The sequence below is a fragment of the Arthrobacter sp. BK1 genome (assembly GCF_056680055.1).
The window spans coordinates 2053853-2111523 of sequence record NZ_CM155263.1 but is presented as its reverse complement, the minus strand read 5'-3'; the positions used below and the strand labels follow the sequence as shown (position 1 = coordinate 2111523).

Here is a 57671-nt window from a genome sequence, read left to right as displayed (position 1 = left end):
GGACTGGCTGATCGGTGCTGCCGGGATGGTCGTCGTCATGGGGGTTGTGCTTACGATCCTTTGGTTGGTGGTAAGCGGTCCGGCCGGTGGGGGCGGGGCGGGGGCTGCTGTGCCGTCTCCGTCGGACAGTGCCGGGAGCCCGCCTGACACAGAGGCTCCCACCGGCCTGCGCGAGGACGAGGTGTGGCTCGCCGATCTTGAATTGGGGGCCGGGGCAGTGGTGGCCGCGGGCTCTACGCTCCGTGACGTTCGGGCGATCGCGCAGGATGCGGTTACCGGGCCGGAGGGGCTGGTCGCCGCCCGGCTTTCAGTGGACGCGACTGTGCCGTTCGACGTCGTCGCCGGCGAGCTCGGTGGCGGGACGGTGGTCCGCGCCGCTGAAGGCGGCCAGGCCGCCGTCGTTCGCACCGTCGAGGCCCTCGGCCGGGAACTGCGCGTCACCGCGACCGGAACGGTGGAGGTCGAGTCCGGCAGGCTGGTTGTTGAGCCGCGCTCGATCGACTTTGGCGGGCCGGACTTTCTCTCGGACGCCGTCGGCGCCGTGGTAAGGAGCCTCGTGACCATCGAGCACGAGATTGAGGGCCTGCCCGAGGGTCTGGTGCTTCAGGATGTCGCGGTCCAAAGCGACGGCTTCCGTGCCACCCTCCGGGGCGAGGACGTCAGGCTCGTCCCGTAATTCACCCGCAGTGTCCAATGCCGCTCCGGCGCCGCAAAAGAGGACTGGCCGTCCTGGCGAAGAAGATCCATAATGGTTAGCAGGACTAATTAGCAATGCTAACTATCGCCCGCGGACCGTAATGCCTTGGTGCGGTAATGAAAGGGATGACCGCCATGACCAGCCCGGTCCACAGCGAGCAGGACAGCCTCCAGCCGGACACTTTGGCCATCGACCTGCGGACTGCCGTGATGCGGACGTCCCGCCGCCTGCGTATTGAGGCAACGGGGGATGTCATCACACCGGGCCAGTACACCGTCCTCGCGCACCTCCGGGTGAAATCCCAGACCCTCCGCGAACTGGCCGACCGGGAACACGTGCAGGCGCCGTCGATGACACGGATAGTCAATGCGCTCACCGATCAGGGATTCGCGTCAAGATCACCGCATCCGGAGGACGGCCGCCAGGTCCAGGTCAGCATCACTCCGGCCGGTGAGGCGGTGCTCGCCGAGGCCCGCAGCCAGCGGACGGCATGGCTGGCACAGCGCGTCGCCGGGCTCAGTGAAGAGGACCGCCGAACCCTCAGCCGCGCCGCCCACATCATGCAGGAGCTGAGCGCCAGATGAGTGCCATGTTCCAGGCACTCGGGAACCGCAACTACCGGCTGTGGGCCGGCGGGGCGCTCGTGTCCAATATCGGAACCTGGATGCAGAGGATCGCCCAGGACTGGCTGGTGCTGACCGTCCTCACGGACAATTCCGGCACCGCCGTCGGCATCACCACGGGACTTCAGTTCCTGCCCATGCTCCTGCTCGGGCCGTACGCCGGGGTGCTGGCGGACCGCTACCGGAAACGCGTGATCCTGCTGTGGGCGCAGTCGGCCATGGGCCTGATTGGGCTCCTGGTGGGCATCCTGGTGCTGACCGGCACCGCGCAGCTGTGGCAGGCCTACCTGGCGGCCTTGTGCCTCGGAGTGGCCGGCGCCATTGATGGTCCGGCGCGCCAGGCATTCGTTTCCGAACTGGTCGGGCAGAAACACGTAGCCAACGCGGTCGCACTGAACTCGGCGTCGTTCAACACGGCACGGCTCACCGGGCCGGCCATCGCCGGCCTGCTCATCGCGTGGATCGGCACAGGTCCGGTATTCCTGCTCAACGCGGCCAGCTTCGCCGCCGTCATCCTCTCCTTGTGGCGGATCCGGACGTCTGAACTGGCACCTTCCGAGCCCGCGGTCCGTGGCAAGGGCCAGGTCACCGAGGGCCTGCGGTACGTCCGACGGCGCCCGGACCTGGTGCTCATCCTCGTGATGGTGGGGATCCTCGGCGCCTTTGGCATGAATTTCCCCATCATCAACGCCCTGATGTCCACGGCGGAATTCGGGATGGGCCCGGGGGAGTTTGGTCTCCTGGGCTCCGTGATGGCCGTGGGGACACTGGCAGGTGCCCTGCTTGCGGCCCGCAGGACCGGTCCCCGCCTGCGGTTCCTGCTCGGTGGCGCGCTCGGGCTGGGCGTCTTCACCCTGATAGCGAGCGTATCGCCGTCGTTCTGGCTTTACGCCGCCGTCCTGGTTCCGGTGGGCCTGGCAGCCATCACCTTCCTGAACAGCTGCAACACCAGCATCCAGCTGTCAGTGAATCCCCAATTTCGGGGGCGGGTTCTGGCCCTCTATCTGGCCGTCCTCCAGGGCGGAACCGCCTTGGGGGCGCCCCTGATGGGATGGATCGGCACTGAATTCGGCGCACGCTGGTCAGTGGCCGCCGGCGGCGCGGTGGTGCTGCTGACCGGCCTGGTTTCGGTGATCGTGGTCAGCCGGAGGAGCCGGCTGACCTTTCCGCAGCAGCTTCGGACGGTGTTCGTCCGGAAGCGCTCACGCAATCGACCAATTCCGGGGCCAGAGGCCGCCGGCGAAGCTGAGGGCATGTGAAAAGACGTACGACGGCGGGAGCCTGCCGCCGTCGTCCGTTCTGAAATCTGTCGGCCAGCCGCTGCCAAGCCAGCCGAAAACCTGTCCCGGCCCCATCGTTCCCAGTAAACTGGACCCCATGACCGAGCACGAACCGGCCCCTTCCATGGCCGCGGAGGCTCCCGTCGTCGGCACTTCTCTACGCAGCCCGGCGGAGCGGTCCCGCACATTTGCCGGCATCCTGGTGAACACCGGCGTCTCCAACATCACCACCAGCTACCTGTGGTTCGCCCTGACCTTCTGGGTGTATCTGGAGACACGCAACGTGATCGCCACCGGTGTGATCGGCGGCGCGTACATGCTGCTCATCGCCCTCTCCAGCATCAGCTTCGGCACCTTCGTTGACCGCTACCGCAAGCTGGCCGTGATGCGCTTCGCCGCCGGCTTCACCCTGGTGATGTTCGTGCTGTCCGGGGTGCTGTTCCTGCTGACGCCACCCGCCATGATGCTGGACCTCACACAGCCCTGGTTCTGGATCCTCACAGTGATCATCCTGATCGGCGCGGTGGTGGAGAACCTGCGCAACATCGCCCTCTCCACCACGGTCACCATCCTCATCGAGCCGGACCGGCGGGACAAGGCGAACGGGATGGTGGGCATGGTGCAGGGACTGATGCTGATCGTCACCTCGGTCCTCTCCGGGCTCTCGGTCGGGTTGCTGGGGATGGGCTGGACCATTGTCGTCTCGTTGGTGCTCACGGCGCTGGCCTTCGCGCACCTGCTGACAATGCGCATGCCGGAGGAGGTGCGGGCTGCGGCAACGGACGCCCACGGCGGGTTCGACCTGCACGGCTCACTGGCCGCCGTGCTGGCAATTTCCGGCCTGTTCGCTCTGATCGTGTTTTCCACGTTCAACAACTTCATCGGCGGCGTCTACATGGCACTGATGGATCCCTACGGCCTGGAGATGTTTCCCGTGGAGCTCTGGGGGACCTACTTCGGGATCGCCTCCACCGGCATCCTGGTGGGCGGGGCGCTGATCGCCAAGTTCGGGCTCGGGTCCAACCCCCTGCGTACCTTGCTCATCGCGGTGATCGTCATGGGGGTGCTCGGCGCGGTGTTCACGCTGCGGGAGTGGGCATGGCTGTACATCGCCGGAATCTGGCTGTACCTAGTCCTGGTGCCGTTTGTGGAGGCAGCCGAGCAGACCGTCATCCAGCAGGTAGTGCCGCTGCCCCGGCAGGGCCGGGTGTTTGGATTCGCCATGGCGTTCGAGTCCGCGGCGGCGCCGGTCACCGCATTCCTCATCGCGCCGATTGCCCAGTTCTGGATCCTTCCCTATGCGCGCTCGGCCGACGGCGCCGCGCAGCTGGAACCGCTGCTGGGCGAGGGCGTCTCCCGAGGGATCGCCCTGGTGTTCCTGGTGGCCGGGATCATCATGATCATCGCCGCGCTGCTGGCATTCCTCACACCTGTTTACCGACGGCTCTCGGCGTCGTACGCCCGGACGGCAGCGGATGCTGCGGAGAACCGCGCGACGGCGGAACCCTAGCCAGCCCGCGTCCCGCCTAGCCCGCGCGGGGAGGGGCGGTGCTGCCACGCACCACCATTTCGGTGGCCAGTTCCAGGGCGGCCGGTGTGGCCGGTCTGTGCAGGTCGAGCTGTTCCATCAGCATGCCCACCGCCATGGATGCCAGCTGTGCCAAGGGTTGGCGGACGGTGGTCAGGGGCGGTGACGTCAGGGCGGCCTGGGCAATGTCGTCGAAGCCCACCACGCTCAGATCCGCCGGAATCTTCAGCGAACGCCCCGTGGCGGCATTCATGACGCCCAGGGCCTGCAGGTCATTGGCGGCGAAGATCGCAGTGGGGGGCTCCGGCAGGTCAAGGAGGTCCCCGCCGTGCCGGACGCCGGCTTCGATGCTGAAGTCGCCGTCGCGCACCAGCTCCGGAAGGACCGGCAGTCCCGCTTCGTGCAGTGCGGCGGCATAAGCGGCATACCGTGCCCGGCTGTGCCCGGACCCGTGGCCCCGGCCGGTGATGATGCCGATCCGGCGGTGGCCCAGTTCCAGCAGGTGGCCCACCGCGGCGAGGGCTCCGGAGAACGACGCCGGGCTGACGCTGGGGATGGTGAGCCCCTCCGTGCCTTCGGGGTCAACAGCTACGGCGGGGATATTGAGGCTGCGGAGGGTGGTCACCAGCCGGGAACCGCGGCGCGGTGCCAGGAGCACCACGCCTGCCAGCCGGTTGGCGGATGACTCCCGGAGTTTCCGCCAGGACTCGGCCGTGGCGCGCTCCGCCCGCGTGTAAACGACGGAGTAGCCAAGCCTGGCGGCGGCATCCTCGGCCCCGGCCATGATCTCCAGCACCCAGGGGGAATCGAAGTTGTTGACCACCAGCTGCAGCAGCCCCGGCTGGTCCGCAGGCACGTTCCGCTTGGTGTAGTCCAGCTCCTCGAGCGCCCGGCGGACCTTGGCGCGCGTCGCTTCGGAAACATGCGCCCGACCGTTGAGGACCTTGGACACTGTGGGGACCGAGACGCCTGCCGCGGCGGCCACATCTGCGATCTTGGGGCGCGGAATGGCGGTCAAAAGAGCAGTCCTTGGGGTCATCGGGAAGCGGCGGCGAGATGCGCGGCAAATGCCCGGCGGACCGGCGCAGTCTCAACCCGCACGGGACCAACGATAACACTGCCGCTTTCCGGTGATCCCAGCGGTGAAGCCGTGAAGATCCCCAGTTCCGCGCCGATCCATTTGCCTTCCACCACCTCGAAGTTCCACCCCTGGACTTCCCACGGGTCAGCGCGCCCGGCGCGCCAGGCGAACGTGGAGCGAGGGCTGCCGTCCGTGCGGATCTGCAGTTCAATCCGCGGGCCTGCCAACGGGACGGGCCGGCCCAGCGGCAGCTCGTGCGGGGAATCTCCTCCCGTGCCGCTTCCCAGGATGTAGCCGTCGGCTGTCCTGATGATCCCGAGCCACGCGTACCGCTGCCCGAGAACGACGACGCCGGCCCGGGTACCCACCGGGACACCGTCCAGTTCCAGCGTGGTGGTGAACACGGACGGCGTGCCGGGCAGGATCTGGCCCAGCACGTTGGGCAGTTCGCGAAGGTTCCCGGGATCGTTGGCCTGCGGACAAAGCACCAGCTGCCCGCCTCCGGGCTGGCGCGACCAGGAATCTCTTGGATTGGCCTGCCAGTGCCACTGCGGCCCCAGCCCGGGGGATTCGAAGGTGTCGCCGGCCGGCGGCCCCGCCTCTTTGATCACTGTTCCCGCCGGGTAGGGGTGGCTGGCCACGGGCGTCCCGGGGCCGCCGTCGTCCGCTGGCGTTCCCATCCACGGCCAGCCGTCCCCGCCCCAGCCCATCGGCTGGAGGTGGACCACGCGGCCGTAGGGGCCACGGTCCTGAAAGTGCAGGAACCAGTCCTGTCCCTCGGGTGTGGTGACCCAGGCGCCCTGGTGGGGACCGTTGACCTCGGAATTTCCCTGTTCCAGCACCTTGCGTCCTTCATAGGGGCCGAACGGGGAGCGGGAGCGGAAAACCGACTGCCAGCCGGTGGCCACCCCGCCCGCCGGCGCGAAGATCCAGTACCAGCCCTCGCGTTTGTAGAACTTGGGGCCTTCCAACGTGGTGTAGCCGGGGAGGTCCGTCCCGTTGACCACGTGGGTCCCGTGGTCCAGGAGCCGGTCCGCGTCCGGGCTCATGCGGTGGACTGTCAGCCGGTTTTTGACGCCCACCCTGCTGTGCGCCCAGCCGTGGACCAGATAGGCCTCGCCGTCATCGTCCCAGAGCGGGCACGGATCGATGATCCCGCGCCCGGCGTACAGCAGGTGAGGCGTGGTCCATGGCCCCTCGGCGCGTTCGGCGCTGAGGACGAAGATGCCGTGGTCCGGGTCCGGGTAGAAGATCCAGAAACGGCCGTTGTGGTGGCGCAGGGCCGGTGCCCAGACACCGCTTCCGTGGCGCACCAGCGAGTAGTGGCTGCCCTGCGGCAGCTCGGCGAGGGCGTGGCCGGCGTGTTCCCAGTCCACGAGGTTCCGCGATTTCAGGACGGGCAGCCCGGGAACCCGGTTGAAGCTGGAGGCGATGAGGTAATAGGTGCCGTCCACCTGCACTGCATCAGGGTCCGGCCAGTCGCCATTGAGGATGGGATTGGAGTAGAGGGGGGTGATCCGGGTTGTCATGGTGTCCTGTCGGAAGTGCCGGGGCGGCTGGTTCGTGGGTGGTGGTGGAGCAGTTCAAGGGCGCGGGCGGCCGTGGGCACGGGGCCGTCGTGGATCACGGCGTGGAGGCTGAGCCTGAGCGGGTTGCTGTGATCCACCGAGGCCGCATCCGCCCAAGCAACCGCAGGGCCTGCCCCCAGGTAGCCCTCTGCCCTGATGAACCACGGGCGCAGGAGACCGGGGTCCTGGGCAAGGACAACGCTCACCGGTGCGCCAGCGGTCTGCATGGTGACCGACAGCCACGGTGACATTGACCCGTGAGCGGTGTCGGCGCCGCTGCCCGCGGCGGACAGGATCTGCGGGTCCCCGGTGCCGCGGGGGAACCTCCAGAAGATTCCGCCGTACCCGGCGCCTGCCCTGCCCTTGACGGCCGACGACGACACCAACAGCCGCTCCACGCCCGCCGCCGGGAAGATCACCGACGTCAGGGACAGGCCCCAGCTTCCGGCCCCAGGGTGGGCGAATCGCTCGATGCGCCGCTGCTCGACGGCGAGCTCGTTGTCCGACTCCGACCGCCAGGAGACGCGGCCCTCTTCTGTCCTGCCCGTTTCGCTCTCGAACGATTGCCAGCCGAGGGGGAGCTGCCTGCCGTGGTTGGCCAGGAGCATGGGGCCGGTGGCGGCGGTGAAGGTGGATCCGCCCCAGAAGTTGGTGCCGTTGATGTCGGAGAAGGCAACGGACAGGCCCAGGTGATGCGGATGGTCCGCCGGCCCGGCCTCGGTCACGGTTGCACCGGCAAGGGAACGCACCGGATGGAAAAAGGGGCGGGGCGCGCTGGTGGCGGGCTGCCGCAGGGTGGTGACGTGGTCCGCAAGCTGCTGCCGCCCGGAGCATGCAGGGCCGCCGGGTGCCTCCGCCGGGATCGCGTGGGTGACCACAGGACCTCCTGGTTGGTTGATTGCCGGTGATGTGGGGATCAGCCTAGCCATCACAGAAATCTTCGGCAAGTAGTACAGAAAGTTTCTTAACTCTTTTTGCTGGTTGGCTTCGAAGAATTGTGTTGACAGTCACAGTGATTCCTTGCTAGAAATCGTTTACTCACTTTTTCTGAAAGCTTCTGGAAGATCTTGCTTGGTCGAGTGGAACCAGTTGTTTGATTCAGAAAGTTTCCTGACTCCAAGGCGGCGATCCAGCCGCCGGGAGCCAGTCCGGACATCCTTAGAGAGGCGTCATTCGATGAAGAAGACAGCGAACACCCGCATCCCCCGCAGAGTCATCCTTGGGGCGGCGATCACCGCGGCAGGCCTGGCCCTGAGCGGCTGCGGCGGAGCATCCACGCCTTCGGCAGGCGGCAATGTGGAACTGAACTTCGTCTACTGGGGTGACTCCAACCGCGCCAAAATGACGGACGCCGCCATCAAGATCTTTGAGGAGAAAAACCCAGGGATCACGGTCAAGAGCGAATACCAGGACAGCGGGCCCTACGCGGACAAGCTGGCAACCCGGTTCGCCGGCGGCAATCCCCCCGACGTGCTGAACATGGCCAACCGGACCCTGCTGGAATACGCCCAGCGTGGCACCCTCGCAGACCTGAAGACGCTGCCGGAGATCGATCTGGCCAAGATTCCCGCAACCATCCAGAGCCGCGGCGAGGTGGACGGCAAACTGTACGGCCTGGCCACCGGCGTCAACCTCATCGGCATGGTGGTGAACAAGACCATCACAGACCAGGCCGGTGTCACCATCCCGGATGACAAGACCTGGAGCTGGGAGGACTACGCCAAGTTCGCCACCGAGGTGTCGCAAAAGACCGGCGGAAAGATCTACGGTGCGGGCTATGACGTTGCCACCGAAACCGGCCCCATCCTGTTCGCCCGGCAGCGTGGCGAGGACTTCTACACCAAGGACAACAAGCTCGGCGTGAGCGAGGAAACCATCCGCGAATGGTTCCAGTACAGCGTGGACCTGCGCCAGGCCGGCGGCTACCCGCCCGCCGGCTTCTTCGAGCAGATCGGCGGTTCGCCTGCGCAGTCCTATCTCGCCAAGGGAACGGTCGCGTCCCAGATCATTCCCATCAACAACTTCAAGGGCTACAACGAGGCCTCCGGCGGAAACCTGGTCCTGTTGCGCATGCCCGGTGAGACCACCGAAAAGCGCCGCGGCTACTCCGCCGATCCGAGCATGCTCTGGTCCGTTGCCGCGAAGTCCAAGCACCCCAAGGAGGCCGCCAAGCTGCTGAACTTCCTGATCAACGACGTCGACGGCGCCGCCCAGACCCTGACCCAGCGCGGTGTGCCCATCAACCCGGACGTGACCGAAGCCATCCTGTCCAAGCTCGGGCCGGATGACACCAAATTCGTCGAGATGGTGGCGGATATCCAGAAGGATGACCTGCCGCCCGCCTACGTCTACCCCAAGGGCGCCAGCGTGGTGGCGGATACCCTCAAGCAGCTCGGCACCGAAGTCGAATTTGGCCGCATCACCCCGGCAGACGCAGCAAAGACCTTCCTCGAGAAGAGCAATGCCGCCATCAACAAGTAGCCGCCCCGCGCCCAGACACCCAGCCAAGCAGATAGGAGCCTGACACCATGTCAGTGCTGACCAAGCAAGCCTCCGGCGCTGCCGCCGCCCTCGCAGCGCCGGGGCGTGGCACACCGAAGCGTGGCCCCTCCCGGCGCACCAACCAACGCTCGGGCTACCTCTTCCTGTTGCCGTGGTTCCTCGGCATGCTCTTTACGATCATCCCGTTCTTCGCCTCGCTCTACCTTGCCTTCACGGACTACAACCTCTTCACCGAGCCGAACTTCGTGGGGCTGGCCAACTTCCAGGCCATGTTCGAGGACCCCCGGCTGCTGCAGTCCCTGAAGGTCACGTTCATCTACACCTTCGTCTCGGTGCCGATCTCGCTGGCCATCGCGCTGCTGGTTGCCCTGGTGCTGAACCGCGGACTCAGCGGCCTCTCGATCTACCGGTCCGTGTACTACCTGCCGTCCCTGCTGGGCGGCAGCGTGGCGATCGTGATGCTGTGGCGCTACATCTTCGGCAACGACGGAATCGTCAACGGCTTCCTGGGCTGGTTCGGCATCCAGGGACCGGCCTGGGTCACCGACCCCGAGTTTGCCCTGAGCACCCTGATCGTCCTGAACGTGTGGACGTTCGGCTCGCCCATGGTGATCTTCCTGGCCGGCCTGCGGCAGGTACCCACCATGTACTACGAGGCCGCCTCCATTGACGGCGCTTCGAAGTGGCGGCAGTTCCGCGCCATCACGTTGCCGCTGATCAGCCCCATCATTTTCTTCAACCTCATCATGCAGCTCATCGGGTCCTTCCAGACCTTCACCCAGGGCTATGTGATGAGCGGCGGCACGGGCGGACCGGCGGATTCAACACTGTTCTACAACCTGTACCTGTACCAGAAGGGCTTCACCGAATTCGAGATGGGTTACGCCTCCGCCATGGCATGGCTGCTGCTGATGATCATTGCGATTTTCACGGCCATCAACTTCATCGCATCCAAGTTCTGGGTCTTCTACGACAATTAAGGCAACCGCTATGGCTCTCCTCGAACTACCCGTCAAGAACAAGCAAAAGAAGGAAGAAGCTCCGGAAGATGCGCTGACCGGCACCCCGGGGACCCGCTTCTCCCGCCACCTGATCCTGTGCCTGGTGGGCCTGGTCATGCTGTATCCGCTGCTGTGGCTGATCTCCAGCTCCTTCAAGCCCAGCAACGACATCTTCCGCCAGCTCGGCCTGTGGCCGGAGAACTGGGACTTCAGCAACTACGAACAGGGCTGGAATGCGCTGAACCAGCCGTTCCATGTCTACCTGATCAACTCCCTGATCGTGGTCGTCTTCTCGATCATCGGGAACATCTTCTCCTGCGCCCTGGCCGCCTACGCCTTCGCCCGGATGGAGTTCACCGGCCGGAAGCTCTTCTTCGCCCTGATGCTGGGCACCCTGATGCTGCCCGGCCACGTGCTCCTGGTGCCGCAGTACATCATCTTCTCCCAGCTGGGCTGGCTTGATACCTACCTGCCGCTGATCGTGCCGAACTTCATGGCAACCAATGCGTTCTTCATCTTCCTGATGGTGCAGTTCATGAAGGCGCTCCCCAAGGAACTGGACGACGCCGCCCAGATCGACGGCTGCGGACCGTTCCGCACCTTCCTCCGGGTGATCATGCCCCTCTGCATCCCGGCCATGGCCACCACCGCGATCTTCACGTTCATCTCCACCTGGAACGAGTTCTTCGGACCGCTGCTTTACATCCAGAACCAGGACCTCTACACGGTTCCCCTGGCACTGCGGGCGTTCATGGATTCGGAAGGCCAAAGCATGTGGGGCCCCATGTTCGCCATGTCCGTGGTGTCCATCGCCCCCATCATCGGCTTCTTCATCGCCGGCCAGAAGTACCTCATCAACGGCATCGCCACCACCGGACTGAAATAGCTCCGCCCCGTACTTCTCCGTACGCATCGCTGACTGAACACCCTTCAATGAACACGTCCTGGCTGGAGGCTGCCCGGACACAAAACAAAGGAGTTTTGCATGAGTTTGCGACGCCTACTGGGCGCGGCCACCGCCGTCGTGATGCTGGGGAGCCTCACGGCGATCCCGGCCGCGAACGCGGTCCCCGCGGACACCCAAACCCGTACAGCCGGTACGGATGTTCAAGGTACCCCCGAGGCCATGTGGAAGGAGACGCCGGACGGATTCGCTTCCCTTCCCGGCTACGGCCTGTCCGGAACCACCGGCGGCCAGGCAGGCAGGATCGTCACGGCTTCCACCATCCAGGAACTCAAGGACTACGCGTCGGCAAGCGAACCGCTGGTCATCTTCATCCGTGGCACCCTCACCGCAACTGACTACATCAAGATCCCGGTGGCAGCCAACAAGAGCTTCATCGGGGTGGGAGCGGATGCCGCGGTGGTGAACGCCGGCTTCAAGCTCATCAGCGTCTCCAACGTCATCTTCCGGAACTTTACCGTCAGGGATGCCTACATCCCCGGGGACTGGGACGGCAAGAGCCCGGAGAACGACCGCGATGGCCTCCAGCTCGATACCACCCACCACGTCTGGGTTGACCACATGACGTTCCAGCGCATGGGCGACGGCCTGATAGACACCCGCAAGGACTCAGACCTCGTCACCTACTCGTGGAACGTCTTCGCAGACAACAACAAGGCCCTCGGCGTCGGCTGGTCCGCGAATGCCGTGACCCGGATGACCATCCACCACAACTGGATCCGCAACACCACCCAGCGCAACTTCAGCCTCGACAACACCGCGGCAGCCCACGTCTATAACAACTACCTGCAGGACATCGGCCAGTACGGAATGATGGGCCGCAACGCCGCCAAGGTGGTCCTTGAGGGCAACACCTTCACCGCCGTCCAGGATCCGGTAGTGGCCAAGGATCCCGCCACCGAGGTGGTAAACCGGGACAACATCTTCAACGGCACCCGTGGCCGGAAGGACAACGTTGGCGCGGCCTTCGAGCCCACCCAGTACTACGCCTACCAAAAGGACGACGCTGCCCGGGTACCGGAGATTGTGGCCGCCGGCGCCGGGCCCCGCGGGAACAGCGCGCCGAACAACACCACGGACATCACCGTTGCCCTGGACGGCACCGGCGACTTCGGCAGCCTCCAGGCCGCCATCGGTTCGGTTCCCGGCGGCAGCACCCTCCCACGCACCATCACGGTCAAACCCGGCACCTACCGGGAATCCGTCAATGTCTGGGCCGACCGCCCCAACCTCACCATCCAGGGCGCCACAGCCAACCCGGCCGACGTCGTCATTACCTATGACCTCCCGGCCAACGGCGTGAAATTCTTTGGCGGAACCTGGGGTGCCGGCGGCAGCGCCACCCTCAATGTCCTCGCCGAGGGCACCACGGTGCGGAACCTCACCGTCGAGAACGCCTATGACGAAGCCGCCAACGGAGGCAGCCAGGCGCTCGCCGTCCGGACGGTGGCGGACAAAGTCACGTTCGATGGCACCCGCTTCCTGGGCAACCAGGACACGTACCTCGCCGACACCACCGGCCGCGACGCCACAGCACGCACCTACCTCAAGAACTGCTATATCGAGGGTGACGTGGACTTCATCTACGGCCGCGGCACGGCAGTGCTGGACGGCTGCACCATCCACTCCCTGGACCGTGGGAGCGCAACCAACAACGGCTACATCGTGGCCCCGAGCACCAAAAACTCGAACCCGTTCGGCATCCTGATCGTGGGCAGCACACTCACCTCCGACGCCGCTCCCGGCACCGTCAGCCTGGGCCGCCCCTGGTTTGCCAGCAGTGATCCGGCCGCGCACCCGATGACGGTGATCCGGGACTCGGTCCTGGGCAACCACATCGCCGTCCATGGCTGGGCAGACATGAGCGGCCACGCCTGGACCGAGGGACGGTTCGCCGAATTCAACAACACCGGACCGGGCGCGTACGTCAATGAATTCCATCCCCAGCTCACGCCCGCGGATGCGCTCATGTTCACCAAGGAAACCTTCCTCGGTGACTGGACCCCGGAAGGACGTGGCTGAGATGGAGCAGGCACCTGCAATGAACGTCCGACGGCGGAGCCTCCTGGCAGCCGGCCTGACAGCGGGCGCTGTGGTTGCGTCGGGCCTGCTCGGCCCGGCAGCGAAGGCGGCGTCTCCTGCTGGGCTGGATGCCGCCGTCGGCTCCAATGGCTTTGCCGAGGCCGGGCTGCCGGTGGGCCGCGCGCTCGGCGGCACCGCGTGGACTGATGGGCCGGAAGGGTTTGCCGGCGTGGCAGCCCACGGCCGCTCCGGCACCACCGGAGGGGCGGGCGGCAGGGTGGTCCGTGCCGCAACACCGGACCAGCTCCGCGCTTTCGCCAGGAGCCCTGAGCCGCTGGTGGTGATCATCGAGGGTGAACTGGTGTTCGCGCAGTACGAAAAACTGACCGTCACAGCCAACAAGTCCTTCCTTGGGGCCGGCGAAGGAGCCGCGGTGGTGAACGCCGGCTTCAAGCTCATCAACGTCTCCAACGTGGTGTTCCGCAACTTCACCGTTCGGGACTCCTATATCCCGGGCGACTTCGCGGGGAAACGGCCGGACAACGACAGGGACGGCATCCAGATGGACACCTGCATGCACGTCTGGGTGGACCATATGCAGTTCACCCGGTTGGGCGACGGCCTGGTGGACATCCGCAAGGACTGCGACAACGTCACCCTGTCCTGGAACGTCTTTGCGGACCACAACAAGGCACTGGGTGAAGGCTGGACGCAGAATGTTGTTACCCGGCTGACGCTGCACCACAACTGGATCCGGAACACCCACCAGCGCAACGCCAGCCTGGACAACACGGCAGCCTCGCACGTCTACAACAACTACCTGGAGAACATTTCCAGCTACGGGATGCTGGGCCGGAACGCGGCGCTGCTGGTGGTGGAGGGCAACTACTTCCGGAATGTCCGTAACCCACTCCATCACCAGGGACCGGGAGGCGAACTGGTGGCCCGGGACAATGTCTTCGAAGCGTGCAGCGGCAACACCGGTGTGCAGCGGGGCCAGTCCTTCGATCCGGTTGCCGCGTACCCGTACGGGCTCTCGCCCGCCCACGCGGTCCCGGCACTGGTTCGTGCCTTCGGAGGTCCGTTGGGCGGGACGGAACCGGCACCGGCGAGACTCCTCACCGTGGCACTTGACGGCACCGGGGACTACGCCAGCATCCGGGCCGCCGTAGGGGCAATTCCACCGAACAGTCCGGGGCCTGTGACGGTCCTGCTGCAGCCCGGTACCTACCAGGAGCCCTCGGTTATTTGGGGTGACCGGCGCAATGTCACACTGGCGGGGGCAACGGGAAACGCCGCGGATGTGGTGCTGACCAACAGCGAGGGAGTCACCCTGCAGGTGGCGGCGGACGGCTCGATGGTGCGGGACCTGACCGTCACTTCCGATGCGCCGCAGGACGGCCACGTCCTCCTGGCCACAGGACACAATGTCACCTACTCGAACGTGACAGTTCTCAACGGCACGTCCGGCTAGCCTGGCGTCCCATGCAGGGGCCTGCCCGGACCGGGCAGGCCCCTGCATGGGACGTTTCACCTCCCGCTGAGAATCACAAGAATGAGGCCAATGAAAACCACCAAGACTGCCCTCGTTGTACGGGGCGGCTGGGACGGGCACCAGCCTGTCGAAGCCACCGAACTGTTCATCCCGTACCTGACACGGAACGGTTACGAGGTCAGGGTCGAGGAGTCACCCAAAATCTATGCCGACGCAGACTACCTTGCCGGGGTGGACCTCATCATGCAGTGCGTGACGATGTCCACCATCGAGAAGGACGAGCTGCTGGGCCTCCGCGCCGCCGTCGAGAACGGCACCGGACTGGCGGGCTGGCACGGCGGGATCGCCGACTCGTACCGGAACAGCGCGGATTACCTGCACCTGATCGGCGGCCAGTTCGCCTGCCATCCCGGGAAGCGCCCCGACGAGCGGACCGGCGAACGCTCGGACAACTACGTCCCCTATACGGTCAACATGCTCCCGGTTGCCGCCGATCATCCCATCACCAAGGGAATATCCGATTTCGGCCTCGTCACCGAGCAGTACTGGGTGCTCACCGACAGCTACATCGACGTCCTCGCCACCACCACCCAGCAGCTCCGCGGGTGGAACCCCTGGCACCGCGAGGTCATGTCCCCGGCGATCTGGACCCGGCAGTGGGGCAAGGGCAGGATCTTCGTGTGCACGCCGGGCCACCAGACCGATGTCCCCAAAGACAACAACGTCCGTACCATCATCGAAAGGGGTTTGCTGTGGGCGAGCCGGTAAGAGTTGGCATCATCGGCTGCGGGAAGATCGCCGGGCAATACCTGGAGAGCTTCCGCCGGCTCGACGACGTCACCCTGGTGGCCGTGGCGGACCTCAACCCTGCCCGCGCCCAGGCCGTGGCCGACGCGTACCAGGGCGTGCGGGCGGTGCCGGTGAATGCACTCCTGGACGCTGACGACGTCGACCTCGTCCTCAATCTGACCGTCCCCGCAGCACACGCCGGCGTGGCACTCCGGGCCATCGCCGCCGGCAAACACGTGTACGGCGAGAAGCCGCTGGCCGCCACCACCGCGGAAGCCCGGGAAGTGCTCGACGCCGCCCGGGCGGCCGGGGTCCTCGTCGGCTGCGCCCCGGACACGGTGCTCGGCACCGGCATCCAGACCGCCCGGAAAGCGATCGACGACGGCCTCATCGGCGCGCCGGTCGCTGCGACCGCGGTAATGCTGACGCCCGGACACGAGCGCTGGCACCCGGATCCGGACTTCTACTACCAGCCCGGCGGCGGCCCCCTGCTGGACATGGGCCCGTACTACATCAGCGCGCTCGTCACTCTGCTCGGCCCGGTCAGCTCGGTCATCGGTGCCGCCAGCGCCGGCCGCAGCGAACGGACCATCGGCACAGGACCACGTGAAGGCCAGACCGTACCCGTGGACATCGACACCCACGTGACCGGCATCCTGGTGCACACCTCAGGCGCCATCTCCACCCTCGTCATGAGCTTCGACGCGGTCCAGTCGACGTCGGCGAACATCGAAGTCCACGGCCAGCTGGGTTCCCTCGGTGTCCCGGACCCCAATCATTTCGACGGCGACGTCCGGCTCTTCGCGCTCGGCGCCGACGACTGGGTGACGCTGCCGGTCTCGGCCGGGTATTTCGGTTCCGGACGCGGCTACGGCATCGCGGACCTTGCCGCGACGCCGCCGGGGGAGGAGCCCCGGGCCGGCGGCACCCTGGCCTACCACGTGCTGGAAATCATGGAGTCCCTGCTGGACTCAGCGCACACCGGGCAGGCCGTCGCTATCCGCAGCGCAGCCGAACGCCCGCCGGCTGTCGCGCTCGCGGACCTCGCCAACTCGGGGCAGGCAGTGCCTTCCGGCAGCGCCTCGATCAGGGAATGAGGTTGTCGGCCCGGTACCGGTCGAAGAGTGCAGTGAAGGCGTCCAGGGTCCGCCGGTAGCCGGTGAATCCGGCGTCCCGGCTCTTGCCCATGTCTGTCACTACCTCAATGCCGCGCCCAAGATCGCTGTCCGTGTGCCACCAGGACGCCAGCCGGTCCAGATCCGGCTCGCTCAGGTTATGGCGCACGGCAAGCTCCCTCCACTGGTCCTCCCGCCCCGTCATGGACTGCTCGAGGGGACGGGGCTCCCCTTCGTACCCCTCCCACTCCACGCCGAAGTAGGCTGCGAGCTTCGGCCACATCCACCGCCAGCGGAACACATCGCCGTTGACAATATTGAACGCCTCGTTGGCGGCCTGCGGCGTGGTGGATGCCCAGATCATGTGCTCCGCGAGCAGGCCCGCCTCGGTCATATCGGTCAGCCCGTTCCACTGCGTTTCGGATCCCGGGAAGACGAACGGCTCCCCGGTCTCCCTGCAGAGCGTCGCCTGGGCGGCGAGAGTGAGCCCCATGTTCATGGCGTTGCCCACTGCGTGCCCGATCACCGTGTGCGCGCGGTGCACAGACCAGGTGAACCCCTGCTCCGGGGCTGCCGCCCAGAGTTCATCCTCCTGGGCGTAGTAGAAGTTCGGCACCGGCAGGCGCGGCTCCTCCTCGTGGAAGGGAGTGTCGGCCATCTTCCCGGCTGCGTACGCCTCGAAGGGGCCGAGGTAGTGCTTGAGTCCGGTCATCAGTGCAACGTGGGCCACGTCTTTGCCCCGGAGTGCACCGAGGAGATCGCGCACCATACCGGCATTGACGGCGATGTTCTCCTCCTCAGTGTCACGCCGGGACCAGGCCGTGAAGAAAACGTGCGAGGGATTTTCCGGTCCGAGCACTTGGCTCAATGATGCAGCGGAGGTCAGGTCCGCGGAGAGCCAACGCACGCCAGGGCGCTCCGCTCCGGGCCTGCGGGACAGCGCAAGAACGGCCCACCCCTCGGCAGTCAGGCTCTCGACGAGCGCGGATCCGGCGATGCCGGTGGCCCCCACGACGAGAGCCGTGCGCTCCGTGCCCGCTGCTGTTCCTGTGCTGATGGTCATGGCGCTCCTTCTGGTGTCTGCTGCTCGTGCCCCTAGAGCGACAAGCCACCGCCCCCGGCAGATATTCCAACCGGCAACGCCGGCGCGGCCAGCAGGCCGTCGCGCATCACGGCGACGGCGTCGGTCAGCGGGACGAATTCGGTGTCGTGCGTGACCATTACGGTGGCCACCTGGAATTCGTCCGTCACCCGGCGCAGCAGCCCCACGATCGAGGCGCTCCGCGCGTGGTCCAGCGCCGCCGTCGGCTCATCCACGAGGAGGACCTTCGGGCTGCCCATCAGGGCGCGGGCGATGTTCACCCGCTGCCGCTGGCCGCCCGAGAGCTGGTGCGGCCGCTTGTCCGCGGACGCGGCCAGGCCCACCAGGTCCAGGAGCCCGGCAGCCCGGGAACGCGCAGCTTTGAGGGACTTGCCGCGCAGGTGGTTGCCGATCATCAGCTGCTCGACGGCGGTGAGGGAAGCCAGGAGGTTGGGCTGCTGGAAGATGATGCCCACCGTCTCCCTGCGCAGCGCGGTGAGTTCCGTGTCTTTCAGGCCGGCCGTGTTGGTTCCGTCGATGATCACGTCCCCGCTGCTGGGGCGCACCAGGGTGGCGGCAACTGCCAGGAGGCTGGATTTGCCCGAGCCGGACGGGCCCACGAGCGAGACCATACGGCCCGCACCGACGCTCAGGCTGACGTTGTCCAGGGCCTTGATGGTGCCGGCCCCGTCCGGGTACTCGAGGGTGACGTTGCTGAGGGACAGCGGCTGGGTGAGGGTTGAGCCGGCGGTTGCTGAGGCGAGGGGGGCAGTGACAGGCATGGGGGAGTTCCTCTCGGGAAGAAGCGGGGAAGAAGAAGTGGTCAGTTTCCGCCGAGGGCGATCAGCGGATCGACGGCGGTGACGCGGCGGACAGCCAATGCGGCGCCGGCCAGTCCCAGAACCACTATCCCCAGCACCGGAAGCAGGGTGGTGGCCGGAGTGATGAGGAACGGCGCGGCCTGGGCTGCGGCGAATCCGCCGAGGACGCCGATTGCCCCGCCAAGCCCCGCCCCTGCCAGCAGCACCAGGGCCGCCTGGGCGATGGCGTCGCGCAGTACGTAGCCGCCGGAAGCACCCAATGCCTTGAGGACGGCGATGTCCCGGGTCCGCTGCACTGTCCACACGGTCAGGAAGGCAACGATCACCAGCGCCGAGATGCCGTAGAGGAATGCCTGCATCAGCATCAGCGAACCGTTCTCGCTCTTGTAGGAGCCCAGCGCCTGGAACGAACCCGTGCGGCTGGTGCTGACCGTGCGGGCCAGGTTATTCGCGGCCGTCTCGTCCACCACGGCACCATCCTTGTACGTGACCGCCACGACCGTGGCCACCGGCTGATTGCCCGGTCCGCCGCCCGGTCCGCTGCCCGCCGCGCCGCCTTGGGAGCTGCCGGCAGTGTCGCCGTCGGCCGGGGCAAGGTGCGCCACCCCGCCCCAGGTAGGCAGGGCTGTCCACACCACGCCGGTGTGGGAGTACCACTGGTCATCCACGATCGCGGACACGGTCAGGCCGGTGCCGCCCACCGTGGCAGTGTCCCCGACGTCGAGCGACAGATCCGCCGCCACGGTTGACCCGATCACCACCGACCCCGCCCGGACCGGCGCCGGCGCCAACTGCCCGTCCGACGCGACGCCGAACACTGCCACATTGGTGGTGCCGCCGTCGCCGTCCTGGAGGCGGGACTGGCTGATGCCCAGGGCCTCGGCCCGGTCCACCCCAGCGGCATGCTCCCAGCTGTCCACCTGTGCGGCCGTCACTTCACTTTCGGTGAAGGACGCCGTGGGTTCGTTGGTGCCCGGCGCGCCGAACACGATGCTGTCCACCGGCCGGGACGCGGCCCCGGCCCCGGAATGACCTGACCCCAGCTTTCCGATGGCGGAGGTGGACTGGTCGCCAAGCCCGGCGGTGAGCCCGGAGAGCAGCACCAGCAGGACCGTCACCAGGGCCACGACGCCACCCATCAGGGCGAACCGTCCTTTGGCGAACCGGATATCGCGAATTGCGAGAAACACGTTGTACTTCCTTCAGTTCGGGGAATTCCTTCTCTGTCCACTGTCCTTTCCGCGGCCGCGGCCCACATCGGGGACCTGGTTGAGCAGGGAGGGCGGAAGGGCTGAGGCTGCGGTCAACCTTTTGGTTGATCCGCCTGCCGCCGCAGGCGCATAAGCTGATGAAATGCTTGCCGCGGACCCTCAGATCACGCCGTCGGGTGCCGCCATTCTGCGGTTCCTGCGGGTGACGCTGCACATGGGGTTTGCGGTGCTGCTGCTGGTTGCCATCCTGCGCCTCCACTTCGGGGACAGCGCGTTGGGGGACGGCACCTTGGGAGACGGCACGGCCGACGGCGGCGCTCCCGCGGGAGCGCAGCGCTACGTTTGGTCGGCGCTCGCCCTCGCCCTTGCGGCTGCCTACGTCGCAGGCACCGTGCTGGAGAAGCGGTACGCCGCGGGCCGTTCCGGCTTCAACCCGCACCCCTACGCCGTCCCGTGGCTTGGCCTGGTGACGGCACTGTGGGGTGTCCTCCTGGCAGGCAGCTCCGATTTTTCCTGGCTGGCTTTTCCGCTGTTCTTCCTGCACCTGCACGTGCTGCCGCGCCGGATTGCCCTGCTCACCATCACTACGATGACTGCGGCCGTGATTGCGTCGCAGTGGGTGGCCAGCGGACTGCCGGTGCCCAGCCTGCCCGTGGTCCTGGGCCCGCTGCTGGGTGCCGGGTTTGCCGTCGTCACCGGCCTTGCCTACCGGGCTTTGTTCCTGGAAGGCGAGGCGCAGCGGCTGGCCGCGGATGAACTCCGGCGGACCCGTGCCGAACTGGCCAGCACCCAGCACGAGGCCGGTGTGGTGGCAGAGCGGGAGCGCCTGGCCCGCGAAATCCACGACACCCTGGCGCAGGGCCTGTCCAGCATTGTGCTGGTGGCGCGCGCTGCGGAGAAGTCCCTTGCCGCCGGCGATCTTGCCACCGCCGCCGAACGGTTGGCGCTGGTGCAGCAGACGGCATCCGGAAACCTGGCCGAGGCACGCAGCTTCGTCCGCGGGCTCACCTCACCCCACCTCCTGGAGTCCTCGCTCGCGGAAAGCCTTCAGCGCCTCTGCGCCGAGACGGAAACCCTGGCTGCTGCCCGGGGCGACAGGCTCCGCTGCCGGTTCGAGCTGGTGGGTGACCCCGCGGAGCTGCCGCCGCAGTACAGCGTCACCCTGCTGCGGGCCGCCCAGGCCAGCCTCGCCAACGTCAGGCAGCACGCGAAGGCAAGCACCGCCGTCGTCACCCTGGCGTTCCTCGGTGACGAGGTCACCCTTGACGTGTACGACGACGGCACGGGCTTTTCGCCGGAGGCGCCGGGTTCCGGCGTGGCTGGCCGGCCGGACGGCAGCGGCTTTGGACTGCGCTCGCTGGCTGCGCGCGTGGGTGAACTGGACGGCTCGCTGGAGGTGGAGGCGGCACCCGGCGAGGGGACCGTCGTCGCCGTCCGGCTGCCGCTCACCGGAGCTGCTTTGTCCGCTCCGGGGGAGCGGTCCTGATGGGGGCCTGCATATTCTGCTGGTGGATGACCACCCGGTGGTCCGCGCCGGGCTGCGGGCCATGCTGACCGGATTCGAGGACTTCAGTGTGGCGGCCGAGGCCTCCGACGGGGAAGCCGCCCTGCGCGAACTCGCCCGGCTGCGGGCCCTTGGGGAGCGGGTGGACGTGGTGCTGATGGACCTGCAGATGGGCGCCGGGATGGACGGGGTCACGGCCACGGCGGCGATCCGGCAGCTGGAGTCCCCGCCGCCGGTCCTCATTCTGACCACCTACGACACCGAGTCGGACATTCTGGCTGCGGTGGAGGCGGGAGCGAGCGGCTACATGCTCAAGGACGCGCCGCCGGAACAGATCCGGCAGGCCGTGCTGGCGGCGTCAGCCGGTGAGACGGCGCTGGCCCCGAAAGTTGCGGCACTGCTGATGTCGCGGATCAGCAGCCCGCAAACGGCACTGACCGCCCGCGAGGTGCAGTTGCTTGAACTGCTGGCTACCGGGCTGACCAACCGCGCCATCGCCCGGCAGCTGTTCATTTCCGAGGCCACCGTCAAGACCCACCTGGTGCACATCTACGGCAAGCTGGGCGTAGACAACCGGACCTCCGCCATTTCCCTGGCCGCGCAGCGAAGGATCATCCGCACTCCCGGCCACTAACGGTGCGATACTGGGCGTTCAGCTCTTCGTCGTCAGGGGAACTTCGGAAATGGTCCTGGATACAGCTACGCTGCGGGTCGCCTTCGGCGTCATGGCTTTGGTCCTCGGCTTGCTGTTCTATTTCTCGTCCTACCGGTACACGCGCTCCCCGTACAGCGGCTGGTGGTGCCTGGCGCTGGTGTTCTTCCTTGCCGGATCCGCCGCCTTCCTCCTCGACGGAACACCCCACCAGTGGTGGGCGAATCCGCTGGGCAACGTCCTGCTGGTCCACGGCGGCGTGGCGGTCTGGGCAGGAGCCAGGTCCCTCCGTGATGTCCGGCCGCAGCGGTGGGTTTTCACCGGGGTACCGCTTGTCACGCTCGTGGCCTCCGCACTCGATAACCCCGGCACCAACACCTGGTCCGGCGGCCCGGTATTCCTTGGCGCGATGTGCCTGACCATAGGGCTCGCATCCCGGGAACTGTGGCGGCTGGAGCCAGGTTATTCCCGGGTCAGGGTCCCGATGGCCGCCGCAGCGGGAGGGCTGTCCGTGTTTTATTTCGGCAGGACCGTTGCGTTCCTGCTGGAGGGCCAGAACGGGCCCACCTTCGTCACGATCTTCGGCTCCGCAGCAACAACCCTGGTGACCATGGTCCTGCTGGTGGTCGTGTCCTTCAGCATGTCGGCGCTCAGCAACGAACAGCAGACCCGGACCCTGCGGATGGTGGCCACCCGGGACGATCTCACCGGGCTCCTGAACCGCAAGGCATTCCTGGACATGGCCGCGGAACTGCTGCACGATCCAGCCGTCACCCAGGGGACGGGAGCCTTGATCCTGGCGGATCTGGACCATTTCAAATCGGTCAACGACACCCACGGCCACGCCGCCGGCGATGTTGCCCTGCAGTCGTTCGCGGGTGCGTGCCTGAACACCGTCCGGTCCACCGATCTGGTGGGCAGGTATGGCGGCGAAGAGTTCATGCTCCTGCTCCCGGGTGCCTCCGCGTCACGGGCAGAGAAGATAGCGGGTGAGATCAGCCGCCACCTCGCCAAGATCCCCACCGCCGACGGCCTGGAGATGCCTACCGTCAGTTACGGTGTTGCCCTGTACCACGCAGGGACCTCCGGTGTTGAGGACCTCATCGCCTCCGCGGACCGGGCGCTGTACATGGCCAAGTCGCAGGGCCGGAACCGGACGGTCCACAGCGAGTAAAGCGGTACGTCCGGCCGCGAGCCCTAAGGTGTCCTGCCTGCCATCCGTCCCGTGGATACCAGCTATCCCAAATGCCTGATTCCCCGATACTCCAAGCCTTGACACAGTGAGGAGAGTCACTTTCGCCGCCTGAACAGCGCCGATTCCTCCGTGACCATCAAGAGGCAAAGGAAGATTCAATGGAGAATATTCAGCTCGCTGGTACTGAAACCAGAGACGGGACACCCGGCGCCGGGGCGAAAACACCAGGACGGCTCCAGGCGGCCCTCCTCGTTGCGGGCAGCTGCATGCCGGTCCTGGGCGCGGTCCTGCTGGCACCGGTCCTGCCCACCCTGAACCAGGCGTTCGCGGTCACCCCCGGCGTGGCCACTGGTGCCGCTCACTCTCACGCTGCCAGCTCTGTTTGTGGCATTGTTTTCGCCCCTCGCCGGGTACGTCGCGGACAGGGTGGGCCGGAAGCAGCTGCTGATATTCGCCATGCTGGCCTACGCGGCCTTTGGGACGGCCCCGCTCTGGCTAAACACCTTGGAATCCATCGCGCTGTCCCGCGTCGGCGTCGGAATCGCCGAAGCGGCGATCATGACCTGCTGTACCACCCTCATCACGGACTACTACGCGGGCGAACAGCGGAACAAGTACTTGGGCCTCCAAACCATGGTCACCGCCCTCGCAGCCACCGCATTCTTCGCCCTCGGCGGCGCCTTGGGCAGCGTCAGCTGGCGGACGCCGTTCTGGCTCTACGCAGTCAGCGCACTCATTGTTATCCCCATGATTTTCAAGCTGTGGGAGCCAGCAAAGAGCCTGCGCACGACGGCGGCCAGGACGCCGGTGCCATGGCGGCAGATCGGCGCCCCCGCCGCGGTGACGCTGTTCGGCGGGATCGTTTTCTACGCCCTGATCGTGCACTTGCCCTATGTAATCACCGGGCTGGGGGTTGCTGACGCGGCTCTCATTGGGCTCGCCGCAGCCATCGCCTCCCTTGCAACGGCGGCGGGTGCTGTCTCCTTCCGCTTCCTGGCGAAGCTGGGCATCCGGAACCTGCTGGCGCTCGCCTTCGGGCTCGCCGCCGTCGGACTCTTCCTGGTTTCCATTGCCGGCAACGTTCCGCTGGCCATCGCGGGGGCGGTGATAGCCTGCGCCGGAACCGGTGTGCTGCTGCCCACCCTACTGACGTGGGCTGTGAACGGCCTTCAATTACAGCAACGAGGCCGCGGCACAGGCATCTGGACCGGAACGCTGTTCATCGGCCAGTTCCTGACCCCCATCGTCCTCGGCGTGGCGGCAGGGGCTTTGGGTGGCCTCAGCATCGCCCTCGGAGCGCTGGGCATCGCCTGTGTGGTGGCATTCCTGGCAGTCCTGGTCCGCGGGCCGAGGATGGTGCCCGTCAGTCACTGAACGGGCCGGAGGCCCCGCCGCGGATAACCTATGGGTATGAAGAACCTGGACCTGAACCTGCTGCCCCAGCTGCAGGTCCTGCTGGAGCTGAAGAACGTGTCCCGGGCGGCCGAGCGGCTCCAGCTCAGCCAGCCGGCCACCAGCGCGGCGATGGCCAGGCTCCGGCGCCATTTCGACGACGAACTCCTGGTCCGCAACGGCCGCACCTATGACCTCACGCCCTTTGCGCAGTCGCTGGTCCCGCTGGTTGATGAAGCGATGCTTCACGTCCAGCGGGCCACGCGCGTGCGGTCCGGTTTCGATGCCGCGTCCAGTGAGCGGGAGTTCATCATCGCCGCCTCCGACTATGCGGCGGCCCTGATGGTGGGGCCGCTGCGGCGGATCCTGCTGGACGAGGCGCCGAACGTCTCCGTGGACTTCGTGCCCACCGCCGGTTCCGGGATCCAGGGCCAGATGGCTGATTACTCAAAGATCGACCTGCTCGTTGGCCCCACCGGCTACCACATGCAGGGCGCCACGAAACAGCTTTTCCGGGACAGTTTTGTGGCCGTGGCCGACGCCGGCAACCCCCTGCTCCAGCACCCCCGGCTGACACTGGCGGATCTGGCCACGGTGCCCCACGCCGTCGGCTATTTCGGCGAGGGAATCAGCACCCCGGCGGACAAGCTGTTCGATGCCGGCGGTGTGCAGCGCCGTGTGGCAGCCGTGGTGGCAGGGTTCCTGTCCCTGCCGCTGCTTGTTGAAGGGACTGACCTGGTGGCGCTGGTTCCGCGGATGCTGGCGGCCCGGGCCCAGCGCGGTGCGGACATTGTGGTGCTGCAGTTCTCCGAAGGTACCGAGGCGTCCCTGGTGGAGGCCATGTACTGGCACCCTTCGCAGACGGAGGACCCTGCCAGCGTCTGGTTGCGGTCCGTGGTGCAGCGGGCCTGTTCGCGGCTGCATGAACTCTTCCCTGTCATGGCCCATCCGGTGACTATCGACGCCGCGGATACCAAGTAGAGCAAACGCGCCGTTCTCCTTCCCGGGCATCCCTGCGAGAGTCGAGGGAAACGTACTTCTCGGAAGGACCACCCATGCCCGCTTCCAGCCAGCGCCTCGCCGGCAAAACCGCCGTCATCACCGGAACCGCCAGCGGTCAGGGAAGGGCTGCGGCGCTCGCCTTCGCTGCCGAGGGTGCGCTGGTGGTGGGCTGCGACATGGAGGACGACGGCGCCGCGGCCACCGTTGCGCAGGTCACCGCTGCCGGCGGCCGGATGAGCAGCAGCCGGATTGATCTGACGGATGAAGCCGCCGTGGAGTCGTGGGCGCAGGACGTGGCCGCAACGCACGGACAGGTCCATATCCTGTACGCCAACGCGGCGGTCACGCGCTTCGCGCCGGTGGAGCAGCTCACGTTCGCCGACTGGAAATGGAACGTGGCGCATGAAATGGATGTGGTGTTCCTGCCGGTGAAGTCCTTCTGGCCGCAGCTGATCCAGGCCCGGAACGCGGCCATTGTCCTGGTGGGTTCCACGGCAGGGGTTACCGGGTCCATGACCAACGGCCGCCTGGCGCACACCGCCACCAAAGGTGCCGTGGTGGCCATGACCAAACAGTTGGCGGCGGAAGGGGCGCCGCATGGCCTGCGCGTCAACGCCGTCAGTCCTGGCATGATCCGCACTGCCGCCACCGAGGGAAACCTTCTCGCCGCGGACCACCCCATGCGGACTATTGCCGGCAGCATTCCGCTGGGCCGGATCGGCGCGCCTGAAGAAGTGGCCAAATGCGCGCTGTTCCTTGCCTCGGACGAAGCGTCCTATGTAACGGGTGCCAACCTGATGGTCGACGGCGGCTGGTCAGCGGTGCTGCCCGGCTAAAGGTGCCGCGGGGGAGGCACCTTAACGCATGGCGTCGGAGACGGACTTGGCCCCGCCGTGGCCGGATTGGCCGCCGTCCACGGGGATCTCCGCCCCCGTCACGAACGAGGACAAGGGGCTGAGGAGGAACAGCACGACGCCGGCTACCTCGTTGACGCTTCCCGCGCGGCCCAGCGGTGTCTCGGCGAGGGTGGCCTCCCGGAATTCCGGCTTGGCGCTTGCAGTCATGGGTGTGTCGATGAAGCCGGGGTGGACGGTGTTGACGCGGATCCCGCGCGGGCCCAGTTCCATGGCGGCCACCTGGGACAGCCCACGCAGGGCCCATTTGCTGGCGGTGTAGGCCACCGGATAATGCGCAGTCAGGCCCGCCACCGAGCCGACGTTCACAATTGATGACCCGCTGCCCATGAGGGAAGCGAGTGCCTGGATCCCCAGCAGGGAGCCGCCGACATTAACCTCGTATACCCGCTGGAGGTCAGCCACCGAAGCGTCCAGCAGCCGGCTGCGCTGGGTGACTCCTGCGTTGTTTACCAGCCCGTCAACGGCCCAGCCCTGCGCCCTAATCCAGCCTGCAAGGCCGGACCAGCCGGACGCGTCCGTGACATCCAGCTGCCGGTATATCAGCCCGGCGCCAATCGAAACTGAAGCCGAATCCGAAACCGAAGGCAAACCGGCCAGCTCCGCCGGGACATCCGCCGCAAGGTCCGTGGCGATGACGCGCGCCCCGGCTTCCACCAGGAGCCGCGCCTCGGCGGCACCCTGACCCTGGCCGGCCCCGGTGACCACCACGGTCCGGCCTTCGAGCTGAAGGGAAACCACCCTAGTGTCCGGCAGAGGCCACTGTGGCAACCCGGTTGCGTGGCCGTGGCCGGGCAGCCACCCGGGTTACGGCCTCGCGCCGCGTCCCCACGGTGTTTTCGATGGTTCCGATGCCCTCCACCGTCATCCGCACTACGTCGCCTGTCTGCAGCGGCGGGGGAGTCTTCGATCCGTTCCGCCCCCAGAGTTCAGCCAGGCAGCCGCTGCCGCAGGTCCCGGACCCCAGAACGTCGCCGGGCCTCACCACCGAATCCTGCGAGGCGTATGCCACGAGCTCGGCGAACGGCCAGCCCATGTTGGACAACAGGTCCTGTCCGATCGCTTGCCCGTTGACCTCCACGGCCATGGAGATCGGCAGGAATCCCTCGGCGTCGTGCCGGTTCTCGAACTCGTCGGCGGTGACGATCCACGGCCCCAGGGTGTTGGAGAAATCCTTGCCCTTGCACGGCCCCAGGCTGACTTTCATCTCCCGCCGCTGCAGGTCCCGCGCCGACCAGTCGTTCAGAATCGTGTAGCCGAAAATATGCCGGTGCGCTTCCTCCGCAGTCAGGTTGCGGCCGTCACTCCCCGGCACACGGCCGACGACGGCGGCAACCTCCGTTTCGAAGTCCAGGTCCGTGCATCCCGCAGGAATTCCGATCACCTCGCCGGTGCCCGTCACGGTATGCGGATTGGTGAAATAGAAGGTGGGCGCCTCGTACCATTCGGGCACCACTCCGGCCACGCCGTCGATGCTCTTCCGTACCCCCTCAACGTGTTCCTCGAACGCCACAAAATCCCGGATGGTGGCAGGAACCAGCGGGGCAAGAAGCTGCACCTCGGCCAGCGGCACCGGCGCGGCGGAACCGACGGTGTCCCGGGCGGCACCCAAGGCCGCTTCCAGCCCGCCGTCGAGCAGGTCCTGGACGCTGTGGCTTGCCGGCAGCGCGTAGCAGTTGCCCCCATCCACAAACCCGGACTGCGTCCCGCCGTCGTGGTTCCAGCGTGCAATCTTGACCATTGAGTGTTCCTTAAACCGTGGGGTGTTCGGCGAGCAGGGCAGATGCGGTGATGCCCAGGGCGGCGGCGTTGCCCCCCAAAACCTGGACCTCGTCGTCGGCAGGGAGACCGGCGGCCTGGACTTCGTCCACCGGAAGGTCGGAGCCCATATCGAACGGGTAGTCGGAGCCGAGCAGCACCTGTTCCGGTCCGGCGGCCGCCACGAGGGCACGGAGTTCGGCGGCGCTGTGGACCAGGGAGTCGAAGTGGAGCTTTTTCAGATACGACGACGGCGGCTGGGCGCAGCCGTGTGCCTCCGGCCGGACCTTCCACGCATGGTCGGAGCGGCCCAGGCTGGTGGGAAGGTAGCCGCCGCCATGGGCAGCCAGGACCTTGAGGCCCGGATGCCGGTCCAGCACACCGCTGAAGATCAGGTGGGACAGGGCAACTGCGTTTTCGGCAGGCTGGGAGACGGTGTTGGCCAGGTAAAAACGGTCCAGGCGCTCATCCAGTGAGCAGCCGAACGGGTGCAGGAACACCAGGGCGCCCAGTTCCCCGGCCCGGGTCCAGAACGGTTCCAGCCGGGGATCGGAAAGCTCAACAGTGCTGCGTTCCGGATCGTTCGGCGTGGCCGCAAACGAGCCGATCTCCACGCCGAGCAGCCCGCACTCCAGAACCGCGTGCTCCAGGGCTTCCACCATCAGCGCGGGGTGCTGGAGCGGGACCAGCCCCAGCCCATTGAGGCGTTCCGGCGCGCGGTCCACAAACTCGCGGACGGCGTGGTTTGCGGCCTTCGCCACCTGGAGCGACAGCTCTTGCCCAGCAAAGTAGTAGAAGTGCGACGGCGACGGCGAGACCAGCTGCACGTCCACGCCTTGCGCATCCATGTCAGCGAGCCTGCGCTCCAGATCGGTCAGCTGCGGCCAGCGTTCCTTGATCATCCTGCCCGAGGCTGCCATGGATTCGGGTCCGTTGCGCCGAACCTCGAGTGCCTGCTGGGCTCCGAAGCCCTCCGGATCGGCTTCCGCCACCAACTGCTGGAGGGCAGGCAGCAGGATGTGCGCGTGGACGTCAACGGTGGGGCTGGTTCGTTTTTCGCTCATGCCGGTTCCTTGACCATGCTCGAGATGGAATGCATGAGGCCCGGCACGTCGGCGTCGCGGACGCCGTCGAGCATCCACTGGCCCAGCTGGACGGAAGCGGTGACAACCGCCTTGGCGCGGTCCAGCCGGCGGTCGGTGAATTCCTTCCACAGCGTCTCGGACACCTCGTCGGCCTTGATCAGCAGTTCCGCCAGCACGGCAGCGTCCTCGAGTGCCATGGCCGCACCTTGGGCAATCGTCGGCGGGCAACTGTGCGCGGCGTCGCCGATGATGACCGACCGGCCGCGGTTCCAAGGACCGTCCACCAGGTGGGTGGTGAACCACGTGTAATTGATGCGGGCGCTGTGGTCCAGGTTGGCGCGGATTTCGTTCCACGGGCCGCCGTAGGCCGCGGTGAGTTCGGTCATGATGCGCGGGCCGTCCTCGGGCTTGCGCTCCTGGGCTTTTTCCACGAGGTACGCGTAGATGGTGTCCGGGCCGGTGGGGCAGTAGCCGGCAATGAAGCAGGGACCGCCGTAGGTGAGGTCCGTGCGGACCACGTCGGCGGGCCGTTCCACGAAGGCACGCCAGATGCCCATGCCAGTGGACTGGGGTTCGGCGTCGATGTCGATGGCCTTGCGGACCGCCGAATGCAGGCCGTCGGCACCGATCAAAAGGTCGTAGCGGGAGGTGGCGCCGTCGGTGGTTCTCACGGTGACGGAGCCGCCGTCGTCCGTTATTGCGGTGACGCTCCTGCCGTAGCTGATCCGCGCCCCAGCCTTCTCGGCGCGCTCGCGGAGGATGGCCGTGAGGTCCGGGCGGTACATGCCCAGCGTGGCGGGGAGGTCCTCACCGCCGGTCCGCATGTCATCCAGCACTGCGATGACTGTGCCGTCGGGATTCGGGGCGCGGAGGCCGAGGGTGCTGAATGCATAACCCTTCGGCTCCACCTGGTCCCAGACGCCGAGCTGGCGGAGGATCCGCAGTGCGTTGCCCTGGAGGGTAATGCCGGAGCCCACAGTCTGCGGGGTTTCGGCTTTCTCCAGGATTTCGACCTGGATTCCGGCATCGGCCAGGAGGATGGCTGCGGTCAGTCCCGCGGCTCCCGCCCCGACGATTCCGACGTTCTGTACTGCTGCCATCGCTGACTCCTTTGTATTGACGGCGTTACTGCTGCTGGTCTGTTGTACTGAAAGTTACCGGACGGCTATTGGGTTGACGGGCGATCCGACAGCCCCGGTAATGGGCAACGGCGCTGCGGTGAGCAGGAAGTCGTACCTGCCGTCCGCGGCGCACGCTTCCGCCAGGCCATCCGGGTCCCACATTTCTCCCAGGAACAGGCCCAGGTTGGGGATGGCGATCTGGTGGAGGGGCTGGAAGGCTTCATCGAACTCGTTGGGCCGGACTTCGAAACCCCAGGTGTCAGTGGCGATCCCCGCTATTTCTGAGCTGTGCAGCCAGGGGGCCGCAGTGAAGGACAACCCTGGTGCCGCGCCGCCCGCGTAGTCACCCCAGCCGTCGCGGCGGGTACGCGTGTACTGCCCGGTGCGGATCACCACGATGTCGCCGCGTCCCACCTTTGAGCTGGGCCCCTGCAGTTCGATGGTGCGCTCGAGGTGTTCCGGGGTGATGGCGAAACCGTCCGGCAGTTCGCCGTCGTTCCTTCCCAGTTCCGGGCCGAGCGCGCGGCCCACGTCCAGCAGCACTCCGCGGGTGACGATCTTGGCCGCTGCGGTTTCGATGCCGGTGACCAGGTCTCCTTCGGAGGTGACCACGTCACCGGCTGCCCGGCCGTTCCAGGCCTTGCCACGGTCGAAGATGTGACCCAGGCCGTCCCACTGGGTGGAGCACTGCAAGGGCATGGATATTACGTCGTCGGCCCCGCCGATTCCGTGTGGGAAACCTTGGTTGCCGCGCTCAGCGTCAACGCCGGTGTCTGTCATGGTGTGGACGGGGTTGGTGCGGCGGCGCCAGCCCTTCTGCGGTCCGTTGGTGTCGAAGGGTTGTGACAGCGAGAAGGCTTCGCCCGTGGTCACCAGGGACGCCGCTTCGATGCGTTTGGCGGCATCGATGAAGTTCAGAGTCCCCAGCACGTCGTCCTCACCCCAACGGCCCCAGTTGTTGTATTTGTAGGCCGCGGCCGTGATGCTGCCCAACGGATCCTCACGCCGGATCATCGGGGAACCGGCTGACTCCCCGGTGGCGGTGTGGGTGGCCGGAGTGGTGTGCTGGGCGGTCACGGCTGGCTGCCTTCAGTGCGAACTTCGTCCTTGCAGTGAATCAGTTGCGTTCCCAGTCCCGTGATGGTCCCTTCCATAACGTCCCCGTCTTGGAGAAGCCTTCCCCAGTGGGCGCCATTGCCGGCAGGGCTGCCGGTCAGAACGAGATCGCCCGGCCGCAGCGGCATGATCTGGGAGGCCTCGCTGACCAGCTTGGCCACTCCGAAGATCATGTCCTGGGTTGATTCGTCCTGCATGGCCTTGCCGTTGAGCTTCAGCGTCACCTGCACGTCCTGCGGATCGCCGAAGAACTTGGCAGGGACCAGCAGCGGCCCGGTGGGCAGGAAGCCGGGGGCGTTCTTGGCGCGGTACCAGTCCGAGCCGATGGCGGGCATGTCCTTGCGGAAAACGTACTCCCGGGTGGTGATGTCGTTGACCATGGTGTAGCCGAACACATACTCCAGTGCCTCCTCCGGGGTGACCCGGAATGCCGTCCTGCCGATGACTGCCGCGAGTTCCAGCTCCCAGTCGTGGGACGTGGAGTAGGCCGGCAGGGTGAGGTCGTCCGTGGCGGAAGCGATCGCCGTCGGGAGCCCGATGAAGAAGTACGGCGTGCCCTGGCCTGCCCGCTTGTCCATCATGGCGGCGGTTTTGGTGCGGACTTCCTCTTCGTCCTGGCCGGGTTCGCGGTGGGCCGCGGCGAGGTCGATCACGTGCTTGCGGTAGTTCGCGCCGGTCTGGAGCACCTGGGCCGGCTCCACCGGGGCGAGGACCTCGACGTCGGCCAATGCCAGGCCGGTGGTTTCTCCGGCGGACGCGGCCAGGGCGTCCAACTGGCCCTCGGTGGTGTCCCAGTGCTCGATGACGGAGTTGATGTCCCCGTCCAGCGGCAGGATGCGCTCGTCGACCAGCAGACCCACGCGGTCCTTGCTGTCGCCCTGTTCCAGGAAGCGGATCAGTGAATATGTCGCTTTAGGCATATTTGTTTAGCCCCGTCCCTGCTTGGCGTAAGGGTTCAGCAGGGCTTCCTTCATCTCCGGGGAAGCGCCTTCTTCCGTGGCGGTGAACCCTTCGGCTGGAGGGAACGATTCGGTCATGGAGTGTGGCATGGCACCGTTCTTGTAGAAGTTGTTGGACCCCAGGGACGGCTTCCAGGTGTTGGCCTCCCAGTCCGGAACGTAGTTGCGGTAACCGCCGGAGTTAAGTTCCACACGCAGTCCTGACGGTTCGCGGAAGTAGAGGAAGTTCTGCTCGCCCACACCGTGGATGGACGGGCCGTATTCCATGGGGGTGCCGTTTTCCATCATGACGTCAGCGGTGCGGAGCAGGTCCTCGGTGGCGTCCACCCAGAACGCGATGTGGTTGACGCGGCCGGGGCGTCCTGAGGTGTCCAGGACAACGCCGAGGTCGTGGGATTTCTCGTTGGTGGTGAGCACGGAGAAGACGGTGATGGGTGCTTCGTCCAGGTCCACGAAGGCCATGACGCGGAAGCCGAGGGCCTCGTTGTACCAGTTGGCGAAGCCGCGGACGTCCGAGGTGGCAACGGTGACGTGGTCCAGGAAGCGGGGTGCGGCGGCGTGGCTGCTCCGGCGCTCCGGACGGTCCGGATAGGTGGACTCGAACCCCGGTTCGGCCACGAACTTCTCGACGTCGAAGAGGAGCCGCATGTGGTGGCCGTAGGGGCCGGTGAATTCGTAGGCCTTGCCGTAGCCGTGGCCGCCGACTGTCCAGGATCCTTGGACGCCCGCTGCTTCCACGCGGGCGGCTGCGGCTTCGAGGGCGGCCTGGGAGTTGGTACGCCAGGCCATCCGGCCCAGGGATGCCTCCGGTCCTTCAGTGATGACCAGGCTGTAGCGGTAGTAATCGCCCCAGCAACGCAGGTAGACGTTGCCGTCCACACGGTCGATGATGCGCATGCCGAACTTTTCCTCGTAGAACCGTGCCGAGGCTTCGACGTCCGGAGCGGTGATCTCGAGGTGGGCAAGATGGGAGAGGCGAGTTTCCACGTTGAAGTTCCTTTTCGAATACTGGCTGCTTCTTTGCTGCAGGTCTTAGGACTACTGTGACTCAGCGCACGTATTCGAGGAAGGCGAAGTTTTTGATATCAAGTATCCGTCCGGCAGATACCTTGGGTGGGGGCTAGCCGTCCGTGTTCAGCTTCCCCGCCAGCCGCTCGCGCATCTGGATACTGGCCGCGTTCAGCCCGATCAGTTCCACTTCGCGGCCGTGCCGGCGGTACTTTTCCGTCACGGCGTCCAGCACGGCAATGGTGGACGCGTCCCACAGGTGCGAGGCGTGCAGGTCCACCACCACCCTGGCGATGTGCGGCTCCGCGTCCAGGGCGTATTCGAACTGGGTGTAGAGATCGTTGGAGGAAGCAAAGAACAGCTCGCCGTCCACGGTGTAGGTGGCCACGTTCTCGCCGTTAAGTTCGACGACGGTGCGCTCCACCGTGGCGAAGTGCGCCACCCGCCGGGCGAACAGGGCCATCGCGGCCAGGACCCCGGCCCCGACGCCGATGGCCAGGTTGTGCGTCACGGACACCACCGCGACGGTGATCAGCATGACGGCGGTCTCGGATTTGGGCATCCGGCGCAGGGTCCGGGGAGCGATGGAGTGCCAGTCGAAGGTGATGGTGGAAACGAAGATCATCACCGCCACCAGCGCGGCCATGGGGATGAGTCCCACAACATCGCCGAGCAGTACCACCAGGACCAGCAGGAAGACGCCGGACAGGAACGTGGAGACCCGGCTCCGGGCTCCCGCGCCCTTGACGTTGATCATGGTCTGGCCGATCACGGCGCAGCCGCCCATTCCGCCGAAGAAGCCGGTGACGATGTTCGCTACGCCCTGGCCCCAGGACTCGCGCGTTTTGTTGGAGCGGGTGTCCGTGATGTCGTCCACCAGCTTGGCGGTCATCAGCGATTCCAGCAGCCCCACCAGGGCCATGGACAGCGAAAACGGGGCGATAATCTGGAACGTTTCCCAGGTCAGCGGCACGTTGGGGATGAACATGGACGGCAGGCTCTCCGGCAGCTGTCCCTTGTCCTGGACGGTGGGCACATCCACGCCGGCCAGCACGGCAAACAGGGTGAGCACCACAATGGCCACCAACGGTGACGGCACCGCCGTCGTAATTCTTGGCAGTCCCACCACAATGACCAGCCCCACCGCCACGAGCGGATACACCATCCATGGCACGCCGATCAGCTCCGGGACCTGGGCCATGAACACCAGGATGGCCAGGGCGTTGACGAAGCCCACCATTACGGACCGTGGGATGAAGCGCATGAGCCGCGTGACGCCAAGGACCGCCAGCAGGATCTGAAAAACGCCGGCGAGGATCACCGCTGCGATGAGGTGGTCCAGGCCGTGGCTGCGCATCAGCGGGGCGATCACCAGGGCCACGGCTCCGGTGGCTGCGGAAATCATGGCGGGCCGGCCGCCCACAAAGGAGATGGTCACCGCCATGGTGAAGGAGGCGAACAGCCCGATCCGGGGGTCGACGCCGGCGATCACCGAGAACGCGATGGCCTCCGGGATCAGGGCCAGCGCCACCACGAGGCCCGCCAATGCTTCGGTTTTGAGCCTGCGTGGAGAGCGCAGGGTGGCGCGGACGGACTGGAGCTGGTGGGGCGTGCCGGTCCGGGCGTCCGGGACGGTTCGTGCGGCCATTGCGTGGTCCAATCGTGCTGTCGAAGTGCGCGGCGGCGGCTTCTGTTTCGTCCGGGAGGGGGCGGCGCGGCGTCGCACCGGGAAATGAGGGGGCGCGGCGGCCCCTAAACATTCTGGGGCATGCCGCAGGCCAACTGCTAAAATGGCGTGGTTGAAGGGCGGCCTATAGCTGGTCCAGCCAGCGCCGTAACGCAAGTAGGGGACCACATAACATGACGGCAGGCGGTTCACACCTGAGCACTTCGGAGAGTTCCCCTGTCCCGTCGAAAAAGACGGCTGCAGAACTCCCGCACTCAGCAGCGCCCCGCTCCACCCCGTCGCCGGCCAAACGCCGGGCCTACATCGCTATCTGGCAGGGGTTCCTCGGCGCCCTGATGATGTTTGTGGGCTCCATCGGAACAGGCTGGATTGCCAACGGCTCGCCCATGATCCGCCAGCCCGTGGTCATTGCCCTGCGGACCGAGGGCTGGGGCGTCACCCTGTCCACGGTCCTGCTGACGGTGGGGGCCATGCTGCTGATGCGTTCCTGGCTGCGGCTGGGGCAGAGGCTGGGCGACTGGAGCGGATCGTCCCTGCGCCCGGTGGTGATCGCCATCTCCGCCTGGTCCCTTCCCCTCCTGCTCGCAGTGCCCATTTTCTCCCGCGACGTCTATGCCTACACGGGCCAGGGCCGCCTGGTCCTGGAGGGCCAGAACCCGTACGACGTCGGCATTTCCACGCTCAACAACTGGTTTTCCCTCGGCGCCGACCCCGCCTGGGCAGAGGCACGGACTCCCTACGGGCCATACTTCCTGTGGCTCGCCCGCGGCGTGGTTGAATTGACCGGAGCGCAGCCGGACGTCTCCGTCTTGCTCTTCCGGCTGCTCGCCGGCGTCGGGGTGGTCCTCTGCGTCATCTACGTGCCCAAACTGGCCGAACTGCACGGCATCAACGGCGCGCGCGCACTCTGGATCGCCGTGGCCAACCCGCTCTTCCTCATCAGCTTCGTGGCCAGCGCCCACAACGACGCACTCATGGTGGGCCTCGCCGTCGCCGGCGTCTACTTCGCCGCAACAAAGCGTTACCTGCTGGGCATCCTGCTGGTCACGGCGTCCATCGGAATCAAGCCGATCACCGTTCTGCTGCTCCCGTTCATCGGAGTGATGTGGGCCGGGCCGGGTGCCTCGTGGACGCGCAAGTTCCTGATTTGGGGCGCGACGGCGGGAATCAGTTTCGGGGTGCTGGCCGTCAGTGGCCTGCCGTACAACCTGGGGATGGGCTGGGTCTGGGCGATCATGGACCCGACGCCGGGTTACACCGGCTATTCGCCGTCAGGCTTCCTGGGGCAGCAGGTGGAGTTCCTCGGCAACGTGCTGGGACTGCCCGGCGGCACCTTCGCTGACCTGCTGCGCACCGGCATGAAGTGGGCGGCCATCGGGCTGGTCCTGCTGCTGATGTTCCGCGGCGATTATTCGCGGGCGGTGCGCCGGATGGCCCTGGCGTTCACCGCCGTCGTGATGCTCTCGCCGATCATCCAGCCCTGGTACATCCTCTGGTTCCTGCCGTTCCTGGCGGTCACGGGCATCCGCAACGACTGGCAGATCCGGAGCCTCTACGTAAGCGTCACGTTCTTTGTGGTGTTCGGCGCCCAGGACCAGCTTTCGGTCTGGTCCTTCGTGGAACTGCCCATTGACGCGTCGTCGCTGGCGTTCGTGACGGCACTGCTCTTCACGTTCTACCTGCTGTTCCTTGACGTCCACACCCGCAAGCTGCTGATCGAGGCCAAGCCCTCGGACTCGGCGCGCAAGGCTGTCCGCTGGGTGCAGGAGCAGTGGCGGGGCATCCGCGCCCGCTGAGCCTGTGAACGGCTGCCCGTAGCTCCCCGGCGGGCGCCATCAGTCCATGGGGGTCACCCTCCGGTCATTGTTGGAGCCGGTGCCGGGACCGCCGGGCTGGTGGCGGTCGGCTCCGCGGCGGGAGCTTCTGTTGAAGGGGTTGTTTCCACCATCCCACCGCTCGTGCCGGGTGCCGCCGTCGTGGTTCCAGAGGCCGCGGGTGCCGGAACGGGGGCGGCAGGGGAAGGACTTATGCCCGATCCGGTTGACGCCCAGGGCGACGGCGTGGCAGCCGTGGTAGGCATTGCACTGCCCGGCGTTGCGGGAGTTCCCGTGCCCTCTGTCGCGCTGGGGTCGGTCTGGACGATTTCCAGGATCTGGACCTTGAATGCGTCAAGGCGTCCCTGGATCTCGGACAACGGGACATTCTGCAGGTTCCGGCCGTACTCGGCGATCTCCGCCCACAGGGCGTTGAGCCTGGCCATGCCGGCATCGCTCAGCGGTCCGTCCAAGGTAAGGACGAGCTGACTGGCCAGCGCGTACGTCAGGCAGCGGACGCAGTTGTAATTGGCGGCCGCAGACAGGTTCTCCGGGACAATCACATCTGCCTGGCCCACGATCAGCACCACCTGAAAGCCCACGGCCACCGCTGTGCAGTCAGCGCAGCTGGCGAAGGCATAGGCCTCATTGGTGGTATCCACCGGGTCGCCGTCTTCGGCCCACACGAGCGCGAACGCGACGTCGTAGGCGACGGAACCGTCCTCGGTGGTTACCGCCAGCGCCTGGTTGCCGTCCTCTGCCGGCGCCGCAGGCCGGTTAAAGGGGAACACCCATGACGGCGCCGGCGCGGCCGCAGTGTCAGGCGCGGCATCTGCGGCCCCTGCTTTAGGCACCAGGACCAGACTGAGCTGGGGCTGTTCCCGGGTCGGTTTGGGGGCACCCGCAGGCCAGAGCGCGACCGTCTTGCCGGCCTGGCCTTCCCGCAGGGCCGAGTACGGGGCTGCCGGGAAAACAGTCGTGGTGACGTCGGCCAAAGTCCCGCGTTCGTACGGCTGGACCGGACGGTAGCTGTCTGCACCGGGCCACCAGGCCCAGACCAGCCCCGCTGTCACTGCGGCAATTGCGGCCATGGCGGTGGCCCGCTGGAGGGCCTTGCCGCGGGTCTTCTTCCAGAGCCCGGTGGTCACTTGCCGGCTCAGCCGGACAAGGATGTAGAAGATGCCGAGGATGGGCAGGGCTATAGCTGCGATGGCCAGGGCTCTGACCGCCGCGCCGGCGATGTCCGCGGCGGCCAGGCTGTCAGAGAGCTGGGATTGCTGCTCCACGATGCTGGCCCACGCCGTGCCAAGCAGCCGCGGCAGTGAGAGCACCATCAGGACCAGACTCAGTACCAACAGGGGTACGGTGACCAGCACCCAGGTGGTGACTACCGCGCGGGCCCACGGTTTGAGTACCTGGGCTTCTGGGTCGGCCCGGCGCCATGGCAGCAGCCCGAGCAGGGTCGGTTTGATGCGTTGGAAGAGGTCCGGGACGCCGGTCGCGTCGGCAAGGATGTGGTAGCCGTCGAACCGGACCAGCGGAAGCAGCTGCCTGACCATCTGGAGAATCTGGGTGACCACCACCAGCAGCAGGGCATCAAAGCCGGTCGCCCACCACAGACCCATGATGGCCACCGCCACTATCGCGTTGAAATACAGCCCGCCCAGGTCGGTGCGGATCCGGCCGCCGCGGCCAAGTCGGTAGGAATCTGTGACATCCGTGAAGAAGGCAGGCCAGATCAGGTAGAGGCCGGCACCCATGGCTCCGGGGGTCGCCCCGCCGCGACGGGCAGCAGCGGCATGACCGAATTCATGGAATCCAGCGGACAGTACGGTCACCGCAAGGACCAGCAGGAGCAGTCCCGGGTTCGAAAATGCGTCATGGGTTGCGGCGCCGAGTCCCTTCACCATGAGGACCCACCAGCACGCGGCGAGGAAAGCTGCGCTAACAACCGCAATGATCAGCGGGTGGAAGATCACAGCGAACGGCGCTGTGATCTTTCGCGTCCTCTCCGGATCCGTCACGGTGTAGCGGAAGCGCATGCCCAGCAGCGGGTCGGCTTTCTTCACCTCCGGCTGCGAACCATCCGCCAAGCGGAGCAACCCCAGCGGCAGCAGCTGCGAGGTGACCAGAGTGCGCACGTTGTCGCCGCTCACGAGCTTTCCGAAACGGGCACTCACATGGGCTGCCACTTCCTCGGCGGTGCGTTGACCGTCGATGGCTTCCAGCACCAGGTACAGCAGGCGCGTCAGCGCAATGGCCTGGCCATCTGCCCTGCGTACCAGCGATGGCGGTTCACGGTAGCCGGAACCTTTCGTTTCGCCGATCAGCTCGACGCCGTCCGCCCGGACCGGGACGTGGGCCGGATGGACGGCTGGTGCGCCGGACGTGCCGGACGTGCCGGACGAGTCGGACGCAGGAGAAGGCGGCGGGCCGTCCAGCCGGGACGGCCCGCCGTGCACTGTGCTCATGAATGCTTGTTCACGTGGGAGGAGGTGTCCGTGCTTTACTGCCGGAGATCGGACTGCTGGTCGGCGGAGGCGGTGGCGCTGCCGTCGATGTGCTGGCTGATGATGGCGTCCTGCTGGGCTACTGCAAAGGCGTCGCTGTCGATGGAGCCGATGTTGGCCGCGACAGCGGCATCGATCGGTGCCGCCACGTTGGCATTTGCTGCAACAGCGCCGTTGATCGGCGCTGCGATGTCGGCCTGCGCGGCCAGGTCCACATTGACGTTGAGCAGGTCTCCGTCCAGGGCGGCGGAGGGATCCACCGGCAGGGCGCCGACACCTGTTGCCCCGTCCTCGGGAAGGACCCCGCCATCGGTGGCTCCGGCGTCAACGGTGTCGCCTTCGGCTCCGGTGTCACTTGGAGCCGTATCCGTGCCTTGGTCAATAGTGCTGTCCTGCGTGGACTCTGCTGTGGCATCCGCCGTGATGCCCTGGTCGATGATCACTCCCTGGTCAGCTAGAGCCTGAGCTTCGGAGCCGAAGGAGAGGATGTTCGCCGAGGCAGCCGCATCAATAGGAGCTGCGACGTTGGCGTTGGCCGCGACAGCGAGATCGATCGGTGCCGCCGCATTGATGCCCAGGTCCAAGTCGGCGTTCAGATCCAGGACCGAAGCGACCTCCTTGTCCGGTAGCGCCGTGCCGCCCTGAGCCATCAGTTCTTCATCTGTAAGCGCGGTCAATCCCTGTTCAGTGCTCATGCGAAGCTCCAGTTCCGGCACGGTCCGCCGCTGCCCCCAGTGAGCAGGTCTACCAATGTGCCTAACGCAACACAATACTAAGCATGATGATCATCTTTGGGCATCCTCAGGTCATCCGCTGACCCGTGACGTTGGCCAGGTGGTTCAGCAGCGCGTCCTGGAACGCCTGGTCGTAGGCCGCGGGGTGCGCTTCGCGCAGGTGCTGGTGATGCCAGTAGCCGCCGCTCGTCAGTGCCTCCGGGTCATCGCTGGTGGCGAGCCATTCCTGGGTGAGGTGGCCCAGCCGCAGGTCGTCCGGAGCGCCGGGGCCGCCCATTTTTGTGGGCACCCAGCCGGGATCCACGGCGTTGCTGAGCACCTCAGGCCATAAACGCGCGACGGCGGCGCTCAAGGCTGTGACATAGAGCTTGCTGTCAGAGTAAGTAGTTCGTTGTGGCTGGCCGCCCTGCCCCTTCCCGGGCAGTACCGCGCGGCCGCCGCGGTGCATGCCGCTGCTCAGGTAGATCAGCCGTCGCGGACGCGTGATGAGGGCGGTCAGCAGGTACGGCGCGACGACGTTGACCTCGAAGAGGTGCGGACCCGTGTACACGCCGGCATTGTGGATCACGGCGTCAACGGGACCGTGCCTGTTAACCTGGGCTGCGACGTCGCGCGTTTGTTCCGGATCCGAGAGGTCACCCACCACGCCCGCTGCCCCGCCATCAAGGAGATCCCGTGCCGCAGCCAGCCGGGCGTCGCTGCGGGCATGCACAATGACTTCGTGGCCCTCCTCCAGGAGGGTCTGGGCAGTAGGCCGGCCGAGCCCGTCGGCGGAGCCCGTAATGAAAATGCGCGCCATCTTTCCTCCTTCTCCTCAGCCAGTCTTGCACCACCACCCGAGGTTCCGGGGCCCTGGTCGGAGCGCTGCCCACCCGGATCTCCGAATGCGGGAACAACGGCGGGCTGGTGTACGTTGCAGTCACGTCAGAAAAGATCACCAAATACGTCAGAAATGAGAATCACCCAAGTGGCAACCGATTACGACGAAGTCCGCTCCGACGTCAAGGAATCCCAGGACCGTTCATTGGAGGCGCTGCAGTCCGCAAACGCGCCGGATGCCCGCAGCGTCGTCACCGAACTGGACCAGGCCGATGCGCTCGATGAAGGCATGACCCCCGGGGGCGAGATTGTCAACGAAGAGCTCATTGTTCAGGTCATTCCCCAGGCCGCGGACGAGTTCACCTGCTATTCCTGTTTCCTGGTCCGGCACCGGTCCCAGCTCGCGCGGGAGAGCAACGGCCACAAATACTGCATCGAGTGTGAGGGCTAAAACTTACGCCCCCAGCCGGCTCAGGACGCCTTGGCCTCCGGCGCAACCCGCGTCTTCCGCCCCAGCTCCGCGGTCCGCTTCACCGACCACCACAGCAGCACGACAAGAAGCACGTTGCGGGTGGTGAGGATGGCGGCCATGACGGGGTGGGCGTGGATGAGCGGGGTGTAGAACAGCGGGTAGATCACAAAGGTGGTGACGGCGATGCCCATCAACAGGGCGGCCGGGACCTTCCAGCGGTCCCAGTCGTGCGTCAGGCCCGCGATGATCACCGGTGCCAGCCAGATGATGAACTGCGGCGAACCCACCTTGTTGAACACGATGAACGCCGTGGTCATCATCAGGGCACCCTCGAGGAAGAGTTCCTCCCGCTCGGCGCCGCGGTTCAGCGCACGGACCAGCAGCACGGCGGCAACCACCGCCGCGAGGATCAGCAGCGGCTGCATCAGGAAAGCCGCCACAGATGCGCCGGGGCCGTAGACCTCGGTGGAGTTGATCGCGGTGTTGTCCGCCATTTTGGAACCGGCAATGTTGAATACGCTCAGCCACACCCACGGCGTGGAGAACGTGGCTTCAAGCTGCATGCCGCGCTCGCCCTGGTTGGTGAGGAAGTCCAGGATGTGTGGCAGCCCGCCGGTCAACCAGGTCCCCAGACCGACGACGGCGGTCACGGCCACGCCGGAGGCCAGCACCTGGAGGCGCTTCCTGCTGGCAATGATGATCGGCACCAGGACTGCGGCAGGCGCCACCTTGATCCACGTGGCAACACTGAGCAGGACGCCGGCCACCACGGGGCGTTCGGCCGCGTACAGCAGGGCAATCAGCACGATGGGCGCCGTGATGCCCTCCACCCGGGCAAAGCTGAGGTAGCCCATAAAGACGGTGAAAAACAGCCACCACCAGGCCGGGGCAATACCCTTCACCTTCCGCGGTCCGCGGGTCAGGAAGGCGAGTCCGACGGCGTTGAGGGCTGTGATGATCAGGAACCACATCAGGAGGTACAGGTCAGGACCCGCGACTCCGGCGAGGAAGATCGGGATCTGGGCCAGTACCGGGTAAACCCAGGGGCTGATCTTGCCGTCCAGGCTGTCCGGGTTGTAGCCGTCCATGGCCCACTGGCGGTACTGCTCGGTGTCGCTGAACGTGTTGCCGCTGAGGAAGAAGGACGCCATCCAGCCCAGGAAGTACAGGTGGACCACGGCGAAGCCCCACCAGACACTGGACGGACGGGCGAACCAGTCCACCACGGGTGCGGGCAGGACGGCACTGCGGACGCTGACCAGCCGGTCAAAAAACTTCGTGGAAATGTCAGTACTCCTTGAGCGCGGGGACAGACGCGGAAGTCTTTTTGCCCAGTGAATACAGGCGCCGCACCGACCACACGAACAGGACCACCAGCAGGACGTTGCGGATGGTCAGGACACCGGCCATCAGCGGGTTGCTGTGGCTCAGGGCGTCGTAGAACAGCGGGTAGATGAAGAACGTGGCCACGGCAATGGCGATCAGCATCGCCGCAGGAACCCGCCATTCGCGCCAGCTGTGGGCCAGCCCGACGGCGACGGCGGGTGCCAGCCAGACCATGAACTGGGGCGAGCCCACCTTGTTGAAGACCACAAACGCGGTGGCAAGCGTCAGGGCGCCGGCGAGGAGCAGTTCGGTACGGTCAACGCCGCCGTCGGGCTCGCTGCTGCCGTTGACCTTTCCGTTGTGCAGCGCCCAGAACGTCAGGCCGGCCACCAGGAGCGCGGCGAGGATGAGGAGGGGCTGCATGAGGAAGGACATGACGGCAGTCCCGGGTCCGTCCACCTGCATCGAGTTGATGTCCGTGTTCATGTACATCCGGGAATCGCCGATATTCAGCACGGAAAGCCACAGCCACGGCGTGGTGAAGGTGGCCTCCAGCTGCATGCCCCTGTCGCCCTGCTGGGTGAGGAAGTTCAGGAGCCGGGGCACGGTGCCAAGGACTGCGGCCAGGGCGACGACGGCGGCGGAGGTCACCACGCCGGCGAGGACCACCAGCATCCGGTTCTTGACCACGGCGAAGAGCGCGAGCATGACGGCGGCCGGCCAGACCTTCATCCAGGTGCCGATGCTCAGCAGGATTGAGGCGATGAACGGGCGCTGCACACCGTAGGCCAGGGCCACCAGGACGATCGGGGCGGTCAGGCCGTCCACGCGGGCGAAGCCCAGCCAGCCGAGGAGCAAAGTGAAGACCAGCCACCACCAGCCGGCGGGGATCGCGTCCTGGTTCCGGCCGCGGTCCGTGAGCTTCAGCAGGCCCCAGCCGTTGAGCAGGCTGGTCATCAGGACCCAGAGGAAGAAGAAAGGACCGGGCCCCGCCAGGCCGGCGATAGCCATGGGAATCAGCGCCAGGATGGGGTAGACCCACGGGCTTGGCCCGCCGCTGAGGTTTGCCTCGTTAAATCCTGCCAGCGCCCATTCGCGGTAGATGAAGGTATCGCTGAAGGCTTCGCCCCGCAGGGACAGCAGCGCTCCGAAGATCAGGAACCCCAGGTGCACGGCGATGTAGCCTGTCAGCAGCCCCCGCGGCGTGTTGAGCCAGGACCGCGCGGACGCCGGGAGGATGACGTTGCGGATCCGGGTGAGCGTGCCGAAGAATGCGTCCGTGGAAATGGCGGAATCCTTGTCAGAGAGGGGCAAAACAGGGGCCGGATCTTGCCGCTGGGCTGGAACCGGGAGCTGGAGGGGTCCGTTTACAACAGCCTCCGCTATAGGTCAAGGGTAGTTGAATGCGGCCGGTGCCGAATAATCCTGCGGCCCTATGTGGACTTGGTGTGCCGGTAACGCTCGATCTGTTTGAGCCGCCGCAGGAGGCTGTCCCGCCGCGGGTGCGGGACGGCGTCGGGCGCTTCCGCGGTGAGGTCAATGTGCTTGGTTCCGTACTGCCACAGCAGAAGGTCATCCAGCAGGCGGTCCGGGCCGGGGGAGTAGCGGTGATCCAGCGCCTTGCGGACCTCCGTGATCCGCTGCGCGCTGAGCAGGCCGGCCAGTTGCATGGTCTGGTTCAGGCCGTGGGCAGCCATCAGTTCAGCAGCCCAGCCCCAGTCATCGTCTACCTTGCGGTCAACGTGCGGCAGCAGCGTGCGCCAGACGTCGCGGATCCGGTTGGGGGTGAGCTGTGCCGCGCCCTCACCTTCCATGTCCCAGTAGCTGCGGACCTCCTCATAGCGCTCGTGCAGGTCCGCGAAGGCGCTTTCCACGGTTTCCAGCATCGCCGCGGTGGCCGTGAACTGCCGGTCGAAGTGCGGGGTCCATGCCCGCGGATCCTCGGCCTTGAACCGGATGTCATGCTCGATCTCGCTCCACGCGTGTGCGAAGACCGTGCGGATCTGGCATTCGAAGAAATAGCTGCCGTTGGGCTGGACATCCGGGTTGAAGACCGACTGGTACTCCTTGACGGCCTCATTCTGGATGGTGCGCAGGATGAGGTGCCGGCTGGAGTAGCCGTAGGTGCCGGACTCGATGGAGCCGATGTCCTTTTCCCGGTCGCCGCGGCAATCGAACACCTGGCGCTGGCGTTTGATGATGTTGGCCACCAGGGCGTTCTCCGTGGGCAGTTTGGTGATGACGCGCACGCCCACCATGTCGTTGAGGGTGCGGAACGGGTCCGGGAACTTCAGGGCCGGCGGGCCCCCGGGCTCCAGCGGCTCCTCGATCCGGGAAATTTTCTCCCGGAAAGATTCCACGGACTTGGTGCGCCCGGTAACGAAGAGCGGCGTGACCTCAGTGTCCTTCAGCATGCCCCGGAGGATGTGCAGGACATCGCGGGTGACCAGCTTCAGGGCAGGCCGGACCCGCTCGTAGATCTCAACGTTCTCCTGTACGGATTCACGCTGGCTGACGTCCAGGCTGTCCCAGTTACTCGGCATGGTCCCAGCTTACGGCGAGGGTGTGACAGTACCCGCGCTCGCCCGGCTGTGCGGTAGCGTCGACTCCATGCTCAACGGACCCGGTCCCGTCCACTCCCTTGGGGGTCACCCCGCCGCCTTCTGCCGGAGGTGGGCGCAAAGATGACCGCTGACCAGGACGCTCACGGCCTAGCCCGGCGGCTCAAGCGTGCGGTTCTGCTGGTCGCGGGGCTGAACCTTGCCTACTTCTTTGTCGAGTTCACGGTGGCGTTGGCGATCGGCTCGGTATCCCTGTTTGCCGACAGCGTGGACTTCCTCGAAGACACCGCCATCAACCTGCTGATCTTCCTGGCACTGGGGTGGTCGCTGCACCGCCAGGCACTTGCCGGGAAGGCGATGGCCATCTTCATCCTGGTCCCGGCCCTGGCTGCGGCCTGGCAGGCATTCATCAAGTTCACCGATCCGGAGCCCCCGGACCCGTTGGCGCTGGTGGTGACGGCCGGCGGCGCGGTGATGGTGAATCTGGCCTGTTCCCTTGTCCTGGCCCGGTTCCGCCATCACGGCGGATCGATGGCCACGGCGGCTTTCCTCTCCGCCCGCAATGACGTGCTGATCAATCTGGCCATCATTGCCATGGGTGTCCTGACTCTCTGGACGGCCTCCGGCTGGCCCGATCTGGTGCTGGGCACCTTCATCGTCCTCCTCAATTTCCGCGCGGCGAAAGAGGTCTGGGAGACAGCGGAGGAAGAACGGCTGGCAGCAAAGGCCCTGGCCGGGGAGGAGATCGACTGACCGGCTCTACTCCACCTCCGGGGCGGTCCCGGCCGGGCTCTCGGCTGCTTGCCTGATGCCAGGGCGGCCGGTGAAATGGTCCATGGTCCGGTTGATGCCCAGGACATCCATCAGGCGGTCGAAGGCTGCCACGGGGAGGATCCGGGCCGCCGGAACCAGATTCACGAGCGGCGGGAGGACCAGCTTCTCGCGGCCGGCCTCAATCCCGTCAAGGATCTTCACCGCCACCTCTTCCTCCTTGAGGATGGGCAGCAGGAGCGGGAACCGGGTCCGGACGCCGTCGAACATTCCCGTATCGATGTAATAGGGGCAGACCACCAACGTCCTGACCCCACTGCCGCCACTCCGCAGCTCGGCGCGCAACGACTCGTTGAACCCGAATGCCGCGAACTTGCTGGCGGAGTAATCCGTCTGCCGCGCCACACCCACCAGCCCCGCAGCACTCGCAACAGTGACCACGGTGCCGCACCCACGGCTGGTCATCCCTGGCAGGAACGCCCGCGTCACCCAGTAGAGGGCCAGTACGTTGACGTCGAAAGTGCGTTCAATGTCCTCATCGGCAGCGTCCAGGAGAAGCCGGCCGCTGACCACACCCGCATTGTTGATCAGCACATCAACGGGCCCGGCCTCGGTGGCCGCCGCTCTTACAGCATCCCTGTCCGCAACGTTGACCGTTTGGGCTTCCGCAGTGCCGCCCGCGGCGCGGATTTCGTCCCGGACGTTCGCCCCGCCGTCGGCTGAGAGGTCCCAGATCAGCACCCGGGCACCGCGTTCTGCAGCCAGCAGCGCCATGCGGCGGCCGAGCCCGCTTCCCCCGCCGGTGACCAGCACGGTGCTGCCGGACAGTGTGGTTCCATGGGCCATGTCAGTCTCCTGTTTTTCGAATTCGTGGGTGGTGCTCGACGGCGGGTGGCGTGCGGCGGTACGCCTTCACAGGCGAACCGGCCCAGTCAGGGGAACCGGCTCATGAGCTTGACGGCGCCCTTCATGATCCGCACATACCTTTCGTTGGTCATCCCGGGAGGCGGACCTACCGGGAGCAGCCGCTGCAGGGAGACGGTCTGCGCCTCCGTGTACTTCAGGATGCCCTCCCGGCCGTGCCGGCGCCCGGTGCCGGAGTCCTTCATGCCGCCGATCGGGGCATCATGGGAAGCCCAGGTGGCCGCGTAGCCGTCGTTGACGTTGACCGTGCCGGCCAACAACATGCGCCCCACCGGGACACCATGGCGGGCGGACCAGACGCTGGCGTTGAGGCCGTACTCGGAGTCGTTTGCCAGGGCCACTGCCTCGGCGTCGTCCTCCACCTGGTAGACGGCCACCACGGGTCCGAAGGTCTCCTCGCGCGCCAGGAGCATCCCGTCCGTCACGCCGGTAAGGATCGTGGGCTCGTAGAACAGCGGCCCAAGGTCCGGGCGGCTGCGGCCTCCGCTGACCAGCCGGGCACCCTTGGACAACGCGTCCTCGACATGGGCGGTGACCGTCTGCAGCTGCTTGGCGCTGATGAGCGATCCCATCCCGATGTCCCAGTCCGGCCCAGGGCCCAACCGCAGGCGGTGGGCCTCTGCCGTGAAGGCAGCCAGGAACGGCTCGAACACGGCGCGGTGGACGTAGATCCGCTCGATGCTGACGCACAGCTGGCCGGAGTTGGAGAAACACGCCTGGACGGCGCCGCGGGCTGCCTTGGCAAGGTCTGCGTCGGCAAGGACCAGCATGGGATTCTTCCCGCCAAGCTCCGCGGAGAAGCCGATGAGCCGCTCGGCGCATTGCTTCGCCACGGTCTTTCCGGTGGCCGAGGAGCCGGTGAACATCACGAAATCGGCCCGGTTGATGATGGCAGATCCCAGCAACGGCCCCGGCCCGGTGACGATCTGGAAGAGATCCTGCGGAAGCCCTGCCTCCCGCAGCAGCTTGAGCGCGAGCAAGGCTGTGAACGGCGTCTGGGAATCCGGTTTGAGGACGACGCCGTTGCCGGCCAAGAGGGCAGGAAGGGCATCCGAAACAGCGAGGGTGAGGGGATAGTTCCAGGGGCTGATGATCCCGACGACGCCCTTGGGCAAGCGGTACTCCACCGTTCTGGTGAGGAGGGGAGCGGCGCCCTTGCGGCGGGCCGGCCGGAGATACCGCGCGGCAGTCCGCTCGTAGTAGCTGACCGTCAGCGCGACGTCCGCAAGTTCCTCGAACGCACTGAGCCGTGACTTTCCGCTTTCGGCCTGGACCATGTCCAGGATCGCGGGCTCCTGCTGCAGGAGCAGGCCGCGGAACCGCCTGATAACCGCGCGGCGATCCGTCAGTGGGACCGCTGCCCATGCGCGCTGGGCCGTCCGGGCGCTGACGACGGCGGCATCGACGTCGTCCGCTGTGCACACCGGAACGTCCCCCAGCAGGCTGCCGTCGAACGGGGCGTGCGATGCCTGGGTAGGCCGCCCCGGGGCGGCTGCCACGAGACGGGAAAGGCGGGAAGCACCGGCAGGGGCGCGCCATTCAAGGCCCTTTACTGCCGACGCCGGGCCCGGATCCATCGTGCTGGCCATGGCGTGTTCCCCTCATCCGGACAATAACAATCCTGAGCCTAGCCGCCAGAGCCCGCCCTGGGCCGGAAACAGGAAAACTCCCGCCGGAACGGATCCGGCGGGAGTTTTCGTGTCTGGTCCGCTCAGCCGAGGCTGGCGGTCGGCTTCGTCTGCAGAACCTCCGCAGGCGTAAACCGTGCGCCCGTATCCGGGAAGGACGGGACCTCGATCCGGGCGTGGGTGTGGACCTCCTGGACAGTTTTGCGGGTGTGCTCGGCGATCTCCTCCATGGTGGTGACCCACATGCCGTCCATCGACTTGACCCGTTCAATCAGCTTTTCCAGGGCAACCGCCTTGGAAGGCCGCCCGGAAATGAACGGGTGGTTGGTCAGGACGAAGCAACTTCCCTGGGCGTGGTGGGCCTCAGCTTCGAGGGTCCACATCTCCAGCACCTTGGCAGGGCTTTCGATGACGCCGCTGCCGGTCACGCCAGGGTAGAACGCGTACTGCTCCCAGTCATCCAGGGTCCAGTCCACCGGGATCTCCACGATGTCCCGGCTGTCACCCGGGGCGACGCTGAAGCGGTAGGGGGCATCGCCGTCGAGCAGGCTCGAATCGTAGAGGAAGCCGCGGTCCGCAAGCAGTGCGGGGGAGTGCCAGTTGAGTTCCCACCACGGTGCCCGGTACCCGACGGGCTCGACGCCGGCGGCCTTGGCGAGTGCCTCCAGCCCCCGGTCGATGTACCGCGCCTCCGTCTCGGCGTCGATGCCCTGCATCGGTTCATGCAGGTAGCCGTGGTGCGCCACCTCGTGTCCGGCGTCCACAATGCGGCGGACCGTGTCCGGGTAGCATTCCGCGGTGAAGCCGGGAACGAAGAACGTGGCGCGGATGTCCTGGCGCTGCAGGATCTGCAGCAGCCGCGGCACGGCAACCTTGGGCCCGTAGGACTGGTGGGTCATCAGGGACATCCGCTTGGTGCTCTTCGGATCGTGCGCGATGGTGCAGGATTCGGCGTCGACGTCGAAGGTGAAGGAGGCGGCTGCCTGCTTGCCCTCGGGCCAGGTGATCGGGTGGGCGGAGTCCGGAAATGCTGCGGTGGTCATGTCAGTTCCTAGTGTTCGGGTCCGGCGTGTTCAGGGACCGGCGTGTTCAGAGTCCGGCCGGGGCGCTGGGCTGGGGCTGCGTTGCCAAGCGCAGGTCGGCGGTGGCTTGGGCAACGGTGGCGGCGGGCAAGGCGGAGTCCAGGTACTTGCGGTGGGCCTTCGGGCCCAGGATGGCGTAGCTGGTGGCGCTGGCAACGCCGCCGGCGAGCCAGGACAGGTCCCAGCCACCCAGGGCCACGGCGATGGGGCCCTGCATTGCGGGAACGAGTCCGTACATGAACAGCCAGGTGGCGAAGATGCCCACGAGGAGGGAGATCACGCCGGCCCAGTTGACGCCGGGGAGGCGCTTGGTGCCTACGGCGTCAAAGAGCCGCTCCGGGTTGCCCGGCCATTTCTTTTCGATCCAGAAGTAGTGGACCAGCATGACTCCGCCCCAGGCGGCAACCCAGGCGACCAGGCCGATGAGCCAGGCATCGAGTACTGCTGCGAAGTCTTCCTGGAAGATGAAGAAGATGACGGCGATGAGTGAGAAGACGCCGACGAACAGGTTGAGTTTGCGGCGGCTGATGGTGATGTCCAGGGACTGCGTGGCCACCGAGAAGGTGTAGATGTTCAGGATGTTTGTGGCGATGGGGCCGTGGAGCACCATCAGCAGCACGGGCAGGGCAAGGACGCCGAAGTTCTGGACGATGAGTTTTCCGGGGTCGACTTCGCCGCTGTTGGTGGCCAGGCTTGCGCCCAGGATGCCGAGCCAGACAACGGGGATGAACTGGCCCAGGACTGAGGCCAGGTAGACCTTCTTCTTGGGAACTTCAGTGCTGACAAACCGGGAGTAGTCTGCAGCGTAGGTGAACCAGGTGATTCCCCAGCCGATGCCGATGGCGGTCATCACGGCGCTCATGGCCGCGATACGCTCGGAGCCTTCCAGGATGTTGCCGGCAGGGCCCGCGTAGGACCAGTTGATCTTCATGCCGAACCAGGCGACTGCTGACATGACGGCCAGGATGATGATGGTGGGCGGGACGGTCCACTTCTCGAAGGCTGCGATCGCCTTGTAGCCGAACCAGGCGATGGCTACCTGGGCCGCCATGATGGTTGTTGCAACGCCGATCTTCCAGCCGTAGTTCTGCGCCGTCGGATCAACCCAGCCGAGCGTACCGAAGAGCGCCATGACCAGGTCCAGGATGATCCAGGTGTTGACTGCGCACCAGCCGATGACCAGGAGCGCCTGGATGGATGCCGGCAGGTAGTTGCCGCGGCGCCCGAACGCTGCGCGGGCCAGAACCATGCCGGTGGCGCCCGTCTTCTGGCCCAGCAGGACGAAGCAGCCGAAGAGCAGCATGCCGATCAGGTTGCCCAGTACCAGGACGATGACGGTGTCAGCGAAACCCAACCCCAGGTGGATTCCGAGGGCGCCAAGCACCCAGTTGATGGGCGCCAGGTTGGCGCCGGCCCAGATCCAGAACTGTCCTGAAACCTTGTGCGTGCGCTGGGACTCCGGAATGGGCTGGAGCCAGGCTTCGCAGTCTTCAAGTGCAGGCTGCTGGGCTGCTCCTGCGGTTGAGTTGTGTTGTTGCATGGGTGGCCTCCGTTGAGGGGGATGGGGATTACTCAAGGTTATGTGGCGTACCGCACACGCACCATATACTATGTGTATTCAATACCCGCTTCCCGTATGACGGAGTGTCATGTCGATCCGCCTCCTGGATGTTTTGAAACATTCCACCCTCACACCCGCCGATCCTGTGATCCGCGCGGCGGCTGCGGCAGCGGCCGAAACCCAGCTTCGCTGGATCCACTCCAGTGAGGTTCTGGACATCGCCCCGTTACTTAGTGGTGGTGAACTGCTGCTGACCGGGGGCCAGGCCCTCGCGGCGGCCAGCGACAAACGGCGTACCGGTTACATCTGGGAGTTGTCCGAACGAGGGGTCGCTGCGCTCGCCATAGAGACCGGCGCGGCGCTGCCCTCCATCCCGTCGTCGATGATTGCAGCAGCTGAATCGGCCGGCCTTCCACTGGTGGAGCTCCGCAAGAGGGTGCCTTTTGTGGGTGTGATGGAGGCGATCAACTCGCTGCTGGTGAGCGAATCCGCCGGCCAGCTGCAGCAGGCAGACCAGGCAAGCCACGCCATGGCGGTGGAGCTGGCCCACGGCGGCAGCCTCGACCGGGTCCTGGCCGTGCTTGCGGATGCCACCGGTTCGGAGGTGGTCCTGACGACCAACGCGGGGGTCACCCTGGCCAGCGCCCTCCCGGCTGACCATCCCGGAGCGTCCCAAACCGGGCAGTCCGGCGGGCAGTCCGGCGGGGCCGGGCAGTCTGGCGAGGGCGGGCAGGATCATGTCCGCGAGATCCACGTTGACGTTTCGGTCCGCGGAATTCCTTCGGCCCGGCTCACCCTTTACGTCCGCGCCGACGCCGATGTGAACCTGGCCAAGATCGCCGGGTCCCGTTCAGTGGATATCCTGGCGCTGGCCCTGCTGCAGCGGATGCCTCCCGGCCTCAAGGAGATGGCCGGTGCGGCGCTCATCCGCGCCATAGATGCGGGCACGCAGTCCTGGCGGCTCCAGCAGCTCGCACCCGCAGCCGGGATTGCGGCCCAGGCCCACCTGGTAGCCATTGTTGTCCGCTCCGCCGGCTCCCGGCAGACCCGCACAAATGTGGACCACCTCCTGGACCGTGTGGCCCGGCACAGCGTCAGTTACGCGGACAACGCCGAACTGTTGGCCCTTGCGGTCCTGCATCCTGACAGCCTGCAGGAGGACCGGACCGCCATTGTGGCCGGTTTGCAGTCCATCGCCTCCGCGGAAGGATTTGTCTGTGCGGTGGGACCCGTCGCTTCGGGAATTTCCGCCGCGCCGCAGTCGCTGACGGAAGCCCGGCTCACCCTGGAACTGGCTGCCGACGGCGGTGCGCGCCACGGCGGGCACGGACAGGCCGGCGCTGTGCTCGACGCCGAGGCCTTCGCCGTGGAACGGCTCGCCTTCCATTCCCTGGATGAAGGACTCCGCACCGATTTCGTCCGCCAGCAGTTGGGGGCGATCCTTGACTACGATGCCCAGCGCCGTTCCTTGCTGGTAGAGACGTTGAGGATCTGGCTGGATTCAGGCTGCAACACGGCCCAGGCTGCGCGGGAGCTGCACCTGGAACGCCAATCCATGCACCAGCGTCTGCAGCGTATCTTCTCACTCTGCGGCGGCGACCCCCGCGGAACAGGCAGGCTGGCCGCGCTGCACCTCGCCGCCCGCCTCGCGCCCCGGCTGACAACAACCCTCGCCGCCACCCTCTAGCCGATGCCCCACCCCCCCCGGACGCTCTCTCACTTAGCGCAGGTTTTAAGCCGATCCCTCTCTCAGTTAATGTGGGTTTTTCACGAACGCTCTCGCACACCACACGTCCGAAGCGGCCGCCTGTGGATAACTTCTGCAGCGTCATGCCGTTTCGGGTCAGAATGCCAGCATGCGAAGGCAAGATTTCCTGCCCCAGCCGATGGCGGCGGCACCGTTCACCTTCGGTTCGGCCGTGACCTCGGGAGTGACCCTGAACCGTCTCCGCCGGAAGGATCTGGTCAACGTGGGCCGCGGTCTCTACCGGCCAGCGGACTGGGACTTTGACTTGGAGGGTGCCGCCAGGGCCTTGTCGGCGGCGTCGCCCGGAGCCTGGATCTCCCACGTCACCGCCGCACGGCTCCGGTGCCAACCGCTGCCCCCGTGGCTTGCGGATTCCACGGAGCTGCATCTGAGCAAACCGCGTTCGCTGCCGTCGGTCCGGCGGAAGGGCGTGCTCGGCCACACGGTCCTGGCGCTGGACGACGAGATCGAAGTGATCGATGGCATCCGCCTGAGCACACGTTCAAGGACCTGGCTTGATCTGTCGCGGACACTGCCGCTCAATGATCTCGTGTGTATGGGGGACGAACTGATCCGCATCCCGCGGCCGGATTTTGAAGGGAGGACGAAGCCCTACGAGACGGTGGCGGGGCTGCGCCTGCTGGTGGGCCGCCATCCAAACCTCCAGGGCATCGTCCGGGCCCGTGAAGCGCTGGATCTCATACGCGTGGGTGCCGACTCGGCCCCCGAATCGCTGCTTCGCTTGGCGATTGCCGACGCCGGGCTGCCCGAACCCGAACTGCAGGTGACACTGCGCGCCGGAGACGCGCGGTCGCCGTCGGCCGATCTCGGATACCGTCACCGTCGGCTCGCAATACAGTACGACGGCGGACATCACCTTGGGGAGGCGCAGGTCCTCAGTGACCGGAGACGGGACAAAGCGTTCGAATCGGCCGGCTGGACGGTCCTTGTCTTCGACAAGGGTGATCTCGCCGACAATTTCCAGCGCGCCGTCTCAACAATCAAACGCGGGCTGCGCAGCGGCTGGCTCGACCACCCCCAAGCGGCTGGTTTTGCCAGCGGCGACTGACCCGAGACGCAAGAGCGAACCCACCAGAAAGGCGCTTAAATCCGTGGCGCCCCCTCACCAGGAGTGAGAGAGCGTCACGGGAAAACCCACATTAAGTGAGAGAGCGTCCGGGGGTGGGGTGGGGTGGGCGGCCCGGGGTGGGCGGCCCGGGGTGGGGAGGGACGGGGGCGGCGCTACTTTAGCACCACCGTCCTGTTCCCCAGGAGGATCACGCGGCCTTCGCAGTGCCAGCGCACCGCGTTGGACAGGGCCTTGCATTCGGTGTCCCGGCCTGCGGCGACCAGATCGTCGGGCCCGTACGTGTGGTCCACTTCCACGACCTGCTGGGCGATGATCGGTCCCTCGTCGAGTTCCGCGTTGACGTAGTGGGCGGTGGCGCCAACGGTTTTGACGCCGCGGGCGTGGGCCTGGTGGTACGGCTTGGCACCCTTGAAGCTGGGCAGGAACGAGTGGTGGATGTTGATGGCACGGCCGTCCAGCTTGCGGGTCAGGTCGTCGCTGAGCACCTGCATGTAGCGGGCCAGCACCACCAGTTCCACGTCGTACTCATCCACCAGTTCCAGCAGCCTTGCCTCCGCGGCCGGCTTGGTGGCTGCCGTGACCGGCACGTGGAAGAAGGGGATACCGTGCCATTCCACCAGCGTCTGGTGGTCCGTGTGGTTGGAGACCACGGCCGCGATGTCCACCGGCAGTTCGCCGATCCTGGCACGGAACAGCAGGTCGTTGAGGCAGTGCCCGAACTTGGACACCATGATCAGCACTTTGCGCTTGGAGCCGTGCGGCTCCAGGCGCCAGCGCATGCCGAAGCGGTCCGCTACCGGGCCGAAAGCGGCCCGCAACGTATCCGCGGTGGAGGCATCGCCGTCGGACGTAAAGTGCACGCGCATGAAGAAGTGGCTCTCGGAGCGCTCGCCGAACTGCTTGCTGTCCAGGATGTCGCAGCCGTGCTCAAGCAGGAAGCCGGAGACGGCATGGACGATGCCCGGGGACTCGCTGCAGTCCAGGGTCAGGACGTGCTCGACGGTGGTCGCGGGCTGGCCGGGCTGGGCGGTTTCAGTCTGAATGGCAGTCATGGCTCAGCACTCGATCACGTTCACGGCGAGGCCCCCGCGGGACGTCTCCTTGTATTTGGTCTTCATGTCCGCTCCTGTTTCGCGCATGGTTTTGATGGCTTTATCCAGCGATACCTTGTGGCTGCCGTCCCCGTGCAGGGACAGCCGCGCCGCGTTGATGGCTTTGACACTGGCAATGGCGTTCCGTTCGATGCAGGGAATCTGCACCAGGCCGCCCACAGGATCGCAGGTCAGCCCGAGGTTGTGCTCAATGCCCACCTCGGCGGCGTTTTCCACCTGCTCAGGTGTGCCACCGAGGACTTCGCACAGTCCGGCGGCGGCCATGGAGCAGGCCGATCCCACTTCGCCCTGGCAGCCCACTTCGGCGCCGGAAATGGAGGCATTGATCTTGAAGAGAATCCCGACGGCGGCCGCAGCCAGCAGGAAGCGCACCACACCGTCGTCGTCCGCTCCGGGAACGAACTTGACGTAGTAGTGCAGGACGGCGGGCACGATTCCGGCCGCACCGTTGGTGGGGGCGGTGACAATGCGCCCGCCGGCGGCGTTCTCCTCGTTGACGGCGAGGGCGAACAGGTTCACCCATTCCATCGCCCGGAGCGGATCGGTCACGCCGGTGTCCGCGGTCAGGGTCTGGAACAACGACGGCGCCCGGCGCCTGACGTTCAGGCCGCCGGGAAGGATCCCTTCCGCCGCGCAGCCGTTGTCGACGCATTCGCGCATGACGGCCCAGAGTTTCAGCAGCTTCTCGCGAAGCTCCGCCTCGGTGTGCCACATGAGCTCGTTGGCGAGCATCACGTCGGAGATGGACATGCCTTCCCGCTTGCAGATCGCCAGGAGTTCATCGGCGCTGCTGAAGGGGTAGGGCAGCACGGTATCGTCGGCTACCACCCGGTCCTCGCCCGCGGCGTCCCCGTCAACCACGAAGCCGCCCCCAATGGAATAGAAGCTCCGTTCGCTGAGCACGGCGCCGCTATGGTCCAATGCCCGGAACGTCATGCCGTTGGGGTGGGCCGGGAGGGACTTCCGGCGGTGCAGGACCACGTCCTCGTCCCAGTTGAAGTCCACCCGGTGGTCCCCGCCGATCCGGAGTTCGGCGTCGAGTGCTGCGGCAGCAACCTGGTCATCGGCGGTGGAGGTGTCCACCGTTTCCGGGTCCAGGCCCTGGAGTCCCAGGACCACTGCCTTGTCGGAGCCGTGGCCGCGCCCGGTGGCACCGAGGGAGCCGAACAGTTCTGCCTGGACCCGTGTGGTTGAGCTCAGCAGCCCACCGCCCTTGAGGCCGTCGGCGAACTGCTTCGCCGCCCGCATCGGGCCGACCGTGTGTGAGGACGACGGCCCGATGCCTACGGAGAAAAGGTCCAGGGCGCTGAGCGCCATCAGGGCACCTCGGGGGAAGCGTACTCCCTCATCGCATCCAGGAGCCACCGGCCCAGGAAGTCGGCGAAGGAGGCCCGGGGAAAGAGCCTGTAGCTTTCCTCCCCGGTCTTCTGGAGGACTACCGGGATGTTGCCAACCTCGGTGGCCAGGGCTGTTCCCGCGGTGAAACTGCGGGGGTGCAGGTCCAGGGCGCAGCCCTTTTCCAGGACCGCACGGGCGCGCGGGCCGGAGAGCTCGAACGTGGTGCGGTTGGCGGAGAGGTCCACCACCTGGCCCGGGGCTTCGCCCAGTGCTTCCACGAGGGAACCTATGAAGTTGCCGCCCAGGGAGTCGTGCGCCTGTTCCGGCGCCACCGCCATGAACTCGGAGGGCCCGAGCCAGAGGACGCTGATGCTGTCCGTTCCGGTCACGTCGCCGCAGCGTGCCGGCAGGCCGCCGGTCACGGCTGCGATCCGTGCGCCTTCTTCGGAGCGGGGGTCAACGCGGATCCCGGCCATGGTCTGGAAGGGGCCTTCGTTGAGGACCACCTTGCCCGGGACGGAGCCGGCCTCCAGTGCGGGGGCCAGGTGCGAGGCGGGGCTGCGGCGGATGTCCCGGAGTCCATTGATGCCAGTCAGTGCTGCTGTATTAGCCATCTTTGCGGGTCCCTTCGGGGTCAAAAAGTACGGTTTCGGCGATAACGACATCAAGCAGCTGGTCACCGGCGGCGGCCACGAGGGTCTCCCCGATGCGGTTGCGGCCGTTCTTGATCAGTGCCAGTCCAAAGGAGCGGCCCAGGGCGGCGCTGTGGTAGCTCGAGGTCACGAAGCCCTGCATGGGAACCGGACCGTAGGCGGGGGTGGTGGGGATCCCCTTTTCCACGAGCTGGGTGCCTTCCGGAAGCCGGAAGGAGCCGTCCACGGGAAGTACGCTGACAAGGTGCTTGCGGTCCTCGCGCTGGGCGTCGGCCCGGGCGTAGGAACGCTTGCCGATGAAGTCCTTGGCCTTGGAAACAATCCACTCCATGCCCGCATCCTGCGGGGTGACGGTGCC

The 57671-nt window shown here is 66.4% G+C and carries 50 protein-coding genes (2 of these 50 running past the window's edge); 22 read left to right on the top strand and 28 right to left on the bottom strand.

The features are described 5' to 3' along the window. From AC1MCA_RS09495 to AC1MCA_RS09480, 4 genes are all read left to right on the top strand, one after another. Positions 1-676, top strand: the 3' portion of a protein-coding gene (locus AC1MCA_RS09495; RefSeq protein WP_479802973.1) for an LmeA family phospholipid-binding protein. 20 nt of this gene lie to the left of the window's left edge; 676 of the gene's 696 nt are visible here — the last part of the coding sequence; the start codon falls outside the window, past its left edge; it ends in the stop codon at positions 674-676. 146 nt (positions 677-822) lie between these two features. Then, a complete protein-coding gene (locus tag AC1MCA_RS09490; protein WP_479803353.1) occupies positions 823-1281 on the top strand; it encodes a MarR family winged helix-turn-helix transcriptional regulator in 459 nt (152 codons plus the stop codon). Then, positions 1278-2579: an MFS transporter gene (locus AC1MCA_RS09485; protein WP_479802971.1), complete on the top strand. Its 1302-nt coding sequence runs from the start codon at positions 1278-1280 to the stop codon at positions 2577-2579. The genes AC1MCA_RS09490 and AC1MCA_RS09485 overlap by 4 nt, the downstream gene beginning before the upstream one ends. A 118-nt stretch (positions 2580-2697) precedes the next feature. Beyond that, on the top strand, positions 2698-4110 hold the full coding sequence (locus AC1MCA_RS09480) for an MFS transporter (protein ID WP_479802969.1): 1413 nt from the start codon (positions 2698-2700) through the stop codon (positions 4108-4110). A 16-nt stretch (positions 4111-4126) separates the two neighbouring features. Here the strand turns inward: AC1MCA_RS09480 and AC1MCA_RS09475 are convergent, their stop codons facing one another. The 3 genes from AC1MCA_RS09475 to AC1MCA_RS09465 are packed head-to-tail and all read right to left on the bottom strand — an operon-like array spanning position 4127 to position 7655. Continuing rightward, a complete protein-coding gene (locus AC1MCA_RS09475; protein WP_479802967.1) occupies positions 4127-5146 on the bottom strand; it encodes a LacI family DNA-binding transcriptional regulator in 1020 nt (339 codons plus the stop codon). Between the two features lie 17 nt (positions 5147-5163). Then, positions 5164-6738, bottom strand: coding sequence for a glycoside hydrolase family 43 protein (locus tag AC1MCA_RS09470; protein ID WP_479802965.1), 1575 nt, complete (start codon positions 6736-6738; stop codon positions 5164-5166). Next, entirely contained in the window at positions 6735-7655 is a 921-nt protein-coding gene (locus AC1MCA_RS09465) for a DUF6807 family protein (protein WP_479802964.1), read from the bottom strand. Before AC1MCA_RS09465 ends, AC1MCA_RS09470 begins: the two co-directional genes overlap by 4 nt. A 298-nt stretch (positions 7656-7953) precedes the next feature. On the opposite strand from AC1MCA_RS09465, the gene AC1MCA_RS09460 reads away from it, so the two are divergent. The 7 genes from AC1MCA_RS09460 to AC1MCA_RS09430 all read left to right on the top strand — a co-directional run bounded on the left by AC1MCA_RS09460 (position 7954) and on the right by AC1MCA_RS09430 (position 16647). Continuing rightward, positions 7954-9258, top strand: a complete 1305-nt coding sequence (locus AC1MCA_RS09460; protein ID WP_479802963.1) for an ABC transporter substrate-binding protein — start codon at positions 7954-7956, stop codon at positions 9256-9258. Positions 9259-9305: 47 nt separating this feature from the next. Next, the gene (locus tag AC1MCA_RS09455) at positions 9306-10259 is read left to right on the top strand and encodes a carbohydrate ABC transporter permease (protein ID WP_479802961.1); all 954 of its coding nucleotides are present in this window, start codon (positions 9306-9308) and stop codon (positions 10257-10259) included. A gap of 10 nt (positions 10260-10269) precedes the next feature. After that, positions 10270-11166, top strand: coding sequence for a carbohydrate ABC transporter permease (locus AC1MCA_RS09450; RefSeq protein WP_131684218.1), 897 nt, complete (start codon positions 10270-10272; stop codon positions 11164-11166). A gap of 99 nt (positions 11167-11265) precedes the next feature. Next, a complete protein-coding gene (locus AC1MCA_RS09445) occupies positions 11266-13266 on the top strand; it encodes a pectinesterase family protein (protein WP_479802959.1) in 2001 nt (666 codons plus the stop codon). After that, positions 13238-14740 carry a pectate lyase family protein gene (locus AC1MCA_RS09440; protein WP_479802957.1) on the top strand — a complete coding sequence of 501 codons (1503 nt, stop codon included), beginning with the start codon at positions 13238-13240 and terminating at the stop codon, positions 14738-14740. Before AC1MCA_RS09445 ends, AC1MCA_RS09440 begins: the two co-directional genes overlap by 29 nt. A gap of 90 nt (positions 14741-14830) precedes the next feature. Then, a complete protein-coding gene (locus AC1MCA_RS09435) occupies positions 14831-15529 on the top strand; it encodes a ThuA domain-containing protein (RefSeq protein ID WP_479802955.1) in 699 nt (232 codons plus the stop codon). Continuing rightward, positions 15514-16647, top strand: a complete 1134-nt coding sequence (locus tag AC1MCA_RS09430; RefSeq protein ID WP_479802954.1) for a Gfo/Idh/MocA family protein — start codon at positions 15514-15516, stop codon at positions 16645-16647. Before AC1MCA_RS09435 ends, AC1MCA_RS09430 begins: the two co-directional genes overlap by 16 nt. On the opposite strand, the gene AC1MCA_RS09425 is transcribed toward AC1MCA_RS09430, so the two are convergent. Genes AC1MCA_RS09425 through AC1MCA_RS09415 form a run of 3 tightly spaced genes read right to left on the bottom strand, consistent with a single transcriptional unit; the run spans position 16637 to position 19757 of the window. Continuing rightward, complete coding sequence (locus AC1MCA_RS09425; protein ID WP_479802952.1) at positions 16637-17728, bottom strand: SDR family oxidoreductase; 1092 nt, start codon at positions 17726-17728, stop codon at positions 16637-16639. The two genes, AC1MCA_RS09430 and AC1MCA_RS09425, sit on opposite strands and share 11 nt — an antisense overlap. 32 nt (positions 17729-17760) lie before the next feature. Beyond that, positions 17761-18528: an ABC transporter ATP-binding protein gene (locus tag AC1MCA_RS09420; RefSeq protein ID WP_479802950.1), complete on the bottom strand. Its 768-nt coding sequence runs from the start codon at positions 18526-18528 to the stop codon at positions 17761-17763. Positions 18529-18569: 41 nt separating this feature from the next. Then, the gene (locus AC1MCA_RS09415; RefSeq protein ID WP_479802948.1) at positions 18570-19757 is read right to left on the bottom strand and encodes an ABC transporter permease; all 1188 of its coding nucleotides are present in this window, start codon (positions 19755-19757) and stop codon (positions 18570-18572) included. Between the two features lie 163 nt (positions 19758-19920). On the opposite strand from AC1MCA_RS09415, the gene AC1MCA_RS09410 reads away from it, so the two are divergent. From AC1MCA_RS09410 to AC1MCA_RS09385, 6 genes are all read left to right on the top strand, one after another. Further along, positions 19921-21264, top strand: a complete 1344-nt coding sequence (locus tag AC1MCA_RS09410; RefSeq protein ID WP_479802947.1) for a sensor histidine kinase — start codon at positions 19921-19923, stop codon at positions 21262-21264. A 22-nt stretch (positions 21265-21286) separates the two neighbouring features. After that, entirely contained in the window at positions 21287-21916 is a 630-nt protein-coding gene (locus tag AC1MCA_RS09405) for a response regulator (RefSeq protein WP_479802945.1), read from the top strand. Between the two features lie 49 nt (positions 21917-21965). After that, on the top strand, positions 21966-23108 hold the full coding sequence (locus AC1MCA_RS09400; RefSeq protein ID WP_479802944.1) for a GGDEF domain-containing protein: 1143 nt from the start codon (positions 21966-21968) through the stop codon (positions 23106-23108). A 372-nt stretch (positions 23109-23480) separates the two neighbouring features. Continuing rightward, positions 23481-24503 (top strand): MFS transporter, encoded by a 1023-nt coding sequence (locus AC1MCA_RS09395; RefSeq protein ID WP_479802942.1) that lies wholly within the window; start codon positions 23481-23483, stop codon positions 24501-24503. Positions 24504-24539: 36 nt separating this feature from the next. Then, positions 24540-25502, top strand: a complete 963-nt coding sequence (locus AC1MCA_RS09390) for a LysR family transcriptional regulator (RefSeq protein ID WP_479802940.1) — start codon at positions 24540-24542, stop codon at positions 25500-25502. A 74-nt stretch (positions 25503-25576) separates the two neighbouring features. Next, entirely contained in the window at positions 25577-26359 is a 783-nt protein-coding gene (locus AC1MCA_RS09385; protein WP_479802939.1) for an SDR family NAD(P)-dependent oxidoreductase, read from the top strand. Positions 26360-26380: 21 nt separating this feature from the next. Here the strand turns inward: AC1MCA_RS09385 and AC1MCA_RS09380 are convergent, their stop codons facing one another. The 8 genes from AC1MCA_RS09380 to AC1MCA_RS09345 form a co-directional block, all read right to left on the bottom strand. Further along, positions 26381-27178 carry an SDR family NAD(P)-dependent oxidoreductase gene (locus AC1MCA_RS09380; RefSeq protein WP_479802937.1) on the bottom strand — a complete coding sequence of 266 codons (798 nt, stop codon included), beginning with the start codon at positions 27176-27178 and terminating at the stop codon, positions 26381-26383. 1 nt (position 27179) lies between these two features. Further along, on the bottom strand, positions 27180-28178 hold the full coding sequence (locus tag AC1MCA_RS09375) for a fumarylacetoacetate hydrolase family protein (RefSeq protein WP_479802935.1): 999 nt from the start codon (positions 28176-28178) through the stop codon (positions 27180-27182). 10 nt (positions 28179-28188) lie between these two features. Beyond that, complete coding sequence (locus AC1MCA_RS09370; RefSeq protein WP_479802933.1) at positions 28189-29259, bottom strand: amidohydrolase family protein; 1071 nt, start codon at positions 29257-29259, stop codon at positions 28189-28191. Further along, complete coding sequence (locus AC1MCA_RS09365; protein WP_479802931.1) at positions 29256-30380, bottom strand: FAD-dependent monooxygenase; 1125 nt, start codon at positions 30378-30380, stop codon at positions 29256-29258. Before AC1MCA_RS09365 ends, AC1MCA_RS09370 begins: the two co-directional genes overlap by 4 nt. 54 nt (positions 30381-30434) lie before the next feature. Further along, positions 30435-31478, bottom strand: a complete 1044-nt coding sequence (locus AC1MCA_RS09360; RefSeq protein ID WP_479802929.1) for a cyclase family protein — start codon at positions 31476-31478, stop codon at positions 30435-30437. Beyond that, complete coding sequence (locus AC1MCA_RS09355) at positions 31475-32437, bottom strand: fumarylacetoacetate hydrolase family protein (RefSeq protein WP_479802927.1); 963 nt, start codon at positions 32435-32437, stop codon at positions 31475-31477. Before AC1MCA_RS09355 ends, AC1MCA_RS09360 begins: the two co-directional genes overlap by 4 nt. A 6-nt stretch (positions 32438-32443) precedes the next feature. Beyond that, complete coding sequence (locus AC1MCA_RS09350) at positions 32444-33463, bottom strand: VOC family protein (RefSeq protein ID WP_479802925.1); 1020 nt, start codon at positions 33461-33463, stop codon at positions 32444-32446. 133 nt (positions 33464-33596) lie between these two features. Continuing rightward, the gene (locus AC1MCA_RS09345) at positions 33597-35132 is read right to left on the bottom strand and encodes a SulP family inorganic anion transporter (protein WP_479802923.1); all 1536 of its coding nucleotides are present in this window, start codon (positions 35130-35132) and stop codon (positions 33597-33599) included. A 212-nt stretch (positions 35133-35344) separates the two neighbouring features. Here AC1MCA_RS09345 and mptB point away from each other — a divergent pair, with 212 nt between their 5' ends. After that, positions 35345-36967: a polyprenol phosphomannose-dependent alpha 1,6 mannosyltransferase MptB gene (gene mptB, locus AC1MCA_RS09340; protein ID WP_479802921.1), complete on the top strand. Its 1623-nt coding sequence runs from the start codon at positions 35345-35347 to the stop codon at positions 36965-36967. Between the two features lie 53 nt (positions 36968-37020). On the opposite strand, the gene AC1MCA_RS09335 is transcribed toward mptB, so the two are convergent. From AC1MCA_RS09335 to AC1MCA_RS09325, 3 genes are all read right to left on the bottom strand, one after another. After that, on the bottom strand, positions 37021-39456 hold the full coding sequence (locus tag AC1MCA_RS09335; protein ID WP_479802919.1) for a hypothetical protein: 2436 nt from the start codon (positions 39454-39456) through the stop codon (positions 37021-37023). A 35-nt stretch (positions 39457-39491) separates the two neighbouring features. Beyond that, a complete protein-coding gene (locus AC1MCA_RS09330) occupies positions 39492-40190 on the bottom strand; it encodes a peptidoglycan-binding protein (RefSeq protein ID WP_479802917.1) in 699 nt (232 codons plus the stop codon). Between the two features lie 106 nt (positions 40191-40296). Continuing rightward, on the bottom strand, positions 40297-41028 hold the full coding sequence (locus tag AC1MCA_RS09325; protein WP_479802915.1) for an SDR family NAD(P)-dependent oxidoreductase: 732 nt from the start codon (positions 41026-41028) through the stop codon (positions 40297-40299). Positions 41029-41196: 168 nt separating this feature from the next. Here AC1MCA_RS09325 and AC1MCA_RS09320 point away from each other — a divergent pair, with 168 nt between their 5' ends. Beyond that, positions 41197-41499, top strand: coding sequence for a DUF4193 domain-containing protein (locus tag AC1MCA_RS09320; protein ID WP_479803351.1), 303 nt, complete (start codon positions 41197-41199; stop codon positions 41497-41499). Between the two features lie 20 nt (positions 41500-41519). Here the strand turns inward: AC1MCA_RS09320 and AC1MCA_RS09315 are convergent, their stop codons facing one another. The 3 genes from AC1MCA_RS09315 to AC1MCA_RS09305 all read right to left on the bottom strand — a co-directional run bounded on the left by AC1MCA_RS09315 (position 41520) and on the right by AC1MCA_RS09305 (position 45389). After that, positions 41520-42746, bottom strand: coding sequence for a glycosyltransferase 87 family protein (locus AC1MCA_RS09315; RefSeq protein WP_479802913.1), 1227 nt, complete (start codon positions 42744-42746; stop codon positions 41520-41522). A 61-nt stretch (positions 42747-42807) separates the two neighbouring features. After that, complete coding sequence (locus tag AC1MCA_RS09310) at positions 42808-44160, bottom strand: glycosyltransferase family 87 protein (protein WP_479802911.1); 1353 nt, start codon at positions 44158-44160, stop codon at positions 42808-42810. A 119-nt stretch (positions 44161-44279) separates the two neighbouring features. Continuing rightward, a complete protein-coding gene (locus AC1MCA_RS09305; RefSeq protein ID WP_479802909.1) occupies positions 44280-45389 on the bottom strand; it encodes a GTP pyrophosphokinase in 1110 nt (369 codons plus the stop codon). A 141-nt stretch (positions 45390-45530) separates the two neighbouring features. On the opposite strand from AC1MCA_RS09305, the gene AC1MCA_RS09300 reads away from it, so the two are divergent. Further along, positions 45531-46160 (top strand): cation efflux transmembrane domain-containing protein, encoded by a 630-nt coding sequence (locus AC1MCA_RS09300; RefSeq protein WP_479802907.1) that lies wholly within the window; start codon positions 45531-45533, stop codon positions 46158-46160. Positions 46161-46166: 6 nt separating this feature from the next. On the opposite strand, the gene AC1MCA_RS09295 is transcribed toward AC1MCA_RS09300, so the two are convergent. The 4 genes from AC1MCA_RS09295 to AC1MCA_RS09280 all read right to left on the bottom strand — a co-directional run bounded on the left by AC1MCA_RS09295 (position 46167) and on the right by AC1MCA_RS09280 (position 51352). After that, positions 46167-47024, bottom strand: a complete 858-nt coding sequence (locus AC1MCA_RS09295; protein WP_479802905.1) for an SDR family oxidoreductase — start codon at positions 47022-47024, stop codon at positions 46167-46169. An 86-nt stretch (positions 47025-47110) separates the two neighbouring features. After that, on the bottom strand, positions 47111-48691 hold the full coding sequence (locus AC1MCA_RS09290) for a succinic semialdehyde dehydrogenase (protein ID WP_479802903.1): 1581 nt from the start codon (positions 48689-48691) through the stop codon (positions 47111-47113). Between the two features lie 122 nt (positions 48692-48813). Continuing rightward, positions 48814-49773 carry a polysaccharide deacetylase family protein gene (locus AC1MCA_RS09285; RefSeq protein ID WP_108598252.1) on the bottom strand — a complete coding sequence of 320 codons (960 nt, stop codon included), beginning with the start codon at positions 49771-49773 and terminating at the stop codon, positions 48814-48816. A gap of 46 nt (positions 49774-49819) precedes the next feature. Then, a complete protein-coding gene (locus AC1MCA_RS09280) occupies positions 49820-51352 on the bottom strand; it encodes a purine-cytosine permease family protein (RefSeq protein ID WP_479802901.1) in 1533 nt (510 codons plus the stop codon). Between the two features lie 109 nt (positions 51353-51461). Here AC1MCA_RS09280 and AC1MCA_RS09275 point away from each other — a divergent pair, with 109 nt between their 5' ends. Together AC1MCA_RS09275 and AC1MCA_RS09270 are read left to right on the top strand one after the other, a co-directional pair. Then, complete coding sequence (locus AC1MCA_RS09275; protein ID WP_479802899.1) at positions 51462-53060, top strand: PucR family transcriptional regulator; 1599 nt, start codon at positions 51462-51464, stop codon at positions 53058-53060. Between the two features lie 169 nt (positions 53061-53229). Continuing rightward, a complete protein-coding gene (locus AC1MCA_RS09270; protein WP_479802897.1) occupies positions 53230-54189 on the top strand; it encodes an endonuclease domain-containing protein in 960 nt (319 codons plus the stop codon). A gap of 173 nt (positions 54190-54362) precedes the next feature. Here the strand turns inward: AC1MCA_RS09270 and purU are convergent, their stop codons facing one another. The 4 genes in view from purU to AC1MCA_RS09250 are tightly spaced (at most 3 nt apart) and all read right to left on the bottom strand, a layout consistent with a single transcriptional unit that may run on beyond the window. Then, the gene (gene purU, locus AC1MCA_RS09265) at positions 54363-55262 is read right to left on the bottom strand and encodes a formyltetrahydrofolate deformylase (RefSeq protein WP_479802895.1); all 900 of its coding nucleotides are present in this window, start codon (positions 55260-55262) and stop codon (positions 54363-54365) included. A 3-nt stretch (positions 55263-55265) separates the two neighbouring features. After that, positions 55266-56639 (bottom strand): L-serine ammonia-lyase, encoded by a 1374-nt coding sequence (locus AC1MCA_RS09260; protein ID WP_479802893.1) that lies wholly within the window; start codon positions 56637-56639, stop codon positions 55266-55268. Beyond that, positions 56639-57274, bottom strand: coding sequence for a sarcosine oxidase subunit gamma (locus AC1MCA_RS09255; protein ID WP_108597904.1), 636 nt, complete (start codon positions 57272-57274; stop codon positions 56639-56641). The genes AC1MCA_RS09260 and AC1MCA_RS09255 overlap by 1 nt, the downstream gene beginning before the upstream one ends. After that, positions 57267-57671, bottom strand: partial view of a sarcosine oxidase subunit alpha family protein gene (locus AC1MCA_RS09250; protein ID WP_479802891.1) — the 3' portion only. It continues 2538 nt past the right edge of the window; only the last 405 of its 2943 coding nucleotides appear in the window; its start codon lies beyond the right edge, outside the window — the gene reads right to left on this strand; its stop codon occupies positions 57267-57269. Before AC1MCA_RS09250 ends, AC1MCA_RS09255 begins: the two co-directional genes overlap by 8 nt.

What these genes read in the sequence shown, in the direction of transcription:
- AC1MCA_RS09420 (WP_479802950.1), bottom strand. Translation starts at nt 18,528, where the DNA reads ATGCCTGTCACTGCCCCCCTCGCCTCAGCAACCGCCGGCTCAACCCTC.
- AC1MCA_RS09305 (WP_479802909.1), bottom strand. Translation starts at nt 45,389, where the DNA reads ATGCCGAGTAACTGGGACAGCCTGGACGTCAGCCAGCGTGAATCCGTA.
- AC1MCA_RS09290 (WP_479802903.1), bottom strand. Translation starts at nt 48,691, where the DNA reads ATGGCCAGCACGATGGATCCGGGCCCGGCGTCGGCAGTAAAGGGCCTT.
- AC1MCA_RS09275 (WP_479802899.1), top strand. Translation starts at nt 51,462, where the DNA reads ATGTCGATCCGCCTCCTGGATGTTTTGAAACATTCCACCCTCACACCC.
- AC1MCA_RS09445 (WP_479802959.1), top strand. Translation starts at nt 11,266, where the DNA reads ATGAGTTTGCGACGCCTACTGGGCGCGGCCACCGCCGTCGTGATGCTG.
- AC1MCA_RS09330 (WP_479802917.1), bottom strand. Translation starts at nt 40,190, where the DNA reads ATGAGCACTGAACAGGGATTGACCGCGCTTACAGATGAAGAACTGATG.
- AC1MCA_RS09385 (WP_479802939.1), top strand. Translation starts at nt 25,577, where the DNA reads ATGCCCGCTTCCAGCCAGCGCCTCGCCGGCAAAACCGCCGTCATCACC.
- AC1MCA_RS09355 (WP_479802927.1), bottom strand. Translation starts at nt 32,437, where the DNA reads ATGCCTAAAGCGACATATTCACTGATCCGCTTCCTGGAACAGGGCGAC.
- AC1MCA_RS09485 (WP_479802971.1), top strand. Translation starts at nt 1,278, where the DNA reads ATGAGTGCCATGTTCCAGGCACTCGGGAACCGCAACTACCGGCTGTGG.
- AC1MCA_RS09255 (WP_108597904.1), bottom strand. Translation starts at nt 57,274, where the DNA reads ATGGCTAATACAGCAGCACTGACTGGCATCAATGGACTCCGGGACATC.
- AC1MCA_RS09375 (WP_479802935.1), bottom strand. Translation starts at nt 28,178, where the DNA reads ATGGTCAAGATTGCACGCTGGAACCACGACGGCGGGACGCAGTCCGGG.
- AC1MCA_RS09480 (WP_479802969.1), top strand. Translation starts at nt 2,698, where the DNA reads ATGACCGAGCACGAACCGGCCCCTTCCATGGCCGCGGAGGCTCCCGTC.
- AC1MCA_RS09470 (WP_479802965.1), bottom strand. Translation starts at nt 6,738, where the DNA reads ATGACAACCCGGATCACCCCCCTCTACTCCAATCCCATCCTCAATGGC.
- AC1MCA_RS09390 (WP_479802940.1), top strand. Translation starts at nt 24,540, where the DNA reads ATGAAGAACCTGGACCTGAACCTGCTGCCCCAGCTGCAGGTCCTGCTG.
- AC1MCA_RS09335 (WP_479802919.1), bottom strand. Translation starts at nt 39,456, where the DNA reads ATGAGCACAGTGCACGGCGGGCCGTCCCGGCTGGACGGCCCGCCGCCT.
- AC1MCA_RS09270 (WP_479802897.1), top strand. Translation starts at nt 53,230, where the DNA reads ATGCGAAGGCAAGATTTCCTGCCCCAGCCGATGGCGGCGGCACCGTTC.
- mptB (WP_479802921.1), top strand. Translation starts at nt 35,345, where the DNA reads ATGACGGCAGGCGGTTCACACCTGAGCACTTCGGAGAGTTCCCCTGTC.
- AC1MCA_RS09370 (WP_479802933.1), bottom strand. Translation starts at nt 29,259, where the DNA reads ATGAGCGAAAAACGAACCAGCCCCACCGTTGACGTCCACGCGCACATC.
- AC1MCA_RS09285 (WP_108598252.1), bottom strand. Translation starts at nt 49,773, where the DNA reads ATGACCACCGCAGCATTTCCGGACTCCGCCCACCCGATCACCTGGCCC.
- AC1MCA_RS09455 (WP_479802961.1), top strand. Translation starts at nt 9,306, where the DNA reads ATGTCAGTGCTGACCAAGCAAGCCTCCGGCGCTGCCGCCGCCCTCGCA.
- AC1MCA_RS09365 (WP_479802931.1), bottom strand. Translation starts at nt 30,380, where the DNA reads ATGGCAGCAGTACAGAACGTCGGAATCGTCGGGGCGGGAGCCGCGGGA.
- AC1MCA_RS09260 (WP_479802893.1), bottom strand. Translation starts at nt 56,639, where the DNA reads ATGGCGCTCAGCGCCCTGGACCTTTTCTCCGTAGGCATCGGGCCGTCG.
- AC1MCA_RS09345 (WP_479802923.1), bottom strand. Translation starts at nt 35,132, where the DNA reads ATGGCCGCACGAACCGTCCCGGACGCCCGGACCGGCACGCCCCACCAG.
- purU (WP_479802895.1), bottom strand. Translation starts at nt 55,262, where the DNA reads ATGACTGCCATTCAGACTGAAACCGCCCAGCCCGGCCAGCCCGCGACC.
- AC1MCA_RS09325 (WP_479802915.1), bottom strand. Translation starts at nt 41,028, where the DNA reads ATGGCGCGCATTTTCATTACGGGCTCCGCCGACGGGCTCGGCCGGCCT.
- AC1MCA_RS09425 (WP_479802952.1), bottom strand. Translation starts at nt 17,728, where the DNA reads ATGACCATCAGCACAGGAACAGCAGCGGGCACGGAGCGCACGGCTCTC.
- AC1MCA_RS09280 (WP_479802901.1), bottom strand. Translation starts at nt 51,352, where the DNA reads ATGCAACAACACAACTCAACCGCAGGAGCAGCCCAGCAGCCTGCACTT.
- AC1MCA_RS09460 (WP_479802963.1), top strand. Translation starts at nt 7,954, where the DNA reads ATGAAGAAGACAGCGAACACCCGCATCCCCCGCAGAGTCATCCTTGGG.
- AC1MCA_RS09490 (WP_479803353.1), top strand. Translation starts at nt 823, where the DNA reads ATGACCGCCATGACCAGCCCGGTCCACAGCGAGCAGGACAGCCTCCAG.
- AC1MCA_RS09400 (WP_479802944.1), top strand. Translation starts at nt 21,966, where the DNA reads ATGGTCCTGGATACAGCTACGCTGCGGGTCGCCTTCGGCGTCATGGCT.
- AC1MCA_RS09295 (WP_479802905.1), bottom strand. Translation starts at nt 47,024, where the DNA reads ATGGCCCATGGAACCACACTGTCCGGCAGCACCGTGCTGGTCACCGGC.
- AC1MCA_RS09300 (WP_479802907.1), top strand. Translation starts at nt 45,531, where the DNA reads ATGACCGCTGACCAGGACGCTCACGGCCTAGCCCGGCGGCTCAAGCGT.
- AC1MCA_RS09435 (WP_479802955.1), top strand. Translation starts at nt 14,831, where the DNA reads ATGAAAACCACCAAGACTGCCCTCGTTGTACGGGGCGGCTGGGACGGG.
- AC1MCA_RS09410 (WP_479802947.1), top strand. Translation starts at nt 19,921, where the DNA reads ATGCTTGCCGCGGACCCTCAGATCACGCCGTCGGGTGCCGCCATTCTG.
- AC1MCA_RS09450 (WP_131684218.1), top strand. Translation starts at nt 10,270, where the DNA reads ATGGCTCTCCTCGAACTACCCGTCAAGAACAAGCAAAAGAAGGAAGAA.